45 protein-coding genes and 1 riboswitch (1 of these 46 running past the window's edge) are annotated in these 57,671 nt (G+C 68.9%); of the genes, 21 read left to right on the top strand and 24 right to left on the bottom strand.

The features are described 5' to 3' along the window. The 6 genes from VM221_04830 to VM221_04805 all read left to right on the top strand — a co-directional run. The coding region annotated (locus tag VM221_04830) for a hypothetical protein (GenBank protein ID HUT74147.1) crosses the window boundary (this coding region is incomplete at its 5' end): on the top strand, nucleotides 1–1,278 show 1,278 of its 1,443 nt. The annotated region extends 165 nt beyond the left edge of the window. Nucleotides 1,279–1,540: 262 nt separating this feature from the next. Then, nucleotides 1,541–2,557 carry a dihydrodipicolinate synthase family protein gene (locus tag VM221_04825; GenBank protein HUT74146.1) on the top strand — a complete coding sequence of 339 codons (1,017 nt, stop codon included), beginning with the start codon at nucleotides 1,541–1,543 and terminating at the stop codon, nucleotides 2,555–2,557. Between the two features lie 170 nt (nucleotides 2,558–2,727). Further along, entirely contained in the window at nucleotides 2,728–3,240 is a 513-nt protein-coding gene (ruvC, locus tag VM221_04820; GenBank protein ID HUT74145.1) for a crossover junction endodeoxyribonuclease RuvC, read from the top strand. Then, nucleotides 3,237–3,848 carry a Holliday junction branch migration protein RuvA gene (ruvA, locus tag VM221_04815; GenBank protein ID HUT74144.1) on the top strand — a complete coding sequence of 204 codons (612 nt, stop codon included), beginning with the start codon at nucleotides 3,237–3,239 and terminating at the stop codon, nucleotides 3,846–3,848. The genes ruvC and ruvA overlap by 4 nt, the downstream gene beginning before the upstream one ends. 40 nt (nucleotides 3,849–3,888) lie before the next feature. Continuing rightward, the gene (gene ruvB, locus VM221_04810; protein HUT74143.1) at nucleotides 3,889–4,899 is read left to right on the top strand and encodes a Holliday junction branch migration DNA helicase RuvB; all 1,011 of its coding nucleotides are present in this window, start codon (nucleotides 3,889–3,891) and stop codon (nucleotides 4,897–4,899) included. Nucleotides 4,900–5,037: 138 nt separating this feature from the next. After that, the gene (locus tag VM221_04805) at nucleotides 5,038–6,477 is read left to right on the top strand and encodes a HEAT repeat domain-containing protein (protein ID HUT74142.1); all 1,440 of its coding nucleotides are present in this window, start codon (nucleotides 5,038–5,040) and stop codon (nucleotides 6,475–6,477) included. Between the two features lie 25 nt (nucleotides 6,478–6,502). On the opposite strand, the gene VM221_04800 is transcribed toward VM221_04805, so the two are convergent. Beyond that, nucleotides 6,503–8,275 (bottom strand): tetratricopeptide repeat protein, encoded by a 1,773-nt coding sequence (locus VM221_04800; GenBank protein ID HUT74141.1) that lies wholly within the window; start codon nucleotides 8,273–8,275, stop codon nucleotides 6,503–6,505. A 340-nt stretch (nucleotides 8,276–8,615) separates the two neighbouring features. Here VM221_04800 and VM221_04795 point away from each other — a divergent pair, with 340 nt between their 5' ends. Both VM221_04795 and VM221_04790 read left to right on the top strand, forming a co-directional pair. Next, entirely contained in the window at nucleotides 8,616–8,879 is a 264-nt protein-coding gene (locus VM221_04795) for a hypothetical protein (GenBank protein HUT74140.1), read from the top strand. Then, the gene (locus VM221_04790) at nucleotides 8,869–9,141 is read left to right on the top strand and encodes a DUF3467 domain-containing protein (protein ID HUT74139.1); all 273 of its coding nucleotides are present in this window, start codon (nucleotides 8,869–8,871) and stop codon (nucleotides 9,139–9,141) included. Before VM221_04795 ends, VM221_04790 begins: the two co-directional genes overlap by 11 nt. 82 nt (nucleotides 9,142–9,223) lie before the next feature. Here the strand turns inward: VM221_04790 and VM221_04785 are convergent, their stop codons facing one another. Beyond that, nucleotides 9,224–10,225 (bottom strand): NDP-sugar synthase, encoded by a 1,002-nt coding sequence (locus VM221_04785; protein HUT74138.1) that lies wholly within the window; start codon nucleotides 10,223–10,225, stop codon nucleotides 9,224–9,226. A gap of 6 nt (nucleotides 10,226–10,231) precedes the next feature. Beyond that, on the bottom strand, nucleotides 10,232–10,657 hold the full coding sequence (locus VM221_04780) for a hypothetical protein (protein ID HUT74137.1): 426 nt from the start codon (nucleotides 10,655–10,657) through the stop codon (nucleotides 10,232–10,234). Between the two features lie 281 nt (nucleotides 10,658–10,938). Between VM221_04780 and VM221_04775 the strand changes: the two genes are divergently transcribed. Together VM221_04775 and VM221_04770 are read left to right on the top strand one after the other, a co-directional pair. Next, nucleotides 10,939–11,784: a ParA family protein gene (locus VM221_04775; protein HUT74136.1), complete on the top strand. Its 846-nt coding sequence runs from the start codon at nucleotides 10,939–10,941 to the stop codon at nucleotides 11,782–11,784. 26 nt (nucleotides 11,785–11,810) lie between these two features. Further along, nucleotides 11,811–13,130 carry a tetratricopeptide repeat protein gene (locus tag VM221_04770; GenBank protein HUT74135.1) on the top strand — a complete coding sequence of 440 codons (1,320 nt, stop codon included), beginning with the start codon at nucleotides 11,811–11,813 and terminating at the stop codon, nucleotides 13,128–13,130. Between the two features lie 103 nt (nucleotides 13,131–13,233). Here the strand turns inward: VM221_04770 and VM221_04765 are convergent, their stop codons facing one another. The 8 genes from VM221_04765 to VM221_04730 all read right to left on the bottom strand — a co-directional run bounded on the left by VM221_04765 (nucleotide 13,234) and on the right by VM221_04730 (nucleotide 24,394). Then, entirely contained in the window at nucleotides 13,234–14,088 is an 855-nt protein-coding gene (locus tag VM221_04765; GenBank protein ID HUT74134.1) for a LysM peptidoglycan-binding domain-containing protein, read from the bottom strand. Nucleotides 14,089–14,142: 54 nt separating this feature from the next. Next, nucleotides 14,143–16,389 carry a hypothetical protein gene (locus tag VM221_04760; protein HUT74133.1) on the bottom strand — a complete coding sequence of 749 codons (2,247 nt, stop codon included), beginning with the start codon at nucleotides 16,387–16,389 and terminating at the stop codon, nucleotides 14,143–14,145. A 144-nt stretch (nucleotides 16,390–16,533) separates the two neighbouring features. Then, a complete protein-coding gene (locus VM221_04755) occupies nucleotides 16,534–18,549 on the bottom strand; it encodes a M48 family metalloprotease (GenBank protein ID HUT74132.1) in 2,016 nt (671 codons plus the stop codon). A 62-nt stretch (nucleotides 18,550–18,611) separates the two neighbouring features. Next, entirely contained in the window at nucleotides 18,612–19,343 is a 732-nt protein-coding gene (locus tag VM221_04750) for a UPF0280 family protein (GenBank protein ID HUT74131.1), read from the bottom strand. Between the two features lie 93 nt (nucleotides 19,344–19,436). Further along, nucleotides 19,437–19,862 carry an NIL domain-containing protein gene (locus VM221_04745; protein HUT74130.1) on the bottom strand — a complete coding sequence of 142 codons (426 nt, stop codon included), beginning with the start codon at nucleotides 19,860–19,862 and terminating at the stop codon, nucleotides 19,437–19,439. Nucleotides 19,863–19,931: 69 nt separating this feature from the next. Further along, on the bottom strand, nucleotides 19,932–21,140 hold the full coding sequence (locus VM221_04740; GenBank protein ID HUT74129.1) for a homocysteine biosynthesis protein: 1,209 nt from the start codon (nucleotides 21,138–21,140) through the stop codon (nucleotides 19,932–19,934). 500 nt (nucleotides 21,141–21,640) lie between these two features. Next, nucleotides 21,641–22,387 carry a hypothetical protein gene (locus VM221_04735; protein HUT74128.1) on the bottom strand — a complete coding sequence of 249 codons (747 nt, stop codon included), beginning with the start codon at nucleotides 22,385–22,387 and terminating at the stop codon, nucleotides 21,641–21,643. 51 nt (nucleotides 22,388–22,438) lie between these two features. Further along, entirely contained in the window at nucleotides 22,439–24,394 is a 1,956-nt protein-coding gene (locus VM221_04730; protein HUT74127.1) for a DUF6785 family protein, read from the bottom strand. A 384-nt stretch (nucleotides 24,395–24,778) separates the two neighbouring features. Here VM221_04730 and VM221_04725 point away from each other — a divergent pair, with 384 nt between their 5' ends. Next, nucleotides 24,779–26,683, top strand: a complete 1,905-nt coding sequence (locus VM221_04725; GenBank protein HUT74126.1) for a hypothetical protein — start codon at nucleotides 24,779–24,781, stop codon at nucleotides 26,681–26,683. A gap of 63 nt (nucleotides 26,684–26,746) precedes the next feature. On the opposite strand, the gene VM221_04720 is transcribed toward VM221_04725, so the two are convergent. The 3 genes from VM221_04720 to VM221_04710 all read right to left on the bottom strand — a co-directional run bounded on the left by VM221_04720 (nucleotide 26,747) and on the right by VM221_04710 (nucleotide 30,427). Beyond that, nucleotides 26,747–27,406 (bottom strand): class I SAM-dependent methyltransferase, encoded by a 660-nt coding sequence (locus tag VM221_04720; GenBank protein ID HUT74125.1) that lies wholly within the window; start codon nucleotides 27,404–27,406, stop codon nucleotides 26,747–26,749. A 137-nt stretch (nucleotides 27,407–27,543) separates the two neighbouring features. Continuing rightward, nucleotides 27,544–29,034 carry a glutamate--tRNA ligase gene (gene gltX, locus VM221_04715; protein ID HUT74124.1) on the bottom strand — a complete coding sequence of 497 codons (1,491 nt, stop codon included), beginning with the start codon at nucleotides 29,032–29,034 and terminating at the stop codon, nucleotides 27,544–27,546. Between the two features lie 238 nt (nucleotides 29,035–29,272). Beyond that, on the bottom strand, nucleotides 29,273–30,427 hold the full coding sequence (locus VM221_04710) for a hypothetical protein (GenBank protein ID HUT74123.1): 1,155 nt from the start codon (nucleotides 30,425–30,427) through the stop codon (nucleotides 29,273–29,275). A gap of 467 nt (nucleotides 30,428–30,894) precedes the next feature. On the opposite strand from VM221_04710, the gene VM221_04705 reads away from it, so the two are divergent. Both VM221_04705 and VM221_04700 read left to right on the top strand, forming a co-directional pair. Further along, nucleotides 30,895–34,443 (top strand): GAF domain-containing protein, encoded by a 3,549-nt coding sequence (locus VM221_04705; protein HUT74122.1) that lies wholly within the window; start codon nucleotides 30,895–30,897, stop codon nucleotides 34,441–34,443. Nucleotides 34,444–34,549: 106 nt separating this feature from the next. Continuing rightward, nucleotides 34,550–35,035, top strand: coding sequence for a bifunctional nuclease family protein (locus VM221_04700; GenBank protein HUT74121.1), 486 nt, complete (start codon nucleotides 34,550–34,552; stop codon nucleotides 35,033–35,035). 24 nt (nucleotides 35,036–35,059) lie between these two features. Here the strand turns inward: VM221_04700 and VM221_04695 are convergent, their stop codons facing one another. Then, on the bottom strand, nucleotides 35,060–35,767 hold the full coding sequence (locus VM221_04695) for an ATP-binding protein (GenBank protein ID HUT74120.1): 708 nt from the start codon (nucleotides 35,765–35,767) through the stop codon (nucleotides 35,060–35,062). Between the two features lie 158 nt (nucleotides 35,768–35,925). On the opposite strand from VM221_04695, the gene VM221_04690 reads away from it, so the two are divergent. Then, nucleotides 35,926–36,966 carry a class II fructose-bisphosphate aldolase gene (locus VM221_04690; GenBank protein ID HUT74119.1) on the top strand — a complete coding sequence of 347 codons (1,041 nt, stop codon included), beginning with the start codon at nucleotides 35,926–35,928 and terminating at the stop codon, nucleotides 36,964–36,966. A gap of 182 nt (nucleotides 36,967–37,148) precedes the next feature. Here the strand turns inward: VM221_04690 and VM221_04685 are convergent, their stop codons facing one another. The 9 genes from VM221_04685 to VM221_04645 form a co-directional block, all read right to left on the bottom strand. Continuing rightward, the gene (locus VM221_04685) at nucleotides 37,149–38,234 is read right to left on the bottom strand and encodes a PilX N-terminal domain-containing pilus assembly protein (protein HUT74118.1); all 1,086 of its coding nucleotides are present in this window, start codon (nucleotides 38,232–38,234) and stop codon (nucleotides 37,149–37,151) included. Nucleotides 38,235–38,308: 74 nt separating this feature from the next. Continuing rightward, entirely contained in the window at nucleotides 38,309–38,953 is a 645-nt protein-coding gene (locus tag VM221_04680; protein HUT74117.1) for a type II secretion system protein, read from the bottom strand. 11 nt (nucleotides 38,954–38,964) lie between these two features. Beyond that, a complete protein-coding gene (locus tag VM221_04675) occupies nucleotides 38,965–39,447 on the bottom strand; it encodes a prepilin-type N-terminal cleavage/methylation domain-containing protein (GenBank protein HUT74116.1) in 483 nt (160 codons plus the stop codon). 198 nt (nucleotides 39,448–39,645) lie between these two features. Next, nucleotides 39,646–39,734, bottom strand: a riboswitch (cyclic di-GMP riboswitch). 156 nt (nucleotides 39,735–39,890) lie between these two features. Further along, the gene (hxlB, locus tag VM221_04670) at nucleotides 39,891–40,421 is read right to left on the bottom strand and encodes a 6-phospho-3-hexuloisomerase (GenBank protein HUT74115.1); all 531 of its coding nucleotides are present in this window, start codon (nucleotides 40,419–40,421) and stop codon (nucleotides 39,891–39,893) included. 15 nt (nucleotides 40,422–40,436) lie between these two features. After that, a complete protein-coding gene (steA, locus tag VM221_04665) occupies nucleotides 40,437–41,561 on the bottom strand; it encodes a putative cytokinetic ring protein SteA (GenBank protein HUT74114.1) in 1,125 nt (374 codons plus the stop codon). Nucleotides 41,562–41,569: 8 nt separating this feature from the next. Further along, nucleotides 41,570–42,436 carry an NAD(+)/NADH kinase gene (locus VM221_04660; protein ID HUT74113.1) on the bottom strand — a complete coding sequence of 289 codons (867 nt, stop codon included), beginning with the start codon at nucleotides 42,434–42,436 and terminating at the stop codon, nucleotides 41,570–41,572. Nucleotides 42,437–42,461: 25 nt separating this feature from the next. Beyond that, complete coding sequence (locus VM221_04655; GenBank protein HUT74112.1) at nucleotides 42,462–43,919, bottom strand: tetratricopeptide repeat protein; 1,458 nt, start codon at nucleotides 43,917–43,919, stop codon at nucleotides 42,462–42,464. Nucleotides 43,920–44,143: 224 nt separating this feature from the next. Continuing rightward, nucleotides 44,144–45,364 (bottom strand): MFS transporter, encoded by a 1,221-nt coding sequence (locus tag VM221_04650; protein ID HUT74111.1) that lies wholly within the window; start codon nucleotides 45,362–45,364, stop codon nucleotides 44,144–44,146. Nucleotides 45,365–45,404: 40 nt separating this feature from the next. Beyond that, entirely contained in the window at nucleotides 45,405–46,034 is a 630-nt protein-coding gene (locus VM221_04645) for a class I SAM-dependent methyltransferase (protein ID HUT74110.1), read from the bottom strand. A 753-nt stretch (nucleotides 46,035–46,787) separates the two neighbouring features. On the opposite strand from VM221_04645, the gene VM221_04640 reads away from it, so the two are divergent. The 7 genes from VM221_04640 to hslV all read left to right on the top strand — a co-directional run bounded on the left by VM221_04640 (nucleotide 46,788) and on the right by hslV (nucleotide 57,418). After that, the gene (locus tag VM221_04640) at nucleotides 46,788–48,599 is read left to right on the top strand and encodes a glutamine--tRNA ligase/YqeY domain fusion protein (GenBank protein HUT74109.1); all 1,812 of its coding nucleotides are present in this window, start codon (nucleotides 46,788–46,790) and stop codon (nucleotides 48,597–48,599) included. Nucleotides 48,600–48,782: 183 nt separating this feature from the next. Continuing rightward, nucleotides 48,783–52,406, top strand: coding sequence for a DNA polymerase III subunit alpha (locus VM221_04635; protein HUT74108.1), 3,624 nt, complete (start codon nucleotides 48,783–48,785; stop codon nucleotides 52,404–52,406). 57 nt (nucleotides 52,407–52,463) lie between these two features. Next, the gene (locus VM221_04630) at nucleotides 52,464–53,816 is read left to right on the top strand and encodes a TrpB-like pyridoxal phosphate-dependent enzyme (protein ID HUT74107.1); all 1,353 of its coding nucleotides are present in this window, start codon (nucleotides 52,464–52,466) and stop codon (nucleotides 53,814–53,816) included. A 107-nt stretch (nucleotides 53,817–53,923) separates the two neighbouring features. Then, on the top strand, nucleotides 53,924–55,228 hold the full coding sequence (hisD, locus tag VM221_04625; protein ID HUT74106.1) for a histidinol dehydrogenase: 1,305 nt from the start codon (nucleotides 53,924–53,926) through the stop codon (nucleotides 55,226–55,228). Then, nucleotides 55,221–56,294, top strand: coding sequence for a hypothetical protein (locus VM221_04620; GenBank protein ID HUT74105.1), 1,074 nt, complete (start codon nucleotides 55,221–55,223; stop codon nucleotides 56,292–56,294). The genes hisD and VM221_04620 overlap by 8 nt, the downstream gene beginning before the upstream one ends. Before the next feature lie 9 nt (nucleotides 56,295–56,303). Next, nucleotides 56,304–56,888: an imidazoleglycerol-phosphate dehydratase HisB gene (gene hisB / locus VM221_04615; protein ID HUT74104.1), complete on the top strand. Its 585-nt coding sequence runs from the start codon at nucleotides 56,304–56,306 to the stop codon at nucleotides 56,886–56,888. Then, on the top strand, nucleotides 56,885–57,418 hold the full coding sequence (hslV, locus tag VM221_04610; GenBank protein ID HUT74103.1) for an ATP-dependent protease subunit HslV: 534 nt from the start codon (nucleotides 56,885–56,887) through the stop codon (nucleotides 57,416–57,418). The genes hisB and hslV overlap by 4 nt, the downstream gene beginning before the upstream one ends. The last annotated feature ends 253 nt before the right edge of the window (nucleotides 57,419–57,671 follow it).

The following is a 57,671-nucleotide window of genomic DNA, read 5'->3' as shown; positions in this document are numbered from 1 at the left end:
GTGTATGACGTGCTGCCGGAGCTCGACCGCTCGGGAGTGATCGAGCTGGCCCCGCGTGAGGTCGCCCAACTGTGGCTGACGGTGAAGACCTACGGGCTGGAGCCGGGCGCCCACCGGCTCACGCTGTACCTGGGGACAATGGCGGAGAAGGATGATCTGACCTTCCGCGAGGTGCCCATCGAGATCCAGGTGTGGCCGGTGAGTCTGCCCACGGACAAGTACCAGTTGATGAACTGGGCGAGCCTGGACGCGGCCTCGGACCAGGCCTTGCAGAACATGATTGACCACGGGATGTCGGTGATTTACGGCTCGTCACTGCCGCGGGTGCCGCTTGATGAGCGAGGGAACCTCGCCGGCGAGGTTGACTGGACGAGGTTCGACCGGCAGATGGCGCGCGTTCCCAAGCACTGGCAGTTCCTGTGGGGATCGTATCCGACCCCCATCTTCCCCAAGGGCATCAATGCGCCCGCCGAGAGCGAGCTCTACTTCAACGGCGTCAAGACCGCGATCGGGGAGATGGTGAAGCATCTGCAGTCAATGGGCATCGGCTACGACCGGTGGGGGTTCTATCCTATCGACGAGCCGTGGCTCACGGGCTTCACCAACATTCCGCCATTGCGGCGGTTCTGCACGCTGACCAAGCGGGCCGACCCGCGCGTGCGCAACTATGCTGATCCGGCGAACCTGGTGCGCATTGAGTATATAGAGGAGTTCAAAGACCTCATTGACATCTGGCAGCCGCAGGTTGACGTCCTGCAACATGACCGGGAGCTGGTGAAATGGTTCCGGGAGAACGCAAAGACGTTTTGGTTCTATGAAGCCGCCGGACCGGCGAAAGACCTGCTGCCCCTGGGTCATTACCGAATACGCCCGTGGCTTGCGTGGCGCTTCGGGGCGACGGGGTCCGGGTTCTGGGTCTATAAGGACCTCGATATGTGGTGGGCGCTGGACAGCGAGGGCTACGGAGCGGTGTACCAGACTGACAAGGAGGTCGTCACGTCGCGGCGCTGGGAGGCCGTGCGCGACGGGGTCGAGGACTGGCGAGCGCTGTACGTCCTGCGCGAGGAAATCGAGAAGGCACGCGCCTCCGGCCGTACTGCTGAGGCTGACGCGGCCCAGGCCCTGAGTGACGAAGCCGTGGAGGCCATCGTCGGATATAGCCTGAAATACATCGATGAAATCACCCGGTGGACTCGCGATTACGAGGTAGATTTCAATCTGTTCATGGACTATCGCGCCAAGATCGCTGAGCAGATTACCAGGCTGCGGGGGCGGTAGCGGACCCGCGGCCTGTCAGGCGGTGGCCGCGGTGGGGCCTACAGCTCCACCGCACGCAGCGGTATCTGCGGTCGAAGCGGCTGATCTTCTTCAGCGAGGCCGGTCGCGCGTCATTCCGTGCTTCCCGGTCTCGGGCGTCAAGCCGGCCTGCAAGCCGCTGCAGGGGCGTCGGGCGTGACCGCCGAAATGCAGAAGCAGTGACGGCGGGTGGCACCACCCCGCGGCGTCTGTTGCAGCGGACTCCCCCCGAGAGGAGGCGGTATTGCACTCCCATTCCCAGCCGGCGGCCCCTACGTTTCTGACCGGGGTTATCGCCCCCATGTTCACGCCGCGGCACGCCGACGGCCGCCTCGACCTCGACGGCGCACGCAGCTTCGTGCGCTGGCTGCAGAGCCGCAAGTGCGTCCGCTCCGTGTTCGTCCGCTCGGGGGTGGGAGATATGTACGCCTTCACCATGGACGAGGCCCGCTCGCTGTTCGCTGTCGTGTTGGCGGAGGCGGGCGGGAAGATCGGCGTGCTGGCGGGGTGCGTCGGCGAGTTCGACGGCGACCCGGAGCATCGGCCCGACCCCGCGCGCTACACCGCGCAAGCCGTGGCCCTGTCGCAGCACGCGCAGGAGCGCGGCGCGGACGCGGTGGTGCTGGTCTTGCCCTCCGCGCTGGCGCCCACACCGGGGACACCGCTGGAGGACACCATCTTCGCCTACTACCGCGCGGTCAACGACGCGGTGAGCATCCCCATCATCGCCTATCAACCGCAGACGACGCCGCCGGAGTACTGCATGACCCCGTCCCTCATGCGGCGCCTGCTGACGCTCCCCCGCATCGGCGGCATGAAGCTCTCGACCACCGATCACGGCGTCTTCGATCCCATCGCGCGGGTCGTCGCGGGCACCGGTTTCGCGATGATCGCGGGGGCGGAGCACTTCTACCTTAACGCGCTGACCCGCGGCGCGGTCGGCGTCATCGGCGGCGGCTGTAATACCCATCCGGAGATGATCTACGCGGTTGAGCATCACTATCGGGCGGGGCGGCTCGACCGCGCCCACGTCGCGCAGGGACAGGTGAACGCCACCCTGCAGGAGCTGGAAGCGCTTGGCATCCACGGGGCGATCGCGGGCAAGCTCTATATCGCCGCCCAGGGGTATCCGATGGAGCCCTACGACAAGCGCCGGCGCGAGCTGCCGCCGGTGGAGGCGGTGCGGCGATTCGCCGAGATCGTTGACCGCCGAGTGGCCGAATATCGCGGTGCCGTGCAGGGCGGCACAGATGTGCCATAGGGCGCGACTCACGGGCGCGACCTCGCTGAAGTCGCGGCTATCTCGCCGCCACCGGTCGGGGCGCCCCTGGCAGCGCGCTTTACGCTCCCCGAGGGTGCTGCTATAATGCGGTTGCCGTCAGGCCTGATGCGGGCCTGCGAAGGCGGCCGTGGGCAAGCGAGTATCGAATCGTGCGCGTGCTGGGGATAGATCCGGGTCTCACCGCCAGCGGCTACGGCATCGTTGACGTCAACGGCCGGCGCGAGGCGCTGACCGAGGCGGGGGTGATCCGTCCGGGCGGACGCGAGTTGAGCGCGCGACTGCGCCGCCTCCACCAAGCGATCACCGAGGTGCTCGAGGAATGGCAGCCCGAGGTGGTGGTGATCGAGGAAGTCTACTCCAAGTATCGTCACCCCCGCACCGCCATTCTCATGGCGCACGCGCGCGGGGTGATCTGCATGGCGGCGGGGACCGCGGAGCGGGAAGTGGTGCACTACGGGGCGTCGGAGGTGCGACGGGCGCTGACCGGAAACGGGCGCGCGAGCGAGCGCCAGGTGCGGGAGATGGTATGTCGGCGACTGGGGATCGGCTCGCACCGCGGTGACGACCACGCGTACGACGCCCTCGCCCTCGCGCTGTGCCACGCGGGCCGGGCGCGAGCAGCGGCGGCGCGCCCGTTGATGACGTCGGAGGCCGCCCGGTGATCTCGCGCATGAGCGGGCGCGTGCTGGAGCGCAAGCCCTACGGAGTGATCCTGGGGGTCAACGGCATCGGCTACGAGGTGCTGATCCCAGCCGGGGTGCTGCAGTCGCTGGCGGCGCGGGAAGGCGAGCCCCTGGAACTGGTGACCTATGAGTACCTGCACCTGGAGCACTCGCGCGCGACGCAGGTGCTGATCGGCTTCCGCAACGAGCTGGAGCGGGACTTCTTCGAGCAGTTCATCACCGTGGCGAGCATCGGGCCGCGGCTGGCGGTGCGCGCCCTGGCGGCGCCGGTGAGCCGCATCGCCCAGGCGATCGAGGACGGCGATCTGCACGCCCTGCAAGGGCTGCCCGGCGTGGGCGCGCGCAAGGCCAAGGAGATCGTGGCCCGGCTGCAAGGCAAGGCAGGACGGTTCTGCCTCATCCGCGACGAGGCGGATCGCGGCCCGGCGCCCGAGGATCTCAAGGCAGAGGCGATCGAGCTGCTCACCAGGGTCGGCCACGCGCGCGCCGAAGCCACCAGCATGGTCGAGCGCGCGCTGGCGGCGGGGCAGTGCCCGCAGACGGTCGAGGACGTGCTCAACCTGAGCTACAAGCTGCGCGGCAAGTGAGGCGCCCGTGAAGAAGGACGAGCCGGTTCGGGAGCGACTCATCGGCCCCGAGGAACAGGGCGAAGATGAGCCCTGCTCGGAGCAACTGCGCCCCGCCACCCTCGCCGACTTCATTGACCAGGAGCAGGTCAAGGAGAACCTCGCCATCGCCATCGAGGCCGCGCGGCAGCGGGGTGAAGCGCTCGACCACGCCCTGTTCTACGGGCCGCCGGGCCTGGGCAAGACCACCCTCGCCCACATCATCGCCGCGGAGATGGGCGCGGACATCGTGAGCACCTCGGGGCCGGCCCTCGAGCGCCCCGGCGACCTCATCGGCATCCTCACTAACCTCGAGCCGCGCGGCGTGATGTTCATTGATGAGATCCATCGCCTGCCGCGGGTGGTGGAGGAATTCCTCTATAGCGCGATGGAGGAATTCACGGTTGACTTCGTGCAGGACAAGGGGCCCTACGCGCGCAGCATCAAGATCCCCATCCAGCCATGCTGCATCATCGGCGCCACCACTCGCACCGGCCTCATCTCGGCGCCGCTGCGAGAACGCTTCGGCATCTTCCATCACCTCGGCTTCTACCCCGAGCAGGCGCTTGCCGCCATCGTGCGGCGAACGGCGCGAATACTGGGCGTCGCCCTGAATGCCGAAGGCACCAGCGAGATCGCCGTGCGCGCTCGCGGCACGCCGCGCATCGCCAATCGCCTGCTGCGGCGCGTGCGCGACTATGCGCAGGTGCGCGGCGATGGACTCATTGACCGTCAGGTCGCCGACCAGGCGCTGCGCAAGCTCGGCGTGGATGAGTGCGGCCTCGACAATCTCGACCGCAAGTTCCTGCTCACAATTATCCGCAACTACGGCGGCGGTCCCGTGGGCATGGAGGCCATCGCCGCCACGCTCAATGAGCAGACCGACACCCTGGAGGACATGGTCGAGCCCTTCCTGCTGAAGATCGGGTTCCTCAATCGCACGCCGCGCGGGCGCCAGGCCACCGAGACCGCGTACCGACATCTGGGCGAGGACGACCAGCGCCACGGCGACGGGCAGCAGGCCTTGTTCTGAACCCGGCCGCCGGTGCGCACGCGGCTGCGCCCCGCCCGCGACGGCGGGGCGGCGGAAAGTCCCGCGGCGCGCCCATCGGAGCAGGACGCGGGCGGGTAACGTCGAATACGACAGGCGAAATCCCAGTCGAGGAGTCCCATGGAAGAGAACCGCAAGGCTGTGTGGTACGTGGTGGCCCTGCTGGTGGTGGTTGGGCTGGTAGCGTTTCTGTGGATACGCTACGCCGGCATGCAACAAATCATGCGCGACCTCGACAGCCGGAATCCCGAGGCGCAGACTCACGCCGTCGGTGTCCTACTCGAGCGTGGCGTGCTCGCGGACATCCTGCCGGCGCAGACCGAGAAGCGCCGCGCCAATACCGCCGTCGCCCTGGGCCGCGTCGCCACCAAGCAGGCGATGACCCAACTGGTGGTCCTCATCAAGGATCCCGAGGACCGCCCGCAGCAGGCGGCCGCGAACGTCCTCGCCGGCCTGGGCCCAAAGAGCATACCCTACCTGATGCCGGTGCTCAAGGACGGCGATGCGCGCGCCAAGGCGGCTGCGGTGAGCGCGCTGGTGCGCATTGGGTGGTCGGCGGTGCCGGAGTTGACCAAGGCTCTGAAGGACGCCGGCCAGCAGGAGCAAGCGGCGATCGCCCTGGGCAAGATCGGCGGCGCCGCGCTGGCGCCGCTGCGCCAGGAGGCGTGGAGCAAGGACCACAACCTGCGCAAGGCTGCCATCAGCGTCCTCGGCGAAGCCCGGGACCGTCGGGCTGTGCCGGCGGCTGTTGACGCGCTGCAAATCACCGACCTGCAGGCGACCGCGATCGTTGCGCTCGGCCTGATTGCCGACCGGCGGGGGACGGTGCCGCTGATTCCGTACCTCAAAGACCCCCAACTGCGCATGGATGTCGCCATGTCCCTGGGTCAGATCGGCGACCCGCGGGGGGCCGCGCCCCTGTTGGCCGAGCTGCGCGATCCTGAGACCCAGTTCCACAACCGCGTGGTGCGGGCGCTGCAGCGGATCGGCCGTAACGCCGGCCCCGTCGTCACCCAGGGACTGCGCAGCGACTCCCTCTATGTCCGCCGCGGCGCAGCCGAAGCGCTGCGCTGGGTCGCCGCCCCCGAAGCAGTGCCCGCGCTTGTCGGCGCGCTCGGCGATCGAGACTGGAAGGTGCGCGTTGCCGCCGCGCGCGCGCTTGGGTGGAACGGCAACGCCGCGGGCGTCCCGCCGCTAACGGCCGCGCTCGATGATGGCGACTGGCACGTGGCTAACGCGGCGGCGACGGCCCTGGGCGATGTCGGGGCGGTCGCGGTGGAGCCGCTCATCGCCTTGTTCGATGGCCACAACAACGCCAAGGCCATGCTGGCCAGCGACGGGCTCGCGCGAATGGGAAACGCGCCGGTGCAGCGGCTGCTGCAGGCGACCCACAGCCCGTCGGCGCCCACGGCGCAGTGGGCGGTCGTGACCCTCGGCAAGATCGGAGATCCCGCGGCGGCGGACCGTCTGCGCGAGGTCGCGGCCTCCGGTTCCCCCAACCTCAAGTGGGCCGCGGCCGAGGCGTTGCGCGCGCGCGGCGCCGGGAAGAGCTCCGGCTGACCCTGCAGGGCGCGCGCGGCGCGATTCAGTGCCGTCTCGGCGTCAGCCAGCCTGGGAACACGGCATCGTCGGGTGACGACGGTTCCACCGCGCCCTGGAGCGGAGCTTCTGACTCTCGCTGTGCGCGCAGGGCCTCAGCCAGAGCCCGGTTCGTCGCCGGGGCGTCGGGATTCAGCCGCAGCGCATTGCGATAGGCCTCGGCGGCCTCCCCCCAGCGCCCTTGTGCCAGGTATGCGTTGCCCAGGTTGTGGTATGCCGCCGCCGAGGGTCGCGATTGGATCGCGAGCTCGTACTCGCGGACGGCGCCGGGGAGGTCGCCCTGTACGAAATAGGCATTGCCGAGGTTGAAGTGCGCCAGCCCCAGGCGCGGCGCGCCGCGCACCATGCGGGTGAAGAGCGTAGTGTCGTCCCGATACCACCCGCTGCGCACGGAAGTCGCAACCATGCCCAAGGCGATCACGCACGCGAAGCCGACCGCGATCAGCGCGCGCAACCGGGCGCGTCCGCGAGCGAGGGCGAAGTCGTGCGCGGTTACGGCCGCCCAGCCGATGAAGATCGCTACCCCCACCGACGGTAGATAGAGGTTGCGCTCGGCAAACTGGGGGCCGCCCACGGGCAGCAGGTTGAGCGTCGGGGCGAGCGTCAACAGCGCCCACCAGACGGCGAATGCTGCCGGCGGCGAGACGGCTCTGAGGCGCACCGCCGCCGCGACCACCACCGCCAGCGCGCAGGTCGCGGTCAGCACGTCCGGTCGCAGCGGGCTGGGTGCCAACCATATCGGGTGGTAGGGCTGCGAATTCACCGGCAGCAGCAGAAGCTCAATCGCCCGCGCGGCCCACAGCGGTGTCGTGTACAGATGCGCCGTCCAGGCCCCCAAGTCGAATCCCACTGCCAGGTGATAGCCAAGCGCGGACCAGCGCGCGGCGAGGTACAAGGCCACCCCGGCGGCAAATCCCGCATAAGGGCGCCAGAAGCGCCATCCAGGCTGTGCGGAGAGGCGCGCTCGCGCAAGGGCGACCTCGTAAAGGGGGAGGAGAATAATCAGGGCCGCCGCCGCCGCGTGTGCGAACAGCGCAAGGGTGAAGGCGCCCAGGCTTGCGGCGTAGTACGCCCGCACGCGGCCGGGCGACCGCGGCCCGCCATCGAAGGCGACGACGTAAGAGCCAAAGGCCAGCAGCGCAAACAGGGCGAGACAGGTGGCCAGGGGCTGAGCTCGCCCGGCGATCCAGGCCACCGACTGTACGTGCACGGGGTGGACCGCAAACACCGCGCCGGCGGCGAAGGCGATGGGGCGTCGTCGCAGCAACTGCATCGCCACCATATACACCAGCAGCGTCGCCACCAGGTGCAGCGTCAGGTTGGTGCTGTGGTAGCCCTCGGGGTTAAGCCGCCACACCTGGAAGTCGGTCAGGTACGTCAGGGTGACGAGCGGGTGATAGCTGTCGGGGCGCGCCGACAGAAAGGGGTGGGCGAACACCGCCGCGATGCTGCCCAGGCTGCGCAACAGCGGGTTACCCACCACCAGCTCCTGGTCCTCCCACACGAAGCTGCTGCTGAGCGCAGGCAGAAAGGGAACCGCGGCCAGGGCCAGCAGCACCACCACCAGCCACAGATCGGCGGCAGGGCGAGATGCGGGGGCGCCCGGCGGCAGCCAAGGCGGCTCAGGTGGGCGGGGGGTGGGATCGCACCGCTCCGGCGCCGCCGCGTCGAGGGCAATCGGCGGCAGGGGCCGGGTCACGCCCTTGGGCGGGCGGCGGCGAGGGGGGCGGTCTTTACGCCCGCGACCGAGATGACTCATGCTTGTCCTGAGCGCAGCCGAATGGAATGGTGACTCGATGGCTGCCTGGATATGGCCTGCGTGGCCGCGTCGCACCGCGCCAGAGCGGTCGCCGGGGGCGAGGCGTGGGATCCCCCCGGCTGATCGCAGGCAGCACGTGGGCGCCCCCACCGGTCGGGGCGAAATACGCGCGACTTCAGCGAAATCGCGCCCCAGCGCGCACCTGGCCTTGCTTCGCTGACGCCGGTAGTATATCCCACAGCCAGCCGAGGTGTCAAACCGCTTGCCAGCGGAGCGGCCGGATGATACAATGCGAACAGCGAACAGCAGCGGGCACTTCATGACGCGGAGGACAACGCACATGCGGCCGGAGGAGAACCCGCTCGATTTCCCGTTGTCGCTGGGGGCGCTGGGAGATCTGGGGGTCTATCTTGCGCCCGACGACAAAGGCGAGCCGCGCCCGATTATCCTCGACTCGCCGCGGCGAGCCTTCCTGGAGTCGCTGGTGCCCCTGGCCGAGGCCGCCATTCGCGCCGATCTGCGGCGCTTTACGCAGCAGGCCGAGGCAGAGCTGGAGGCGGCCGAGCAAGCATCATCCCCGGGGGGCAACGACGATGCCATTTGACTACGACGCTGCCGAAGACTTCCCCGTCATCTACGCCAACTTCGCGCGCCTGACGCACGGTCCGCTGGAGTTCCTGGTGGACTTCAAGCGCAGCAGCCCCGAGCACCCCGACCCCAACCCCGCGCCGCCCCTGGTGCGCATCGTCCTGCACCCGGTGGTCGCGAAGTCGCTCGTGCGCGCCCTCGAAGAGAATATCCGCAACTACGAGAAGACCTTCGGCGAAGTCCCCGAGCTCCCGCACGAGCCGTCGGTAATGCACTGAGCGCCGCTGACCGCCGCCGAGGGAGACCTTCACCGCCCCCGCCTGCCCGCTGGCAGTCAGGCAAGGCGGCATTGCGCCGGATTCACACCCACACCACGCACCCCGGGCCGAAGACGGCATCACGCGCTTCAATGTCGCCGACCTCGACGCCGCCCCAGACCACGCAGCGCTCCAGGCGCGCGCCCGCGGGTATGCGCGCCCGCGGGCCGATGACCGAGCCCCGCACCGCGCACCCCGCCGCCAGCCGACAGCCGCTGCCGAGCACCGCGGGGGCCGCGATCGCAGCCCCTTCGACCCGCACTTTGCCTTCGCACCGGATTCCAGGCGAGACCTCTGCGCCCGGCAGGTGCAGGCCGGCCTTGCCCGCCAGCGCCTCCAGGTTCGCCTCCAGGTATTCCCGCGGGCTGCCGACGTCCTTCCAGTAGCCGTCAGCTTGCCACGCGTAGAAGGGGGCGCCGCGCTGCAGCAGCAGTGGGAAGACCTGCCGGCCGAAGTCGAAGAACTCGCGCGGCGGGATGTGATCGAGCACCTCGCGCTCGAAGAGATAGACGCCGGTGTTGGCCATACGGCTCTGGGCCTCACGCGGCGGGGGCTTCTCCTGGAATGACCGGATGCGCCCGCGCGAGCCGGCGACGACGATGCCGTAGTGGCTCACTGCGGCTGGCGCCACTTCCACCACCGCGATTGTCGCCAGCGCGCCGCGCCGGCGATGGAAGGCGAGCATCGCCCCCAGATCGAAATCCGCGAGGTCGTCGCCGCCGATGACGAAGAAGGTCTCGCCGCGGAAGAAGCCGGCGACGTGCTTGACCCCGCCCGCGGTGCCCAGCAGCTCCTGCTCGCGCGAATACCGCAGGGACACGCCGAAACGCTCGCCATCGCCGAAGTAGGAGGCGACTTGCTCGCCGTAGTGGTGGAGATTGGCGATGACGTCGGTGACGCCGTGGCGGCGCAAGCGCGCCAGGATGTGCTCCATCACCGGGCGATTGAGCACCGGCGCCATGGGTTTGGCGGCAGCGAAGGTGAGAGGATGCAGGCGCGTCCCGCCGCCGGCGGCAAGGATCATGGCGCGCGGGGAGGAGGGCACCGGCGATCAGTCCTTCGAGCGACGCGTCCAGCGCTCGCGCAGCACGTCGGCTGCCTTGCGCACCCCGGCCAGCACGGAATTGACGCTCACCACCGGCTCGGTGATAGTGTCGCGCAGGAGATCGGTGGTGGACTCGACCCGGCTGGCGACGTGGTCGGCGGTGCTGCGGGCGGTGTGGGCGATATGCTCCGCCTGCTCGCGCACGGTGTGGGTGATCTGCTCCGCCTGCTCCGCCACGTGCTGCGCGGTCGAGGTGACTTTGGAGACGGTGTCCTCGACCTGCTTGACCAGCGGGTTGACGCGCTCGCTCACCTGGCGCAGAAAGCCCTTGACCTTGAGGACTACGTAGAGAATGGCGATCAGCGCGGCGAGGCCGACGATGATGTACATGGCGAGGTAGATGGCCAACAGCACTTCCGTCGTTTCGCTCATCATATCCTCCCGAAGGCTGACGCCGAGGCCCCTCGGCGAGCCGATCCCGCCTACACGCTCACGATTATAGCCGCCACATGCAGAGGGGTCAAGGCGGGTGATGTGAAGTGCGCGCCCGCATGTGGAATAAATAGGCCGAACGACCTATCGGACGCCGGGTTGCCGGCTTGCGGGAGCGCCGGCGGTGCCCCTGGGGGATTCGATGCCGCTCCTCGCTCCACCCACTCCGATACGGTAGGCACGGACGGGGCCGCTTGCCCGCCGCGCAACGGAGGTGTTGCATGGAGGGATACTCGCTCGCTGAGGCCGGATACAGCTACGGGGGCATGCGGGTCACCGCCTTCGCCAACGAGAAGGGCGGTGTCGCCAAGACCACGTCGTGCGTCAACCTGTCCGCCGCGCTTGCCGAGCGCGGCCACTCGGTGCTGTGCATGGACATGGATCCCCAAGCCAATGCCACCCTCGCCTTTGGGCTCGACCCCGACGCGGTCGAAGCGCAGAGCCACATGCTGCTGCTGGACCCGCGCTACCCGCTGGAGCGCTCAATCATCGAGAGCGGCATCGCCAACCTCGACGTCGTGCCCTCCAGCTCCAACCTCAACATGTGCAACAAGACGCTGGTGGCCGAAGTCGGCCGCGAGGTGCGCCTGCGCAACAAGCTCATCGAGTACGCCCGCAGCGTGTTCACCAAGCGCTACGACTACGTCATGGTTGATTGCTCGCCCTCACTCGACCTGGTCACGGTCAACGTGCTCATGGCCGCGACCGACATGGTGGTGCCGGTGCAGGCCAAGTTCTACTCGCTGCAGGGGATGTCTCTGCTGGCGGAGACCGTGGCTTCGCTCTACGAGCAGCTCGACCCCCGCGTCAAGACGCTGGGCATCCTGGTGACCATGTTCGACCGCAGCACCGCCCTTGACGGCGTGATCTACAAGCTGCTCGCAGAGAAGATCGAGCAGGAGTACGGCGACTTCCTCTTCCACACCGTCATCGGCAAGAACGTCGCGGTTAGCGAGACCGAAGCCAGCGCCAGGCCGATCGTGCTCCTGGATCGGAGCGCATCGGCCGCCAAGGCCTACGAGGCCGTCACCGACGAGTTCATCGAGCGACTGGCGCGATCGAGTTGAGCGCTCCGCGGAGGTTGGAGGTTACAGTGACATACGTCAACGACCAGCAAACCGACAGCGCCGGCGTCGCGGACGACGCCAACGTTCTCATCACTATTTCGTCTTCCGAGGCTGCGGGCATCATCCGCCGCTGGGGCTCCGTCTCGCATGCGATCGGCGAACTGTCGGTCGAGGCTCTGGTGCGGGGGGCGGTGGATGAGGGCATCGTCGCCCTGCTGCGCGAGCAGCGCCCCCAGCAGTGCGAGAGCGAGCGGGAGGCCACAGCGAAAATCAGGTCGGTGCTGGACGCGGGCTATCGCGTGTTCGTGCGCGGCACCGACGACCCGATTGACTCGGCGCGGGCGGGACAGGTCGCCGCCCGCTCACTGCTGGCGCACGGCAGCCCCGAGTACCAGTCGAGCTCTTTCTGCGTCTTGCATCTCACCGTGGAGCCATTCGGCGCCGCCGCTTCCAGCGCGCGTCGCGACGAGGTCGGCGCCCTCAGCGCGTGCGATGCCCTACGCCACGAGATGGCGGTCGCCGCGGAGGCCGAACCCGCGGCAGCGCAGCCGATGGTCGCCGCTCGCGCGGACGAGACCGGGGAGACGGCCGGCGAGGAAGCTATCGTCCGCGCCGCCGCTGCGGGGGTGTGCGCCGAATACCACTGCGCCGACGACCTGCCGCCGCGGCAAGCGAATGATATCTGCGAGTCCACCGACCAGCCGCAGGTGGGATCGCGCGACGGCGACCACGCACAGGCGCAAGAGAAATGGGTGGCGGCCGCGCACGACGCTCGGGACGAGCCGGCCCCGGTGTCCGCAGCCGTTGCGGCCGACGCCGTAGCGGCTTGCGAGCACGAAGAGCCGGTCGCGGCGGCGGAGATGGTGCCCGCCGAACCGGCCGCGGCCCTACCGCGGAAATATGCGACCAAGGCGGAGGCGCTGACCGAGCAGTTCGGCCCGAAGATCGCCGCGCTGGACTTCCGCGGCCTGTTCGTGGGCAATTTCGGCTTCCAGCGCGACACCGTCGTGGACGTGGCCAAGCTGGCGACGCTGAGCCCGCAGACCATCAGCGCATACCTGATGAAGGCGAACGCGCTGCGCCAGTCCGGCGAGCACGAGAAAGCGACGAGCTACTACCGGGTGCTGCTGAAATCGGACCCGGACAATCCTGACTACCGTTTCCTCTACGGCAAGACGCTGATGGAGATGGGGCGCGTCCAGCCGGCGCGCGAATGCCTCGAGCGCGCCCGCGAGTTGGGCCACGAGAACGCCGCCCACGAACTCGAGCAGCTGGAGAAGCGCAAGGCCTGGAAGCCCGCGCGGGCGTTCCTGCATTTCCTGCACCGCACCGCCCCCTCGCGCTGACCCGAGGGCGCGATGCGCTGCCCACAGCGAACGGCCTCCGGAGCAATCCGGAGGCCGTAGCCCTTGCCCGGGTGGCGCGAGAAGAACCTGGTCGGGGTCGCGGCTATCGCCCTCGTGGTAGTTTCAGCTTATCGCCGACGTGGATATTGTACGGCGGCTTGAGGCCGTTGAGACGCCCGACCTCATCACCCCTGCGCCCGTCCCCGAGCTCGCGTGCCGCGATGCTCCACAGCGAATCACCGTCCTTGACCGTGTAAACGCGGGTCGCGGGCGGGGGCGGCGGTGCCGGCCGCGAGGTACGCGGAGCCGGCTGCGGCGTGACACGAGTCGGGGGCGGGGCCGGCGCAGGTACGGGCGTCACGGGGGTGACGACGGCGGTGGGCGGCGGGCTCTCGTCCCGATTCATCGGGATTCGAACCGCCTGCACGGCGGATTCGAGCGCGGTCACACGCTGGCCGAGCTTGTCGAGCGCGGCCGAAGAGCCACCCTGCATCCCTCGCGCCGCGACCCACGCCACGACCGCGGCGAGCGCCAGGTACGCCAGCGCGCCCATCCACGCGCGGCGCCGCTGGCTCTGGCGCATCCGCTCCACCTGTCGGGTCAGACGGCGCACGGCCCCATGCAAGTCGGCCCCCGCCACGCCCTCGCTGCGGTGCCGCTCACGCAGGGCCGCGATCGCTCCCTGCGCGCGTTTGGCCACGACGTGGTCGGGAAACTGGGCGATGACGTCCTCCAGCGCCTGCAGTTCGTCTTCTTCCTGTCCCATCGCATGGTAGCAGTGAGCGACCGCCAGATAGGCGTTCGCCGCCCACCGGCTGCCCGGGTAGGCGCGCAGGAGCTCCTTGTACGCCTCGACTGCCTCGGCGTAGAGACCGGCATCCGCCAGCTCCTTGCCGATGGCCTCGAAGCGCTGCTGCACCGCCTGCTCCGAGAAATCCTTGTGCCCTTCTTCCGTCACCTTTACCTACCCCCACCTCTTCTTCGGTGATCCGCCTGCCGCGTCCTTCCCCCCTCAGTCAAAGCGCACCGCTCCCTGGCGCAGGCGCCAGTCCAGGGCAACGTAGGCCATCGTCGCGGCCACCATTGCCAGCCCCCACGCCGCGGCCAGCACCCCCGAGTCGTTGGTGAAGAACGACACCGCCGCCGCCGCCCCGGCGCCCGTCAGCCCGGCGCTGAGCGGCGACCCGGGCCGCGCCTGCTCAGCGACCGCCCGGTTGCGTCCGAGCGTGGTTGCGGCCATCACCGCCAGCGCCGAAATCACGACCCACGTCGCTGCCGTATGGCGCGCCAGGAGCCAGTTGAACGCGACCTTGCGCGACACTATCATCAGCGCCTCCGTCGCGCCCCCCTTCCCGACCGCGCTGATGGCCTGGCCAATGTGCGATCGCCACTGCGGCTCGGTCAGCCAGTTGGCCCCCGCGACCACCAGCGCGGCGACCACCGCGAAGCCCGCCGCCATCACCAGGTGGCGCAGCCGGAGCCGCGGGCGGTAGAGGCCGAGCGCGACCAGCGCGAGCCCCAACGCCGCCGGCACCGCGATGCCGAAGTTGGCTCCCAGCGCGGGGTGTCCGATGATGACGACGATGAGCCCCAGAAGCGCCACCGCCGCGAGGCGCCGGGAGCCGCCGGGCCGATCGCGGTTCAACCATCCCGCGGCCGCCAGGGGGGCCGCCGCCAGCAGGACGCCGCCCAATTCGTTACCCAGCCCGTAGTAGCGGGCGCCGACCACCGCCGAGTAGCCGAGCAGCGAGCGCTGCACCAGGCGCTGGCCGGCGACTACGTCCGCGCACAGCACGACCGTGAATGCCCCCATCAGCCACGCCCATGGCGGCACTCGCCGACCAAGCGCTCGTCCTGCGAGATACACCATCGCCGTGATCGCGACCACGCCGACGAGGGCCACCCCTGGATACGCGGTCGCGCCGCCCGGCATTACCAGCGCGGCGAGGGGGAGAGCGACGATCACCAGCGCGGCCTCGCGCAGCGCGATGCTGAGCCTTCGCGGCGCCGGCCCGCCGAGCATCAGCACCGCCGCCACCGACCCCAACGCCACCGCGATCAAGGTCGTGATGCGCTTGAGCACGTACGGCCGGCTCTCCTCCATTCGCTCCTCTTCCAGCTCCCGGCGGGCCACCTGCTCCACCGCGCCGCCCGCCGGGGCCGGGCGCACGACCATCGGTCGCCCCACCGCCTCCGGCGGTGTCGGGAGCCCCAGGAACTCAAGCACGGACGGCGCCAGGTCGGTGTTGGCCACGATGCCGCCCCGGCGCGTCGAAGGGCTGGTGAGCCACCCCCGTGACACGCCGTGACCCCACGCGACTATGGGCGTCAGGACGTCGAAGCGGCGCTCCGGATCCGGCAGCGCAGAGGGAGCAAGCAAGTACAGCCGCCAAGGGCGGCCGCGCGCCATCTCGACCACCGTCCGCATGAATCCGTCCAGCCGCCGCAGCGCCGCCGCCCGCTCCTCCAGCGCGCGCTCCGGGGTCATGACGGCGGAGCGCGCGGCGATCCGCGAAAGGTCGCCCGTCTCCACCGCCACTACCGTCGCGGTCGCCAGCGCCCGCCTCAGCGCTCCCAGCAGCGCGGCGTAGTCGGTGACCAGCGGCGGCTCGTAACGGGGTGCGGGAACATACATCCGCGCTCCGACGTCCCCCAGCGCCGCCGTGCCGGTGTCGTTCATGACCAGGGTGACGATCTGGCGCCGGAGCTGGTGAGGCAGATCCGCGTTGCCGATTGCCGCGGCCTGGAGGCCGGCATCGCTGAGGGCCGTGCCCAGCAACCCAAGTCGCAGCGGATATGGTGCGTCCGCGTTCTCCATGCGAACCGACGGCAGGCCCAGATACGCCACCGCGCCCGGCGCCAGCCTGCCCCCGGTGCGGGCGCGGAAGACCTCGTACGCTGGCACCCCGTCACACAGCTCATCGTAGTTGAGCGCCAGCTCCGCCAGCTCCGGCTCCAGCCGCGCGCTGGCGCGGCTGCCGGCGCCGAGGCTCAGATACGCGGCGGCCGCCGTCTGGGCGCCTGCGACGCGTGCGTTCATGAGCCCGAGCGCGCACTCCCCCAGCCAGCCGCGGATGAAGGGCGCCGCCGTAGAGGTGTAGTCGCTCCAGGCGCCCGTGTCCGCGACGATGATTACTACCCGGGGACGGTGCTGCGGGTCGGGCCGGGGACTGGATGGCGGCGGCGCCGGCGCCGCCATGCCGGGGAGCCCGCACGCCAGAACCCAGGCCAGCGGGAGCATCGTCGGAATCAAGCGCATCAGGCGTTACTCCCTCACGTGTGGCTGTCGCTGGTGCCGACGCGCGGCTCAATTCCCCCGCCGCCGGGGGCATCTCGTGGAGCCTGGCCGCCTCGGCCGGGGGCATCACGGGCGAGGGCGCCCATGCTCCATTTGCGACACCATCTACTTCGGCGCGGGGGCATCGCGCCATTCCTTGCGCGCCTGCGCCTCCCGCGTGACATCGGCCAGCACCAGCTTCAGCATCAGGTCTGCGTAGGTGGCCGCCTGCGTCTTCTCCGGCCCCGCGGGCGCGATCTTCTCGTCCGGGGAGGGCGGGCTCGGTGATGCCCCGGGGCCGCTGGCCACGCGCAGAAGCGCCGCGCCGAAGTCTTCCTCTGTGGCCGCGGTCTGGGGTGACTCGCCGATCATGGCAACGGCCATGCTGCGCAGCGCCGGCCGGTGGCCGGGCGGGGCCTCGAGGTACGCCGCGCTCAGGCGCCAACTCAGCTCGTCTGCGCGCCAGCCGTGCAGCGTCGCCATCGCCTCACCCGACCGCCCCAGGGCGTTGCGCGCATTCCCCAGCGCATCATCAACTTCGCCCTCCGCCAGGCCCACAAACGCAAATCCCCGGTCCAGGGTGCCGAACACATCCGTGCTCGACGACAGACTGCTGAGAGCCGAGCCCAACTGCGCTGCCGCCCTATCGGCGAGGTCGGCTGCCCCCAGCGCCTGCTGGCGAGCCTGGTCGCTCTGCCCGCTGGTGCGGGCGATGCCGTCGGTGATGTCAGCCGCCAGCGTTCGCCACTGCGCGCGGTCCGCAACCGCGGACGGCGCGGCGAAACCGCGCTCGACTGCCTCCGCCACCTCGGCGGCGCCGGCGGCGCTGGATTCCATCCCGTCGGCCAGCGCCTCTATGCGATCCGAGGTCTCGGCGATCATGTAGAGGGCGTACTGCGCCTTCTCCATCACGCGCTCGGCGGAAAGGGTTGAGGTCGCGAAGGCGCCCGCCATGTTCATGCGCCGCGCGAGGCCGCGCACCGTGTTGTCCAGCGACTTGGCGCGTTCCGCCAGCGCACGCGCGGGCTCCTGAAGCTGCTGCCCCCACGCGCCCGCGGCGGCGCGGGCGCGCTTGAGCTCCAGCTCATCCGCTGGCGACAGGGGCGCGGCTTCACCACTCGTAGTCGCCGACGGGGTGGAGGGAGGGGCGGCGGCGACCGCATCGCCTGGCCCCGGCGCCTGCGTGGCTAGGTCGGCTCCGCCGACCGCCATGGCGGCTGAAAGCCTAGCCACACGTCGCTGCGCTTGCCGCGCCAGCTCCACCTCCCCTAGCTCCGCGTACGCGCGGGCCAGCCCCGCTTGCGCCGCGGCGTCGTCGGGCGCCAGCCTCACCGCGCGGCGGTAGGCGACCACCGCCTGATTGACCAGGTGGCGCGACAGGAATCCCTCCGCCACGGCCACCGCCACCTGTGGATTGTCGAGTTTCATCTGCGGCACCTCCGCCAGCCGCTCCTGGCGTCGCTCGCCGGTGGGGTGGGTTGAGAGATAGACCTCGATGGTGCTCGGCTTGCGCCCGTGCTCCGCGTCGAGCTTGCGCAAGAACGCGGCAAGCTGTGAGGGGTCGTAGCCCGCCGCATAGGCGTAACCCGCGCCCAGTGTGTCCGCCGCCTGCTCGTCCTTGCGGCTGTGGCGGAGCAAGTACAGCGTCGCGCCGACCTGTCCCAGGGTCGCCAGCGTCGCCGGCGCGTCAATCACGCCGAAGAACATCGAGGTCCAGAACTGCTTCTTGAAGGCGTCGAGGGAGTGCTTCTCCGCCACGTGCCCGATCTCGTGGCCCATCACCCCGGCGAGCTGGTCGGAGGAGTCAACGAAGTTCAGCATCCCGGTCGTCACATAGACGTATCCCCAGGGCAGCGCGAAGGCGTTGATCTGCTCGGTGTCGAGGAGGCTGAAGGTGTAGGCGATATCGTGACGGGGGGAGGTTGCGACCACGGTGGCGCCGACGCGCTGAACGTATTCCGCCGCCGCGCCGTCTTGGACGACCTTGTACTGGGACTCGATCGCGCTGCGGGCCTGGCGGCCCAACGTCTTCTCGATGCTGCGGTCGAGACCCGCCTGGGCGGAGGTCATGGTCAGGGCGAACAGGACGATGATGCTGGCCGCGCGCACGGCGCCCACGACGCTATAACGAGATCGGAGCATTGTGTCACCCGAGTTTATTGTACCACTTCCGGAGCCGGCGCACGCGCGCCGCCACCCACACCTCACGTGGCAGTTCGCACCAGCTCCACCCGCCCCCACGCGGCGAGGCGGTCGCCGACAATGATCACCGCGCCGAGCAGGCCGGGGATCGCCTGCGCGAGTTCGATGGCCGCGGCGAGGTCGTCGGCGCCTTGCACAATGTTGGCGATCGCGGTGGCGGCGGCGTCGGCAAGGGCGCCGGTGCCCGCTAACGCGATCGCCGCGTCGGCCTGGCCGAAGCTCAACGATGGGCCGACCGTGCCCGAGGAGGTACATACCGCCGCCGGGAGCAGGTTCGCCGCCACGCGCACGGCCAGCTTGCCGGTGAACGGTGACCGCCCGGCGAAGACGCCGACGGTTCGCTCGCGCCGCCCCTGGAGCCAGATGTCGCCGCCGTTCTCGATTATGACCTCATGGGAGTCGGCGGCCAGCCCGCGCCCCACGCGCTCGGCGATAGCGCCCGCTACCGCCGCCATCGGGCCCACCCCCGCCAGCTCCGCGGCGGCGGCCATGGCGCGCACGAGGCCCGCGGCATCCGCCCGCGGGCGGTAGGGCCGTAACGCTTCCTTGAAGCCGGGATCGCGTGCGATATAGGTCTCAAGCTCGGCGCGGCAGGCGCGCACGATCTCGTCAGCGGGCGCCGACAGGTCGCGCTCCGCGGCGATCAGGAGGTCGGTCTGCATCACCCGAACCTCGAAGGTGACGAGATCGGGGGCGACGGCGCGGCGGTATGTGCGCTGGACGTACTCGGGCATGTGATGACCTGGGCGCGCCCCGACTCGTCGGGGCGCGAACGTAGGGGCAAGGCATGCCTTGCCCCTACGCATCAATTGCCAGGGCTGTCGTCGTCAATACTGCAACTGCATCGCGTGCAGGGGGCACGCGGTGATGCACTGCTCGCAGGCGACGCACTGGGCGGGGTTGAAGCGGACCTCCATGCCCGGGCGCTCGATACTCAGCGCCCCGACCTGGCACACCGCCAGGCAAGCCCCGCAGTGGGTGCAGCGCGCGTCGTCGCGAGTGATGTCCTGGGCGATCGGCTGAGTCCGCACCCCCAGGCTGCGCAGGTACTCCAGACCCTGCCGGCACGCGTCGGCTGCGCCCAGCAACTCCAGCACCATCAACCCTTCCTGCTCGGGCGTGATCGTCGCCTTGAGGATGTTGAACATGATCCCGTAGTCGCGCGTCAGAAAGCAGATGATAGGCTGGTCCACCTTCTCCTTGGGGAAGTGGATCACCACCTTGCCCTGGGATTCGAGTGTCGGTTGCGCCATTGACGTTCTCCTGTCGTTGCGATGGTGGCAGGGGCGCCACGCTTTGCGCCCCCACATCTGCGCGGTGGTTCATTCCTCCACCGCTCGCTCCTTGAGCAGCTTGAAGGCATAGCCCGAGTCGGGCCCGGGCAGAGTCTCCGCCGGCTGGTTGAGCAAGAACTTGCCGGCGGCGATCCACTGCTTGAGGGCGTCGGCGACGCGGCGAGCCGCGGAGTAGCTCGACAGCGGCACCGTGTCAACCTGCTTGCCGTTGACCTCGATGGAGCCGCGCTTGAGATCCGCGTAGCTGACCTCGGCGATGCTGCCGGGCTCGATCTGCGGGTAGGCCTTGCTATAGTCAATGACCTGGGCTTTGATGTCGGCGTCGCTGACGGCAGTCTGCAGCGCCAGCTCCTCGTCGAGGATGGGGATGGGGAGGCCAAGGCCGACGATGAGGGTGGCGCCGTAGCCCTTGAAGGAGGCGCCGCGCAGCCACTGCGCGCTCATCGTCTTGAGGTCGCCGGTGACCGCCATGGTGCCGGCGCCGGCGCGCGGCACCTGGTTGTCGGTGCGCGGGGCGACCGGGTGGTGCTGGGTTCCGGGGCCGACGACGTAGCCCACGCCGCCGCCCAGGAAGATGCGGGTGCCGATGCCGATGGTGCGGTAAGTCGGGTCGTTGAGCAGCGGCGACAACTGCCCGGCGCTGCAGTAGTTGGCGTTGCCGACGCGCGCCTTGAGCACGCCCATGTAGGTGTAGATGGTCTTGTCGCTGAGGTTGACGGCGACGTTGTAGTTCTGGTACCCGTTGCGCGGGTTGAACAGGAAGGCCTCGTTGACGTCGGCGATATTCAGCCACGTCTGCAGGCGCTTGCGCGGATAGCAGTCGGTGCCGTAGGCGGTCGCCTCCAGGCGCACGTCCTTGCCTGCCACCAGGTCCTCGATGACGTGCCCGCCGCCGTAGGTGAACTCGCCCGGGAAGATCTGGTTGCGCGGGTCCTCGTCCTGCAGGGCGGTGGCGCCGATGTACAGGTCCACCGCCGCCAGCCCGCCATAGGCGCTGACGCCGTTGAGGGTGACGCGTCCACCGCCGAGCTTGATGCGGGGCCGGGCGTGACCGATATTGACGAAGGCGCCGCTCGAACACATGGCGCCGAAGGTGCCCGTGGTCACCACGTCCACGTGTTTGGCGGCTCCCGCGGCGCCCTTCTCCTTGACGACTTCTATCATCTCTTCCGCGGTCACCACGACCGCCTCCCCGCGGCGTATGCGTTCGTTTATCTCATCATAGGTCTTAGCCATTGTAACCTCCAATGTTGCGCAGCCGCCCTCGGCTGCGAAGCTTGCCGGGCCCGCCCCCCTGCCGGAAAACAGGGCTGCGGTGGGCAGTTGGGAAACGCCGACGCTGGTGTTGATTGGTGGGGGATTAGGCGACTGCGTGGGGCGCCCGGGCCGGCGGCGCGCTACCCTCCCCGCCGCAGTGGAGGGCACGCAGCCGCTAGCGCATGCGCATGGCCGGGGGCATGGACGTCAGGCGCAACGTACGCGGCCGCGCGTCCGGCGCGGCGCAGTCACCACCGCCGGACGCGACCACCGTGCAAGGCGGCTGGAATCTATGTCGGGCGACGTCCATGTTGCCTCGCGGGCGATTTGGGGTCCGGGCAGCCGGTCACGGGTACTGGTGCAGCTTCCCCGGGCCGCGTCTGACGGCAGCCGAGCTTCCGTCAGCGCACTCCCGGGACCCGATGGCCCGCCCCCCGGACGACATAAGTCTTCCACATGAACGAGGGATTTGTCAAGCGTCAGATCGGAAACGGCGGTTCCCCGGCGATGGAGTCAAGCACCCGGCGAGCTTTCCCCATCGCCCTTTCGTCGCCCGAGACCAGCAGCCGCACCGAGCCTTCCGCCCCGCCGATGCCCCCCGACGCCAGGTGATGGCACACCGCGCCGGTGAGAAGCTCGAGCGCCTCGATCTCGGTGATGATGGTGGCGGTGTCAATGACCCACAGGTCGGGCACGGCATCGCGGCCGCCGCCGTCGCCGACGATGAGTTGGCTGACCGCCGGGAGGTCGGAGGCGACCAGCTTCTCCAACCCGACGGGGGCGATGAAGTGCGCTTTGCGCTCGGTGATGGTGGGCAGGAAGGCGCCGATGGTGCCGCCGGTGGGGGAGCCGACGAGGATGCCGGCCCGACGGCGGTCGGGGCTGAGCGCATTGGCCCCTTTGATGAAGACATCCCCGGCCTGAAGATCGGCGACCGTCTGGGCAAGCGGGAGCCCCGCGACCACCTCCCCGCGGCGGATCACGATTTCGCCCCGCGACGAGGGCCGTTGGGCCGGCCCGGCGTATCCGCGCGGCAGGGTATGGCCGGTGAGGAACGCCAACTTGTCCATCGGCTCGCCGAGCAATTCCTCCGCCACATAGCCGTTGGTGCTGCCGCGGGCGACGATCACCGTGCCCTTCTCCAGCGCCTGCTTGACCAGCGAGTGCGCTGCCACCCCCTTGGCGATCAGGCGCTTGGATTCCGCTACCGTGAGTACCGTGTCCATGAGCATCGCGCAGATCTCCTCCTCGTCGTCAATTACCGCCGCGGCCGGGTGCTAGATCCAGCCGATGACGTTATTAGTCGCGCCCGTCATGGCGTCAATGATGAGCCATACCGCATTGCAGGTGTACTGCCCGAGAATGAACCCCAAAAAGGCCGGGCGCAAGAACATGTACCCGCGCAGGCCGCCATAGCGGATGATGAGGGACTTGAGCACCCATGCCGCCAGGCACGTCGCGAAGAGTACGTTCATGATCCACGTGCTGCCGACCGCAAACCCGATGGGGTGGAAGGGCCACCACACGAACCTGGTGCGCATGAACATGAGAAACGACATGACCGCAAAGCCGCCGGCCCGCACCAGCCACCCTGGCCAGTTGGGGTCAGTGGGAGTGGCGAGCTTGTCCACGATCCAGTTGTAGGGCGCCCGCGGTCCGTCAATGAAGAACCACTGGTTGAGGTTGACGCCGCCCTTCGCGTACGCCAGCACCATGGTGACCCAGATGGAGGCGGCGATGGAAATGAAGATGGCGAGCCAGATGATCCAAAACAGCGGCCGCTTGCGGCGCGCAGTCATATCGGCCATGCGCAGCGCGTGGGCGCTGGAGGCCATGACATAGGTGCGGATGTCGGAAGACCACACGTAGTTGATGGCCAGGGATACGAGTCCCGGCCCGCCGACCGCCTTGGAGCCGAAGCTGGAGACCACAAACCCGGACGAGATGGTTGAAGCGACCGCCACCGCCAGGCCCGATTCCATCACCACCCGCGCCAAGCCGTAGAACAGGACGAAGGCCCCGGCCAGGAAGATGACCGCCAGCGTCACCGGCAGCCCGGTCAACCACAACCACACCCACATGAACCCCAGGCCGCCCACCACGCTCCAGAACGCGGCGCGGTAGGACATCACCTCCCCCGAGTCATCCACCGCGGGATCGCCGCGCAGGGCCTTGCGCACGACGTCGCGCAAGTGGGCGCGCGCGCTCCACAATCCGAGCGCCACCAGGGCGATCATGGCCCCCATGCCCAGGTGCGCGAACCACGGCGACGGGCTCCCGTAGATCCCCAGATTCTCTTGCCACGTGGCGCCGAACATGACGATGAGCCCGGCAATCACCTGGAATACGATGTTGAAGAACCACAGGCCGAACAGGGTCTCGGTGTTGACCAGGTAGAAGAAGCCCAGCAGGGGGAAGCTCAGGTAGACAACAAAGATCAGCGGTTCCCTGAACCACGGATAAGACGCCGACTGCGCGATTACGGGCACCACCGGGTAGTAGTAATGCAGGCCTTTCAGGCTGCCGAGAATGAACGGGATCGCGAATCCGCTCCACATCACCGCGTTGCGGAAAAACGGCGCCCCCCCCGGCGCATCGGCCCCGCGTGCCATCTCCAGCGGCAGTTGCGTCACCGGGAACGCGAGGCGCTCGCGCTCCACCCACTGCTTGCGGATGATCACCATCATCGCGATCATGACCAGGTAGAGCACGCACATGAACGGCAGCCACGCCGCCAGCGGCGCCGCCCAGGCCCCCCACGGGATGTGCCGCCCGCGGGGCAGGCCCTCGTAGAAGTACCTGATCGCTTCGGCAGTGGTGGGCGTCAGCCACGGACGCCGGTCCAGCAACGGCAACAAGTGCTTCGTCCACCCCGCGTTCTCGGGGCCGTAATAGCGCGGCGCGGTGATGATAGGCAAGAGCTGGCTGGTGAGGCCCATGGTGCAGATCGCGGAGGCGACGATCATCATGATGTAGGCGATGATCAGCTCCCCGGGGTTGAGCGCCCACTCTCGGCGCAGACGGCGCAGCACGCGGTTGACGATGAACGTGAGGACGAAGAAGAGAAAGACCGCCCCGGGGGTGCTGAAGTCCAGCGCCATGTAGGAGCCACGGATGAGATGGATTGCGTAGGGGGCGCCGAGGGAGAGGATGAGCGCGCCGATGGAACCCGCCAGGATGGCGCGAAGGGTGAACGGTTGCGGGGCAGCGGGGGGAGTGCTGCCGGTGGTCACGGGCGTGATCCTCGGGGGCGGACTGCCCCGCCCGGCGCCGGCCGGCCGCGGGTGACACCTGCTTCCCGGGGGGCCGCTGTCGGCAGCACACCGCGCCGCGTCCGCAGCCCCCACCACGTCAGCGCGTTTGACATGCGTGGCTGATTCGACGTGCTCGATGGCGCCACCTTCCGTCGCCAGCCGCAGACGACTTCGGGTGTGTTTGACTCCTGGGGCCATGGAGCCATCGTGCACTTGAGTGTGGCCCAGCCGCCCCCGGCAGGGCCGCACATCTTGACTGCGGGGGCGCCAGCCGTTAAACTTATGTTCACGCGACAGTGACCCCACCCGATCTTGGCGGACTCGCGCGCAGCACCAGGCGCGTCCGCACCCATGGAGCAGGCTGTGGCAACTCGTTCGACGGTGACCAAGACCAAGCAGGCAAGCACGCAACCCAAGCGCCCCCGGCGTCGCGTGTCGGAGGCAATGGAGGCGCTGGCGCATCACTATCTGGCCGACGCGATCGTCGAGGTGCTGCTCAATCGCGGGCACGCCATCAAGGCGGGAGAGCTGGCGAGCGACGTGTTGGGGGGTGAACTGAACGCCAAGCTGCTGCGCAAAGTGATGGCGGGCAGCCCGCGTTTCTGGGCGCAGGACCGGCGCTGGAACCTGGCGATGCGACAGATGACGCAGCGCCCGCTGCTGGGGGCGCTGGAGTACCACCTGCGCTCCTACGGGCGGCCGATGCCGCTGGCGCTGCTGTGCAACGAGATGGCGGTCATCGCCCGGCAGCCAATCTCCCCGGAAGAGTATCGAACCCTGGTCCCGCGGATGATGAGCGCCCGCCGCCAGTTCCTGCCCCTGTCGAATGACCGGTGGGGGTCGTCGGAATGGCTGCTCGACGTCGCGGAGCAGGGGGCGCAGGAGATGCTCACGCGCAACTTCTTCCTCGCCAGCGAGGACACGCTGCGCTTGATTGACAAGCTCGACGCCGCCTGCCCCAGCGCTCGCGCCGCCGACGTTTCGATGGCGCTCGCCGTCGTTGGCGCCGCGGGTGGGCCGGTGCCCAATCGCATTCTGCAGTACCTCACGTGGAAGCGCCGCGGCGAGGGATTCGACCCCGTGGCCCACTTCGAGCACCTCGCCGGCGACGACAAGCTGTACTTGCTGTCCGGCGCCTACTGGATCCCGGCCCCGTTCGTGGAGCGGATCATGGCAGCCCTGCGCGAGCTGTCGAAGGAAGCGGAAAAGGAGGAGATCGAGCTCCTGCCGGGGGAGGAAATGGCTGCCGCCGAGGAGCTGACCGTCAGCCCCCCCGACCTGGAGGAAATCCACGCGCTGATCGAGGGGCGCAAGCGGCCGGTGCCGACCGCCGAGCTGGTGACCAAGATCTTCGAGATCGCCGATACCTCGCCCAGCTTCTCCATAGCCGTGGACACGGTCAACGATGCCTTGGCCCAGGACCAAGGCCTGGAGCGCATGGGCAAGGCCACCTGGGGCTTGACCCAGTTTGCCCCCGAGTACATCCAGGACCTCCCGGGAATCCTCCTCGTCGCCGAGATCGAGGCGGAGAGCCTGGCGGACCCCGAGGCCGACCTCCTGCTGGAGGACGAGGGCCTGGATGAAAGCCTGGCCACCTGGGTGCACGACCCGCGCTATGAGGATTTCGGCGAGGAGGACGAAATCGAGCTATCGGCGGATCACGCGGCGGCCGAGGAAATGCGCTATCCGCTGCCCTACGACCACTGGAAGGCCGGCACGATCAAGATCCGCGAGGCCGACCGCGATTTCTTCCCCCCCGAGACGCAGCTCGTCTATACCACCATGCACCCCGAGCGCGGCAAGGAGTTCGTCGCCTGGGTCAACCAGTTCAGCACCCTCGTCTACGACCTGGACCAGTGGTACAAGGCGGCCAAAGTCATGCCCGGCGCCATCGTCTCCATCACCCGCGCGGACACGCCCGACCACTACCGGTTGGCGGTCGAGCCGGAGCCGGATCCGCTGCTGGCCCTCGACGCCGAGCGCATCAAGCAGCTCGAGGCCATGCGCAAGCAAGCCCATGAGGGCCCGTGGTCGGTGTTCGACATCATGTGCCACCTCATGGCCGACCACACCAAGGGCCTGCATTTCATGAAGCTGTGGGCCGAGGTCAACGTCGTGCGGCGCACGCCGCGCCGAGTGGTCGCCTCCAACCTCAGCTCCTACCACTGCTTCTATCCGCGCCCGGCCGGGTCCGACAACTGGGTCTTCGACGAGCGCAAGGTGGACCAGGGCCACAAGAAGGCCAAGCGCAAGTACGTGCGCAAGTAGGGGCACAGAGAATAGGGACTGGCTCCGATTCTTCCGATAATCGGTGCCTGTCCCTATTTTCCCCTATTTTCCCCCGATCGGGCCGCCTGCCCGCTTGACTGCGAGCAGTACCGCCTCGAATGGGCTGTTGAAGCCCGGTGTGATCACACGGGCGGACTGCACTTCGAAGCCGGCTGCCGACACCAGCGCCACTTGCCGTTCCAGGCTCCGGAATGCCGCGCGAACCGGCGGTAGAGTGACGGCGACATCTCGCCCGTTGACCTCGCAAGTATCCACTCGGTGCGTCACTTTGCCTCGCTGGTTTTCTCGCCACCAGTTCACCCGTTCCACTTCATTTGGGCACCAAGCCGCGGCATCGTCGGCCGGCACGAGGTTCGCGAAATAGGCCGCACCCATACCCTCAAGCAACCGAGAGGCATGGCCCAGATACTTTGACGCTTCCTCGTCTTCCACGATCATGTGCAGACAGCCGAGATCCACGGCAACGTCAAATGAGCCGGACTGCAGATGATCGAGGTCGCACACATCGGCCAGCTCGAAGGTCACGCGAGGGTGTTGGCGCGCCTCTTGAGCTCTCGCGATGGCCGAGCGAGACGAGTCAATCCCCAAGACGTTATAGCCCAGTTCGGCCGCCATGGCAGCGACGAACCCTTCCCCGCATCCGAATTCCACCAGCCGGCCGCGGCGCGGGCGCGCATCTAGAAAGCCGCGAAGTTCCACCATCCGCTCATGATTAACACTTCGATGACAAGCGAACGGCACCCCCGCATCATAGACAGCGCGGTATCGAGCTTCCCAGGCTTGGAAGACGGGGACAGGCACCGATTTCCGGAGAAATGCGGAGCCAGTCCCCGTTTTCCTCATTGTCCCTCGCTCATCACGTCCATCGCCCGATTGAACCGGCGCAGCACTTCGTCCTTGCCCAGCACTTCCATCAGGTGGAACAGCGAGGGGCCCTTGGTGCGGCCGCTCATGGCGACGCGCGTGGGATGGATGACCTTGCCCGCGCCCACGCCAACCTCCGTGGCGACGGCGCGGGCGATCTTCTCGTATTGCTCCGAGGTCAACGCGCCGTTCGGGAGCGGGGCAATCCTCTCGACTTGCCGCTGGAAAGCCGGACGCACGTGTTCCGGCGCGGGGCGCAGCCATGCCTTCAGGGCCTCCTCCTCGAAATCGAAGTTCGAGTCGAACATGAATGACACGAGAGCAGGGAAATCCGTTAGCGTGTGCGCTTTCCCCTGCTCCAGCGCCAGGCAGCGCCTGGCATAGGCTGCTTGCTCCGGCGCTGGGTTGTCGGGCAGGATTCCCGCGCGCTGCAGGAACGGCGCGGCGCGCGCATAGAGCTCATCCGTCGGCAGCTCGCGGATATAGACCCCGTTCATCCACCGCAGTCTCTCCAGGTCGAACACCGGCCCGGTCCTATTGAACCGCTCGAAGCTGAACTTCTCGATCAGCTCCGGCAGCGAGAAGAGGTCCTTCTCCTCGGGATGCGACCAGCCCAGTAGCGCCAGGTAGTTGAGCAACGCCTCGGCCAGGAATCCCTCGCTGCGGTACCAGGAAAGCGACGTGTGTCCATGCCGCTTGGACACCTTGCTGCGGTCCGGGTTGCGCAAGAGCGGGAAATGCGCGTACTGCGGGATGTCCCACCCGAACATCTGATAGAGCACAATGTGCTTGGGCGTGCTGGAAATCCACTCCTCGGCGCGGGTGACGTGGGTGATGCCCATCAGGTGGTCGTCCACCACCACCGCCAGGTGATAAGTGGGATACCCGTCCGCTTTCATCAGCACCTGGTCGTCGAGCAGCGCGTTGTCGAAGGAGATCTCGCCGCGAATCAAGTCGATGAAGGCGGTCACGCCCGCGTCCGGCATCTTCATGCGGATGACATGTGACTCACCGGCCTGCGCCCGTCGGCGGCGCTCCTCAGCGGATAGGGCGCGCAGGCAGTGACGGTCGTACTTCACCTCCTGTTTCGCCGCTTCCTGCGCGGCGCGCATCTCGGCCAGCCGCTCCCGCGTACAGAAGCAGTAATATGCGTGGCCCCCGTTGACCAACTGCTGAACGTGCTGCCGGTAAATCGCCAGCCGTTCGCTCTGCACGTATGGCCCCACCGGGCCGCCAATGGTGGGGCCTTCGTCCGGGGTCAGGCCCAGCCACTCCAGCGCCTCCAGAATCGCACGTGCGGAGGTCTCGTTATACCGTTTGCGGTCGGTGTCCTCGATGCGCAAGATGAACTGGCCGTCGCGGTGCCTGGCGAAGGCATAATCGAACAGCGCCATGTAGGCGGTGCCGATGTGGGGGTCGCCGGTGGGGGAGGGCGCGATGCGCACGCGGACGGGTCTATCATTCATGCTTGCCCGCCCTCCGTGAGGCGGGACGGACAGATTATAGCAGAGAACGGACGCAATCGGCAGCGGAGGCGCGCGGGGGGTGTGACCGAAAGGTTGTGATCACCCTGCACGCGGCCGTGGTGCGGGCTGTGGGCTCGGGAGAGCCATCGGCGGCGACACTGCGGCGGACCGGCGGCGCGCAGTCCGCAGCCAGGTTCGCATGAGGGGTCAGCGGGGCCGGCCGTCGCCGGACGGCGTATCAGGCGGGCGCGACCGCAGAATACATGCACGGATGCCACCACGGCGACGGCGTGAACAGCTTGAGCGCCTGGTCGAGGGTGAGGTCGCGGCCGGCGGCGGCGGCATCCTTGAGCGCGGCGGCGGCGATCTCGCCCACGAAAACGGGCTCTTCCTTCTGTACGCCGTCGGCTCCCACGAGCGGAACGCTGCAGCGCAGCGTCAGCCGCGTGAGCCGGCTATCGCTGGCGAGCGCGAGCTCGGCGACGCGCAGGCACTTCTGAAGCACCGTTGTACGCTGGTTGGGGCTGGCGAGCACATCGCGCACCATGACGAACAGCGTGGCCGCCCCGTCGCGGGGGTCAATCACCACCGAGTCCACCGCCAGCATCAGCTCCTCCGCCTGCGCTGCGGCGCGCAGAGACCGCAGCAGGCGCTGTTCGCGGTCAGCGTGGCCCGTTTCCTCTACCGGCGACAGGGGCGAAGGCGCGCCGCCGATGGCGATCGTTGGCTGCTCGGTTGCCGGCGGTGCCGGCGGGGGGCTGGGGCGCGCAGCGCGCTCGCGCACTGGGGGCTCCGGGATCCGGGGGCGCTCGATGTCGGCGGATGGCGGAACCAATACTCGCGGCGCTCCACCCCCCTCCACGATTGCGGCGCGAGAGGCTTCCTTTCCGACGTTCAGCGTCCACAGCGCCCCCAGCACCAGGCAGCCTGCGGCAATGCCCAGCAGGAGTCCCAACGGCAGCCGGGAGCGCGCCCAACGCGAAACGCGGCGCCAGGCAGCCCCGGCCTCGGCCGCCGGCGAGGGGGCGGCGAGCCTGCGCTCCATCTCGGCGATCTGGTGGCGATCGGCTGCGCTGTCGGGGTCGAGCTGAGATGCGAGCCGGTACCATCCCAGCGACTCCCCAACTGCACCTTGGTCGCGGTAGATGTCGCCCAGCAGGGAATGGGCCGACGCGTTGTTGGGGTAGCGGCGCAGCACCTCCACGCACTGAATGGTGGCGCGGTCATACTCCCGGCGCAGGCGCAGGAGATTAGCCTGCGCCAGCATCACGGCGATCTCGGGCTCGGGACCCTGCAGCGCGTGATGCGAGCGCGCTGGCTGTGAGGGAGCGCCGCATTCCGGGCAGGTATCGACACCATCGGCGAGCCCGCCGCCGCAGTGCGGGCACTTCATCGCTACGCGACCTCCGGCTGCTATGACGGACAAATGATACCGCGGCGCCGCCGACGCTGCCATGTCATGAACCGAAAATGATGAGTCGCGCCGGCGGCGCGCCGCACCGATTCCGCTAAGCTCATACCCCTCGGCAATGCCGGCTAATCCTGCGCCAGCCTCCCCGTATTGGGGCAAGCGCGGCACAAGTAATCGGGCGCGCGCCGGGAACTGTAGTGCGATAGGGGCGGCAATCCCCGGGCGGCGGGCGAGCCCGGCCGATGACCGCCGCCGCCTTGTTCGAGCGCGGCGACAGGAAACCGCAGGCCGCGTGCGGTAAGAGAAGCTCGTCGCGCCGCCCGTGGGGCTGAGCGCAAGCGCGCGCTGCCGACGCGCGGGCGTCGGGCGCGAGGTCGCGCATCGAGCCCCTCCCGCCGGGGCTGCGATGGGCGCGCGGCATTGGCGGTGGTACTCGCAGGCCCATTCAAGTGTTCAGGCAAATCGCGAACCTGATTGAGCAAGAGGGAGACGCGCTGGCGTCGGCGTGGCAGGCCGAGCTCGAGCGGCGAGACAACGGCCTGGTGTCCACGGACAATCGGCGCCAGCTATGGCGCGACGCCAGGACCTGGGTTGCTCTGCTCCTTCGCGCCATGCGCACGGGCGATGTCGGCCCGCTCCACCGCACTTCCCGCCTCACCGCCCGCCGCCTCGCGCTCGGCGGGATCGCCCTCGCCGACGTGGTGGAGGCCATTATCAGCTTCAAGCACGTCTTGTGGCAGGCGCTGCGCGAGTTGCCGGAACTCGACAGCGAGGTCATGCACGAGGCCACGCGCACGGTCGCCGAGTGGTTCGACGGCATGATCATCAACACGGTCGCCAACTACGATGCGATGGGGCGCGACGGTGGTTCGCGCACCCTGACCGTGGAGCGAGCGCTTCATCTGAGCCGGCTGGCGGAGGACCAGGTGGCGGTCTCCGATCTCGCCCAGGAGATGGTAGCGGAACGCAACGTCAGGCGCTTGCCCTCGCTTATCGCGCGCTCGGCGGCGCACCTCGCCGGCGCGCAGCGGGCGGCGGTGGCGGTGCCGGATGACGGCGCCCCGCGCTACCGGGGCGCGTACCGGCTGTCTCTCGGCGATCTCAACGCCTACATCCGACGCAGCGGCCGGCCGCTGTCGGGCGCGCTGGAGCCGACCGGTACGCGCATTATCGCCGATGTGGCGGAGGGCGCAAGCGTCGGGCTCCGGCGCGCGGCGGCCAGACTCCAGGTGCACGCCGCCATGAGCGTGCCCCTGCGCGTGGGCGACCGCGTCCTCGGGCTGCTGGAGCTTTTCGATCCGCTGGCGGGGCAGGACTGGAGCGAGCGCGAGGTCACGCTGGTGCGGGAGCTGGCATCGCAGGGCGCGCTCGCCATGGAGAACGCTCAGTTGCTGGCTGAGGCCGAGCAGCGCGCGCAAACCCTGGCCGTGCTCAACGAGATCGAGCGCGTGCTCTCGTCTCACATCAGCTCCCCGCGACTGTTCGCCGTGGCTGCGGCAGGCGCCGCCCGCCTGCTGCGCGCACCGTCGGCGCTGCTCTGGCTGCGCGCGCCCGGCAGCACTCGCTTCATGCTCCGTGCCGCATACGGCCGCGGACGGCCCTCGGGATCCCTCGATTTCAGCGCGGGCGACGGGCCGCTCGGCCTCGTCTTGGGCGGCGAAACGGCGATCATGTCGCCGCAAGCCAGCCGTGGCATGCCGTGGGGCAAGGGCTGGGCGGTAGCCGCGCCCCTGCGTGTCGGCTCGAGCGCACTGGGCCTGCTGGTGGTGCGCCGCAACCAGGGCGCATTTCGCGACGAGGATGTGCGAATGCTGGAGGCGCTCGGCGGCCAGATCGTGGCCGCCGTGCAGAACGCACACCTCTACGAGGAGAGCAGACGCCTGGGTCAGCGGCTCAACGCCTCCATCGTCGCCCTGGGTGACGCGCTGGCGGCCGCGCTGGACATGCATGAGCTCCTGCAAGTGATCGCCGATCGCGGCGCCGAGCTGGTGGAGGCGGACGCGGCAATCGTTTTCATGAAGGAGAACGGTACGGGCCTGGCTGCGCGCGCGGTGGCCACGCGCGGAGAAGACGCCGGCGCGGCCGCCGATCCTCAAGCCTACGAACCGGTCGCCGCCCTGGCCGTCGAGCGCGGCGAAGCGGTGACGGTGGCGGCCCGCAGCCAGGCTGCGACCGAGGGCGTGCGCCGGGTCATGCTGCGCGAGCACGTCCGCGCGGTGCACGTTTTCCCACTGTCGGTGCGGGGACGGATGGCGGGCACGCTGTGTATTCTGACCCGCAGGCGCGGTCTGCGCCGCCAGGAGCGGCAACTGCTGGCCTCGTTCAGCCGCCAGGCGGCGGTCGGCGTCGAGAACGTGATCCTGTTCAGCGAGACCCAGCAGCGCCTGGCGGAGCTGGCCGACCTCTCGCGGGCGAGCGCCGGGGTGACCTCGACGTTAGACCAGACTGCCATCATCGAGATCATGGTCGAGAGTGTGGCGCGCGCCCTGCGGACACCGGTGGCGGCGATAGCGCTCCTGGGCGACAACCGCGAGCTGCGGCTGCCCGAGGGCGGTCACCGCGGCCTGCCCGCGAGCTTCGTGCGCGGGTTCACGCTGGGCCCCGACTGCATCGCGGCGTCGGTGATGACCGATCAGCGCATCAAGGTCATCAGCGATGTCGCGGCCGAGGGGCGCGCCCACGATTCATTGGTGGCCGGCCTCGATGTGGCGTCGGTCATCTGCGCGCCGATCAAGGGCCGCCAGGAGCTGCTGGGCGTCATCTTCGCCGCCGACCGCGTGCCGCGGATCTTCCGTCAGCACGAGGAGGCGCTGCTGTCGGCCTACGCCAACGAGGCGGCGCTGGCGCTGCAGAACGCGCGCCACTACCAGGCGGTGGTGGGGCACGCACGGGAGCTGGAGGGGATTCTCGAAGCCACCAAGACCGTAACCTCGACCATCGAGCTGCAACCGGTGCTCGATCACGTGGCGCGCGCCGCCGTGTCGCTGCTGGGCGTACCGGCGTCCGGGATCATGCTCCTTGACGCCAGCGGCCAACACCTCACGACCGTCGCCACCTGCGGCCTGCCCGCCGAGCACGAACTCCACGCCGGCTTGCACGCCGGCGAGAGCATACCTGGCATGGTGGCGCTCAAGGGCGTCGCCATGACCAGCACCAATCTGCCGCGCGACGGCCGCTTCCGGCATCGCAACGCCGCTCGTGCCGAGGGCCTCCATTCCATGATCAGCGTGCCCCTGAGCGTTAAGGGCAAGCGGCTCGGCGTCCTCACCGCCTACAGCGGCGCCGCACGGCCGTTCACGGTTGCCGAGGAGCGCCTGCTGACCACGCTTGCGGCCCAGGCCAGCGTCGCTATCGAGAACGCCCGCCTCTACGCCGCGGCGCGCGAGCAGACACGCTCCATGCGCCTGCTGATGGAGGAAGTCAACCACCGCATCAAGAACAACCTCCAGAGCATCATCGGCATTGTCCAACTCCATATAGCGCAAGTTGACGAGCCTCGCGTGCAGGAGGCCCTGCGCGAGATCATCGCCCGCGTCCAGGCCATCACCGTCGTCCACGAACTGCTGCTCGACGAAGATGTGCGCTCGATTGACGTCAGGGAGGCCGGTCGCCGCGTGCTCGACAACGCCCTGCGCCAGAATCCCAATCCCCACCTCAAGATCTCGGGCCAGGTGAGCGGCGCGCGCGTCCGCCTGCCCTCGCGCCAGGCGACCTCCCTGGCTTCGGTCCTGAACGAACTGGTCTACAACGCGGTGGTGCACGCCTTCACCGGCCGCGAGCACGGGAACATCGCTATCGGCATGCAGGAGGCGACCGGAGGCGAGATCCTGGTGCAAGTGAGCGACGACGGCGTGGGCCTGCCCCGCGACTTCAACCTTCAGCATCACGCTCACCTGGGCCTGCGCATCGTCGAGGGATTGGTAAGCCAGGACCTCGGCGGCGAGTTTACCATCGCCGGCAACGGGGGAACCATAGCCAGAGTCGCGTTCCGAAAATAGCCCCCCGCGCGCGACGCAAGCGGCGGCCCGCAGGCGCCGACCATGGGCGCGGCCGCAGGGGCGTTACCCACCCCCTGGGTTGCCGGCCCGCACCGGGGAGGAGGGAATGGTGGACGAAGTTCGGGTCGAGGTCTGGCGGCTGGTCAAGGATCACCGCGGCCGAGACGTGGTGCTGTTGCGGGACGGACGCCAACGCAGCCTCCCCATCTGGATCGGCCCCTACGAAGCGGCGGCGATCTGGATCAGACTCGATCCGCAGCACTCGGCCACCCTGCTTCGTCGCCCCATGACCCATGACCTCTGCGCCGCCGTCATCCAGCGCTTGGGCGGCCGCGTCGAGCGCATCGTCGTTGATGATGTCTCCAACGATACCTATTATGCTAAGGTTCACCTGGCCATTAACGGGCGCACGGTCACCGTTGACTCGCGCCCCAGCGACGCCATCGCTCTGGCCCTGCGCTGCGACGCACCGGTGTGGGTCAGCGACGCGGTCATGGAAGCCGGCAACGTCGTGGTGGAGGACGATGAGCCGGCTGCCGGCGGCCCCGCCGACGATGCCCCCGACTTCCCCTCCGAGGACGAACAGGCATAGCCCCCGCCGCCCGCAGACGCCCTCTCACCGCGGCACGATGTCGGTGAAGACGAACCCCTCTCGCTCCACCGTCTCTCCCAGGTGCACGCCGATGGGCCGCTCGAACCCGGGGCCATCGAACGCGAAGGTGTGGAATTCCCCGTTTTCCCCGCACGCATCGATGTCGGCTGGCAGTGCCGCCAGGAATGCGCGGTCCCACGCGCGGCCGGCGAACTCCCGCGGCAGCTTGCGCGGATCGAGGCAGGTGATGTAAGCCCGCACTCCGCCGGCGACCATCGCCCGCGCCAGCTCGTCAGGGTCGCGCCCCCACAGGGGGAAGTGACACCTCATCCCCACCTGGGCCATGCGCTCCTCGCGGTAAGCGCGCACGTCGGCCAGATGGAGGTCGCCGAAGACGACGCCGGTTAGGCCGTCGCCCTTTGCCCGCTCGAGCGCGCCACGCATCGCTGCGCTGTAAGCCTCGTCCGTGCACGGGGCGGGAATGCGCACCTCGATCAGCGGCAGGCCGAGCGCCCGCGCTTGGGCGCGCACCAGCTCCTCGCGCACTCCGTGCATGGAGACACGCCGGTGGGGGTCGCTGATAGTCGTCAGCAGGCCCGCGACATCGAAGTCCCCCTGCCGAGCGATGTGCAGCGCCCACAGCGCGTCCTTGCCGCTGCTCCACGCAGCCAAGACCGGGTGGCTGGTACAGGCGCAGCATGCTGCGCCTGTACGACCCGAGGGATCGTCCATTAGGGGGGTTCCTCTCGCTGTGCTGCTGGCAGTGATTCCGCGGCGTCGGGCATCCTCCCTTGGCCGCGCGCAGCATTGCCCTCGGGTTCCCGCGCCTTGTGCCAACCGGCGCACGTGTGCTATCGTGGGCAAGGACACGATCCCACGCGAGGTCGCCCATGCCCCTGATCACCGATGCCCGTCAGGCGCGCGCCATCTACCGCGAGGCGCAGCAGCGCCGAATCTGCCTGCCTGCCTTCAACACCGAAAACCGCGACACCACCGAGGCGGCCTTCCGCGCCGTCGCCGAGGTCGCGCGCGAGCACAACCTTTCCCAGCCGCCCCTGGTGCTGGCCGCCACCGCCAACTACGGGCAGCGCCAGCAGCTCGCCAACTACACCTCTTTGGGCGCCGCCGACGAGGGGCTGCTCGCCCTGCGCGACGACCTCGAGCGGTTGTGCCGCCCCGGCGGGCCCTATCCCCAGGTGCGGGCGATGGTTCACCTCGACCACGCGCAACCCGGGGCCGACCGTGATGTGCTGGCCGCGGGGAGAGGCTTCTTCGCCTCCGTGATGTGTGACTGCTCGGCCCTGCCGCTGGTCGAGAATATGGCTCGCACCAAACGCTTCGTCGCGGAGGTCGGGGCGCAGGTGATGGTCGAGGGTGCGGTAGACGAGATCGCGGAGCCGGGCACGGGCGCGGTCAAGAGCAAGCTGACGACCGCGGAGCAGGCGCGCCGCTTCCTCGATGAGACCGGGGTTGACCTGATTGTCGTCAACCTCGGCACCGAGCACCGAGTGACCGCCGGCGCCGCCCGCTACCACGGCGACCGCGCGCGCGAGATCAGCGCCGCGGTGGGGCCGGTGCTGGTGCTGCACGGCACCTCCTCCCTGCGCGACACGAGCCTGGGCATGCTGCGCGACGACGGCATCGCCAAGGTCAACATCTGGACGCGCCTGGAGCACGTCGCCGCCGTGGCGATGGCCCAAGATCTGCTGGCGAACCTGGGCGGCGTCCTTTCCGCCGATGACATGCAGGCGCTCGTCGAGCAGGGCGTGCTTACCGCGGATTTCGCCAGCCGTCAGGGGCAACGGGCGCCAGGTCTCGACTACATCGCCAACAGCCACCGGCGCGACGAGGTGTGCGTCCCGGCGATGGTGGCCGTGATGAAGCGCTGCCTGCTGGACTGCGGGTACGCGGACTTCGGCCGCGCAGCCTAGCCGATTCCGCATGGGCGCCCGCAGCGCCGGCAGGGGACGACTCCGCCCGCGACCAACTGCTGAGGCGCGCCGCCGACGATTCAACCGACCGCCAGCGCTTCCACCAGACAAAGCCCTGCGGGAGGGCCGGCGCCCTCCCGCAGATTATCCGGGCCCCACCTCCTGCTGGGATCGCCCTTATGTCACCGCACCCGGCGCCAGGAAATGGAGGCAAACTGGGGGGGTGCGGAGGAATCGCCGGGCAAGGGCAAGGTCGGCTCGCGGTACTCGAGGAGCAAGGTGCCGTTGACATTGATGACGTCGGCGGCGACGCCACCCAGGATGTCAGCGGTGCCGTTGCCGGTGAAGCCGGCGGGGATGTCCAGGTTGTGGGTATAGACGTAGCCCTCGATGCGGCAGTTGCCGTTGATGCGCACGCTGCCGGCGGCGACGATCGCCAACTCGTCCGTCTCTAAGCTCTCGAGCCTGGCGGAACCGTTGACCGTGACCTCGCCGCTGCACACGATCACGCCCGTGCCGCTGAAGGTGGCGTTGATGGAGCAGTTGCCGTCAATGTATGTTACGCCATCGAGGGTCGCGCTGCCGTTGAAGTTGTAATTGCCGTTGATGACGGTGGTGGCGATGCTGCGGTAGTACGCGAGATCAATGGTGGGCATCGGCATCTGCGGCGCGTTCGGCGTGCGAGTTCCGGTGACCGTGCCCCCCTCGCTGATGGATCCCACCGCCGACACGTCGCCGTCCACCTTTGGCGAACCGTTGAACTTGATGTTCGCATTCGCGTGGACGCTGCCCTTGACGTCCGCCGTGCCGCCGACGCGCAGCTCGGCGTCGGAGAACAGCGCGTTATCGAAGATCGGGTTATTGGTGCCCGGGTTCTGCAGGAAGCGCCCCACCACCTTGAGCTGGGAGTTCCACCCCTGTGATACGCCGGTGGATTGCAGCACCACCGTGTTGGGCACCGGCCCCGTCGCGCCCACGTACTGGGTGGCGGCGACGGTGAATGTGCCCGTCGGCAGGTCGCTGCGCGTCCACGTCGTCGGCAGCGCGGTGGTGGGCGCGTTGTACAGCTTCCACGCAGCGTAATCAATGCCCGCCTCCGCCAGGTTGAGGGCGCGCGACTCCTTGCGCACCCGGCTGGCGGTCTGCAGCTCCTGCGAGCTGGTCTGCACCAGGCTCGCCCCCACAATCAGCAGCACCACCAGGAAGATCATCGCCGACACCAGGGCAAACCCCTCGTCGCTGCGCGCACGGCGCCGTAATGTCATCATCGTCGTCTCCTTCGTCGCTCCACCCCTCTCCCTCAGAGGGAGAGGAGTAGTTGCGCGGTCACCACCGCATCCCCTCACAGGTTCCGCAGGTAGCACTCGGTGTGGGCGGTCTGCGGCTTGAGTTCGCCCCTTACCTCCGACACGGAGGTGATCCACATCTCCACCCCGTACAGGCGCACCTCGTCCGGCCAATACTTGAACATGGGCCGCGGCAGCCCGGTGGCGGGATCGGTCGGGTTGAGCTCGGGATGAATGCTGTCGGCGATCATCACCCGCGGCACCCAGGTGGTCGTGCCCTGCGCTTTGACCGCCTTCCACAGGTAGTGGCCGCTGGCGTCGAGGGCGCCCGTCTGGTCCGACAGGTAGAACGCCACCCAGTCCCCCTGCGACAGCGCCAGGCCGCTGCCGGAGTCCACCAACACGTTGTCGCGGCTGGCGTCCTTCTGCGGCATGATGACGATCAGCGCCTGCGAGCCGTAGGTGTCAATCACCATCGCCTCTCTGATTTCCTTGGCGACGCGCTCGACCGCCTTGGTCGCCTCGTCGTAGGGGCGCAGGCGCCACAGGTTCTTGTTATAGACCCCCAGCACCGAGAAGTAGATGAGGGACACCGTCCACGCCAGGATCCCCATGACCAACATCGCCACCAGCAATTCCGGCAAAGTGAAGCCGCTCCGGCGGCTGAGTCTGCGCTGGTCGTGCTTGATCATCCACTTCATCAGCTTGCTCCTCACGGCCGGTTCGAGATCAGGGTCGCCAGGTTGTAGGACCCGCGCAACCGCTGCGACCCGCCCCAGGCTACGGTCACGCTGACCCGCTTCATGTTCAGGTAGGGCGCACCGGTGCTGGGGTTGACGGCCTGCGCTTCGTTGTCCTCGTTGATGGTGATGGTGCCCTGGCTGCCGGTGAGCTCGGGCACGGTGAAGCGCGCCGTGTTCGCGTCAACGATCTGGTAGTTGGGATAGGGGAAGTGGGCGTAATCCACCACCGCCCCCAGGTAGCCGGCGTCGCGGATGCGCTCCATCTCCTGCATCGCCCTCTGGCCGGCGATGGTGTAGTTGGCCGATTTCTGGTGGGAAAGCACCCCGTAGTACACCATGGACGAGACCCCCACCAGGCCGATGCCCAGGACCATCGCCGCCACCAGCACTTCGATGAGGGTGAACCCGGCTGCGCGCCGGCGCCTGACTGCTGCGCTTCTGTGGTCAGTCATCGTGCCCTCCGATGCGGGGCGCCGCCCCATGTGGCACCCCGACCGCTCGGGGTGTCCCTGCGTCTGAGCCCCTGCGTCCCGCAAAACGCAAAACCCGCTGTCGGCGTCGCTCGTCGCAGACAGCGGGTGGCTTCGGCCTCCGCGGCAGGGCTGCCGGGAGACGCTTGCGGTCTGCTCCGTGCACGCCGACGCACGGTCTTCGGCAGCCTGGCAGCCGTGGCGATCATCATCGCCGTAGGCCCATGGCTTTGCGCCCCTGGGTTTCCCCAAGTTTGCCGTTTCGGGAATCACCGTGGGTTGCGAAGGTTCCGCGCCCCGACACTTCGGGGCTCTAGCCTAGATTTTCCACATTCGGCATGAGATTTCACATGTGAGGAGCGCCCGGGAGAGTGGGATATGGGGTCATCGCAGTGCGGCACAAGCGCCGCGGCGAGGCGCCGCGGTCATTCCAGGTTGGCGTGGCGGGCGTCCATGCGCTCCGCGGTCTGCCCCAGCTTGACCATCAGCCGCAGCACCACCGTATCGAACAACATCAACAGCGCCTGCTCGAAGACCGATCTGCCCGGCTGAATCGAGGGCGCCGCGGGGATGGCGATGACGCGGTCCGCGGCGGCGGCGAGCGGAGAAGAGGAATCCCCGGTGACGGCCCACACTTGGGCGCCGAGGGCGCGTGCATGCTGGGCGTGGGCGACGGTGCTGCGGGTGCGCCCGGAGCCTGAGCAAGCGATGAGCACGGCGCCCCGGCCGGCGGCCGTGGTGGTCGGCGAGCCGACCACGTGGACGCGCTTGCCCAGTTGGGCCAGGCGCGTGGCGAACGCGGCGCCCATGAGCCCCGAACGCCCCTGGCCGGTCACGAAGACCTCGGCGGCGGTGGCGACCGCGTCGGCCAGAGCTTCCAGTTCCGTCTCCCCGACCGGCAGCAGCGCCTGCCGCAACTCCTCCAGAATGCCGTCTATCACACCGTCGTCCGCCATGCACTCTCCCACCGCTTACGACCGCAGCGCCAACACCGCCTTCGCCCACAGCGCCTCCAGGTATGCGCGCACCTCGGGCGCGATCCACAGGATCGTGCCGATGGTGGCAACCGCTACCCCCATGATCGCCAGCAGGTAGCCCGGCGAAGGGGCGCCGCGGTAGAGGCGGCTCACGCCCTTGGCATCTACCAGCACCGACCCCACCTTGAGGCGGGTGAGGAAGGTGCTGGCCATGCCCCCGCGCGCCTTGTCGAGGAAATCCACCAGGCTGAAGTGGGCGCCGACGGCGATGATCAGCTCGGCGCCCTTCTCGTAAGCGAGCAGCATGGCGACGTCCTCGCTGGTGCCGAGGCAGGGGAAGAGCTTGGGCGCGACTCCGCGCGCCCGCAGGCGTTCGAGCGCCGGGGCGCGGCCGTCGGGGTAGGCGTGCAGCACCAGCTCGGCCCCGCAGCGCAGCCCGCGATCGGACACGCTGTCCATGTCGCCGATGATGAGGTCCGGCACATACCCCGATTCAAGCAAGACGTCGGCGCCGCCGTCAACCCCCATCAGCACCGGCTTCATGTCGCGGATGTAGGAGCGGATGATGCGCAGGTCCTCGCGCGCCCCCTGGCCGCGCACCACCACCAGCACGTGGCGCCCCGACAGGGGGGTGTCGAGCGCCGGCATCTGCGTCGCTTCGGCCAGCAGCCCGTGCTCCGCGCCGAGGTAGCTGAGCGTGTTCTCGACGAAGCTGCGGAGCTCACGATCAACGTTGGACTTGGCCGCCTCCATGCGCTCCGCCACCGCCTCGAGGGTGAGCGTGCGGCCCGAGCACACGCGCACGCCCTTGCGATACACGTCGCCCCCCACGATCTCCAGCGCGTCGCCCTCGTGGATGAGCTGCAGCGCCTCGGGGCCGGCGCTGTCAAGCACCGGCACCCCGGCGTTAAGCAGAGCGCGGGGGCCGAGGTTGGGGTAGCGGCCGGTGATGCTGGGCTCGGCGTTGACGACCGCCGCCACGCCGCGGGCGATGAGATCGGCGGCGCACGAACCATCCAGATCGCGGTGAGCGATGATCGCGATTTCGCCTGGCCGCAGGCGCAACGCGAGGTGCTTGGTGCGGGCGTCAACCCGCGCTCGGCCGCGAATGCACTGCACGGTTCCCCTCAACTCCTGCCCGCCCAGCCCAGCTTGGTGCGCACCTTGACGAAGAAGCTCGGCCCCGCCACGTGCACCATGTGGGCCGCCACTGGCGCCTTGCGCACGCGCACGATATCCCCCGCCGCCAGGGCGAAGCCCTGCTGGCCGTCAGTTGTAACCGTCACGTCCTGCCCTGGCTGCAGCGGGTTGGCGCTGACCGAGACCTCGGCGTGCAAGGGCACCACCATCGGCCGCGCCGACAGCGTGTGGGCGCAGATTGGCGTCACCAGCAGCGCCTCCACCTCCGGGCTTACCACCGGCCCCCCCGCCGACAGCGAGTACGCGGTCGAACCGGCGGGGGTCGCCACCCCCACGCCGTCCGCCGAGAACACGCCGAGCTGCTCCCCGGCGACCTCGATCTCCAGCCGCAGCACGCGCGATAGTGCGCCCTTGGTGACCACCACGTCATTGAGGCCCAGGAAGCGGCACGCGGGCCGTCCTGCGCGCATCACTTCGCCCTCGACCATCATCCGGTCGCGCACCTCGCACTGCCCCTCCAGCACCCGCGGCAGCGCCGCCATCAGCTCCGACTCCGCCACCTCCGTCAGGAACCCGAAGCCGCCGAGGTTGCAGCCGAGGATAGGGACGCCGCCGGGCGCGGCCAGCCGTGCCGTCGCCAGCATGGTGCCGTCGCCGCCCAACGCCAGCGCCAGCGACGCGCCCTCCATCAGCTCCTCTTCGCTGCGCCCGAGCTCCGGCCGGCGCAGGCGCTCGGCCACCGGCGGCTGTAGGCGCACCTCGAGGCCCCGTTCCTCCAGCCAGCCCGCCACCTCGCGCACCACGTTCGCCGCTCCCCGCCTCCTGAGCGACGCTACGATCGCGATCTTGTCCATCGCCACCGGTCCCAACGCAGCGCCCCTAGCCTCTTGCCGGGCCGGACTCGCCCGGCTCCAGCCGCTGCAGGTTGTCACGCGCATCGTTGTAGCCCGGGTCCGCCGCCAGCGCCAGCCGGTAGTGCCGCACCGCCTCCTGGCGCTTGCCCTGCGCCTCCAGCACGATGCCCAGGTTGTTGTGCGCCAGGGGGTAGCTCGGGTTCAACTCCAGCGCGCGCCCGAAAACCAGCGCCGCCAGCTCCAGCTCCCCGCGGCGATAGTGAATGAGGCCGATGTTGTTGAGCGCCCCCAGGTGGTCCGGGCGCAGCTTGAGCAGCTCCAGGTAGTGGCGCTCGGCCGCCTCGTAGTCTTGGGCACGGAGTAAGTAGTAGTCGGCCAGCGCCTCGTGCGGCGCCGGGGAGCCGGGCGCCACCCGCGCCATTCGCTGCCACTGCTCGACCGCCTTCTCCGTCTCCCCCTGGCGCGTGTAGGCGACCGCCAGGTTCTGTCGCGCGAGCGCGAATGACGGGGCCGCGCGCACCGCCAACTGCAGCACCGCTACCGCGTCGTCAACCTGGTCCTGCGCCAGGTAGGCCGCGCCCAGATTGGACAGGGCGCGGGGATCCAGCGACTTGATCTTGAGCGCCTGCTCATAGGCGGAGACGGCCTCGTCGTACTTCTGCAAGCGCAGAAGCGCGAGCCCGAGGTTGTAGAGAACCGCGAAATCCCGGGGCTGGATTTCCGCCGCGCGGCGCAAGGAGGCGGCGGCGGATTCCGCTTCGCCCGCCGCCAGTCGCGCCTGGCCCAAGTTGAGATGCGCCGCAAGCGACGACGGGTCCGCCTGCGTCGCGGTCTCGAAGGCTGACTCGGCCTCCTGCAAGCGCCCGGCTGCGCGCGCCGCCAGGCCCAGGTCAAGTTGGAACTTGCCGCTGCGCGGCGCCAGCCGTACCGCCTCGCGATACTCCGCCAGTGCGCCCGCCAAGTCCTCGCTCCGCTGCAGCGCCACCCCCAGGTTGTGATGGGTGGCGGCGTGCTTGGGATCGGCCGCGATCGCAGCGCGGTACTCGGCGATCGCCCCCGCCAGGTCGCCCGCCGCCAGGCGCGCGTTGCCCAAGTTGTAGCGCGCGTCGGTCATGTCGGGCGCGATCGCCAACGCCTTGCGGTAGTGCACGGCCGCAGCCGCATGATCGCCCTGCGCCAACAATGCGTTGCCCAGGTTGTTGTGCGCGTCGGCGGAGCCGGGGTCCAGCTCCACCGCGCGCGACAGGGAGGTGACCGCCTCCCTCACCAGCCCCGCCTGAAGCTGTGACAGTCCCAGCCACGACCACCCGGTCGAGGAATCCGGGGCCGACGCGGTGACCTTCTCGAACGCGGCTACCGCGGCGGGGTAGGCGTTGGCCTTGAACGCGGCCACGCCCTCCTGGTAGTCGTCAGCGCGCGCACAGGCCGCCACCGTCAGCACCAGGCACAGGCCGGCGATCGTTCGCGCTGATGGAAGATGCATGTCACACCCCCGCGCTTGCCGTGGTTGGGAGGCGGATCCGCCGGTGGTGGGCAAGCGCCGCACGGGAGCAAACCGCTGGCGGCAATCCCGCGTGAGTATAGCACACCCGCTACCCCATTTCAACCGGCGCCGACGCCGGGGCAGGCGCTCTGTGGATTCCGTGGCCAGGCCTCTTCCGGGGTGCTCATTGCCCGCAGGCGGGCGGGGCGCTGGTGGGGGAAGGATCAGCAGCCGACTGTGGGTGCCGGCTCCCGGCGCAGCGCAAGGGCGGCCACCAACGCGGCCAGTGTCAGTATGGCCGCGGCGCCATAGAAGACGTCGGCGTGTTGTCGGTCCCAAAGCAGGCCGCCCAGCACCGGCCCCAGCGCGGCGCCGGCGCCCTCAGCGGTGGCGACCATGCCCATGACGCCGCCGCGGCGGTTGGTCGGCGCCAATTCCGATACCACCGCCAGCCATGCCGGGATGCCCAGGATCTGGCTTAGCACCAGCAGCACGGCGACCGCGGAGAACGCGACCAGTGAGTGACATGACGGAACGAGCCACATCAAGGCGGCGGAGGCGCCAAGCGATAGGCGCACAGCCAGCGTTCTGCCCCAGCGGTCGGCGGCGTGCCCCAGCGGCAACCCTAGCAGTAGTACCGGCACGCCGAGCGCCGCCAGCAGCCCGCCGACTCCCAGGCCGCTCAGACCGAACTCAAACTTCAGGTAGGGAAGCGCAAAGCTCGCCAGCGTCAGCGCGCCCATGGTCATCAAGAGGCTGATCAACAGCACCAGGAACATGGGGTAGGGCGCAGGAGCGGGCGCCGCCTCGGCCGGGGTCGCCGCAGTCGGCACGGCGGCGGGTCGCGAGCGCGGCAGGCCCCAGTAGCCCACAACTGCGGCCACCAACAGCAGCCCGCTGGCGACGTAGAACGGGAAACGGTTGCTGTGGGCCGCGTGGGCCACAAGCGCGCCGAGCGCGGCGGCGACGCCGATAGCCGCCACGTACACGGTGTTGACAGCGCTCATCGCCGCCGCCCGTGAGCGCGGGCGCACGAGGTCACCGATCATGGCGAACAGCGGCGGCCACAGCGCCGCCGCGCCCACGCCGTCGGCCACGCGCAGCGGGAACACCAGCGCCCACAGCCGCAAGGGCAGGCGCGCGACTAGCGTCGGACTCAGGCAAATCAGCAGCGGGCCGAGCACGATGAAGGGCTTGCGCCCGAGACGATCGGACAGTCGGCCCATGGGGAACTTGAGCGCCATCTCGCACACCAGGAAGGTCGCGCTGGTCGCGCCCAGAGCGACACCCGAGACGTGCAGGTCCTCGATCAGGTACATGGGCAGGGCGTAAACATTGACGAGCGCAAAGGCGATCTGGCCGGCCCCGGCCACCACCCCCAGGCGCAGCAGCTCCGGGTACTCGCGGAACAGGGCGATGTATGTGCGTTCCAGGTGCTGAAGCATGGACCATGCCCTTGCAGCCAAGGCCGAGGCGCCTTCGCTGCTAGCTGGTGGAGCGCGGCTCCAGGGCGGCGACAAGGGTGAGACCCCGCGTCAGCCGGGTGTGGAGCCCGACCTCGGCGACGTGGCAGCGCCAGCCCGGCGCCCACGCGGCGGGGGCCGAGCGGTGATGGCGGTAAACGCGGATGCCGCGCAATCGCGCCGCGGCGGCGAAGCACGCGCCCAACAGCCCCCGCTGCGGCGCCGTGATGATCAGCGCCTCCCGCGTCGCCGCGCACATCCGCGCCACGAACGCCGCCGGCTCCGCCACGTAGTCGAGCACCCCGATCGCCACCGCCACGTCGAAAGCGCCGTCCACCGGCAGCCGCATGAAGTCATCATTGACGACGGTGACGTTGGTCGCGCCGGCCGCGGCCAGCCGGCGCCCCAGGATCCCGGCCATGGTCGCGGAGTCCTCGACCGCCACCACCTCGCCGAACGCTTGCGCCAGCGCCAGGGTGTACATCCCCGTGCCCGGCCCCACCTCCAGGGCGCGGTGGCGGCGGTCGCCGTAGCGGGCGATGAGCTTGCCGACCGCTGCCGCCTCCTGGCGGCGAATGGTGGAGATGACGGGCAGCGCCAGGTTCAGCTCGTATAACCCCGCTCCGCGGTGGTATGGGTTGTTGGACCTCATTGCCCGTCATCCGTCGCGCCGTAGATCCAGTCGCGCCTGCAACATGATAGCGCCGGGCCGCGCCGTGTCAAGCCCTCTGCCGCCTGACAGTTACACAGTTTCCGATCAGGCCGCAGCGAGATTCTTCACTTCGCGCGGCCGCGCGACTCGCGCGAGCACGCTCCGATCAGAATGACACCACCAGAGCGGTGTCACTGTGAGTGCCTAGGCCCGGAGGGCCGCTGGCTAGGCCTAAAGGCCGCCATCCCGGTCTCTGACCTAGGGACACGGCGGTCGCTCCGCGACCTAGCCGCGTTAGCGAAGAGTCTCGCCTGCGCGATAGCGCAAAGTGGGTAGCCGTCAGCTCTGCCGCGCGGAAGCTCCCGCTGCTGCGCCCCCGGTGGGACCCTTCACGGCGGGGGATCATCGCGCATCGCCGGCATGGGGATCGGCCTGTACGGGCAAGGCATGCCTTGCCCCTACGACCCGGAATCCGGGCCGGGGCGGAGCCCGGACCCTACATCGCGGCGCGCATCCCGCCTTTCCCGGTCACCCCCCGCGGTCGCCACATGATTGACCACGTCGCGGTGATGTGACACAATTACCGAGCACTTCCCCTGAAATGAGAGACCGATGAGCGATCCGACATCGAACGGCGAGAACGAGAAGCGGGCGCGCGGTTTCAACCGTGCGAACGTGTCTCGCGACGCACCGGGCGCGCGTTCTTCAGAACGCGCGAGAGAATCCGCGACCGCTGAAGAGGTCGCGCCCCGCATGTCGCGCCCGACGAATCCGGCGGGCGATGCCGCGAAGGACGGGCAGGGGACAGTCCACGGGGGGACAGCCCCTTTCGATTTCATACGCGAAATCGTCGCCGGGGACACCCAGACCGGCAGGTTTGACGGCCGCGTGCACACCCGCTTCCCCCCCGAGCCCAACGCCTACCTCCACATCGGCCACGCGAAGGCGATCTGGATCAGCTATGGCATCGCCCAGGAGTACGGTGGGCTCTTCAATCTGCGCTTCGATGACACCAATCCGGTGACCGAAGAACAGGAGTTCGTTGACGCCATCATCGAGGACGTGCGCTGGGTCGGCGCCGACTGGGGCGACCGTCTTTTCTTCGGCTCCGATTATTTCGAGCAGCAGTACGCATGGGCCCTCGATCTCATCCAGCAAGGTCAGGCCTATGTCTGCGACCTCTCGCCGGAGGAGGTCATCGAGATGCGCGGCACGCCGACGACGCCGGGGGTCGCCAGCCCCTACCGCGACCGCGGCATCGAGGAGAACCTCGACCTGTTTCGGCGCATGCGCGCGGGCGAGTTCCCGGACGGCGCGCGGACGCTGCGCGCCAAGATAGACATGGCCTCGGGGAACCTGAATCTGCGCGACCCGGTGATGTACCGCATCCGCCATGCAGCGCACCACCGCCAGGGCGACGACTGGTGCATCTACCCGATGTACGATTGGGCGCACGGACTGCAGGATTCGATCGAGGGCATCACGCACTCCCTGTGCTCGCTGGAATACGAGAATCACCGTCCACTGTACGACTGGTTCCTGGATCAGCTCGGCATCCATCACCCCCGCCAGATCGAGTTCGCGCGGCTGAACATGTCGTACACGGTCATGAGCAAGCGGCGATTCATCGAGCTCGTCAACGGCGGGCATGTCGAGGGGTACGACGACCCGCGGCTGCCGACCCTGGCCGGCCTGCGGCGGCGGGGCTATACCCCCGAAGCCGTCCGCGAGTTCTGCCGGCGGATCGGGGTGGGTAAGACCGACAGCATCGTTGACATCGCCGTGCTCGAGGACTGTGCGCGCGATGACCTCAACCGGCGCGCCCAGCGCGTGATGGGGGTGCTGCGGCCGCTGAAGGTCGTCCTCACCAACTACCCCGAGGAGCTGACGGAGGAGATGGGCGCGGTCAACAACCCGGAGGATACGAGCGCCGGCACGCGCAAAGTGCCCTTCTCGCGCGAGCTGTATATCGAGCGCGAGGATTTCCGCGAAGAGCCGCCGCCGAAGTTCTACCGCCTGGCGCCGGGGCGCGAGGTGCGGCTGCGCTACGCCTACTTCATCCGCTGCGAGCAGGTGATGAAGGACGACAACGGCGAGGTGATCGAGCTGCGCTGCACCTATGATCCCGCCACCCGCGGCGGGGATGCCCCCGACGGCCGCAAGCCGAAGGCGACGCTGCACTGGGTGTCGGCGAAACACGCCGCGCCCGCCGAGGTGCGGCTGTACGATCATCTGTTCGTGAAACCCGACCCGGATGACGTGCCTGAGGGCGGCCCTTCGACCGGCTCAGGGCCGCCCGTGCCCGACGTGCAAGGACCGTCGCGAGCATCGTCGAGGGGCGGCAGCTTCCTGGACAACCTGAATCCGGACTCGCTGGAGATCGTTACCGGCTATGTCGAGCCGTTCGCGCGAGACGCGCAGGCCGGCGACCGCTTCCAGTTTGAGCGTGTCGGGTACTTCTGCGTGGACACGAGACACTCGGCTCCGGGCCGGCTGGTCTTCAACCGAACCGTCACCCTGCGCGATACCTGGGCGCGGATCGAGCGGGCGATGAAGCGGGCGTGAGAGCGGCCGCCCTCCGCCGCCTCTCGGCGAGCGATTCCTGAAGGTGCGCCCACCCCGCAGGGCGTATAATATGTCCACCAGTCTGGCCGCCGCGGTAACGTCGGATGTGGCACCCCGACTCGTCGGGGTGAATGGGCGGCCACAGCGGGCCGCCCCTACAAGATGGCGGCCGAGTCCCGGTCCATGGCCCAGGAATCCTCCAACCCGAATCAGGGAACCGTCCACGCAGGGACCGTCCCCTCGTCATTCGTCCATCTGCACGTCCACAGCGAATACAGCCTGCTTGACGGCGCCTGTCGCATAGACCAGTTGGCGGGGCGCGCCGCCCAGCTCGGCATGGAGGCGGTCGCCCTTACCGACCACGGCGTGATGTACGGCGCCATCCAGTTCTACCGTGCCTGCCAGCGCCATCGCGTGCGCCCGATCCTGGGCTGCGAGGTCTATGTCGCCCCCCGCAGCCGTCGCGACCGCGAGGGCAAGGCCGACAGCAACCTTGCGCACCTGGTGCTGCTGGCGCGTGACGACGTGGGGTATCGCAACCTCATCCGCCTGGTAAGCGCGAGCCACCTCGAGGGCTTCTACTACAAGCCGCGGGTGGATCACGAGCTGCTGGCCGCCCACAGCGAGGGGCTGATTGCGCTCAGCGCGTGCCTGGTGGGGGAGGTGGCCGCGTTATCGCTGGAGCGCCGCGGCGCGCAGGCGCGACGGGTGGCCGCTCGCTATCGCGAGCTCTTCGGCGCGGACAACTTCTACCTCGAGCTGATGGACCACGGAATCCCCGAGCAGGCGCGCGTTAACCCGGAGTTGACGCGGCTGGGGCGGGAGCTGGGGATCCCCTTGGTCGCCACCAATGATGTGCACTACCTGCGCCGGGAGGATGCGGCGGCGCACGACGTTCTGCTGTGCATCCAGACCGCCACCACCGTGGACGACCCCAACCGGCTGCGCTTCCACGGCGACCAGTTCTACCTCAAGTCGGGCGCAGAGATGGCGGCCCTCTTCCCGGACTACCCGGAGGCGCTGGAGAACACCCGCGCGATCGCCGAGCGCTGCGACGTCAAGCTGTCCCTGGGCGAGGTGCGGCTGCCGCACTTCGAAGTGCCGCCGGGGCACGACCACGACAGCTACCTGCGCGCGCTGTGCCTGGAGCGTCTGGGCGCCCGCTATCCGGATGCCGACACCCGCGTGATGACGCGCCTGGAGGAAGAGCTCGACGTCATCCGGCAGCGGCAGTTGGCGCCGCTCATCCTCATCAGTTGGGACGCCATCCATTTCGCGCGCTCCAACGGCATTCTGGTGGGCCCCGGTCGGGGGTCGGCGGTGGGCAGCCTGGTGCTGTACGTGCTGGGGGTGACCAACATTGATCCCCTGGAGCACGGCCTGCCCTTCGAGCGCTGGATGAACCTCGAGCGCCTGAGCATGCCCGACATTGACTCCGACTTCGAGGATGCGCGCCGCGACGAGGTCATCCGCCACATCATCGAACGCTACGGCGCGGAACGGGTCGCCCAGATCATCACCTTCGGCACCATGGGGGCGCGGCTGGCCATCCGCGACGCCGGGCGCGCGATGAAGACGCCGCTGGCGGAGGTGGATCGCCTGGCCAAGCTGGTGGACCCCACCACCTCCATCTCGCAGAGCCTGGACACGGTGCTGGAGCTGAGCCACGAGTACCAGGGCGACGACCGGGTGCGCAAGCTGCTCGACACCGCGATGGCGATCGAAGGCCTGGCGCGACATGCCTCCACCCACGCCGGGGGCCTGGTCATCTCCGAGTCGCCGCTGACCGACCTCGTGCCCTTGCAGCGCTCGACCGAGGGGGAGGGCGTCACCACCCAGTTCAAGATGGATGACGTAGTGGACGTCGGGCTGCTCAAGCTCGACATCTTGGGGCTGCGCACGCTGTCGGTGATCAAGCACGCGCTGGCCCTCATCCAGGCCGGTCGCGGGGTCGCAGTGGACCTGGAGCGCATTCCCTTTGACGACGCCGCGACCTACGAGTTGCTGGCGCGGGGGGATACCGCGGGCGTGTTCCAGCTCGAGAGCTCGGGCATGCGCCAGGTGCTGATGGACCTACGCCCGGACCGTTTCTCCGACCTCATCGCCGTGGTCGCCCTGTACCGGCCGGGGCCGATGGCGCACATCGCCGACTTCATCGCCGGCCGTCACGGGCGGCGCGAGATCACCTATGCTCATCCCAAGCTCAAGCCCATCCTCGAGAGCACCTACGGCATCATTGTCTATCAGGAGCAGGTAATGCAGATCGCCCGCGACCTGGCGGGGTTCTCCATGGGCAGCGCGGACGTGCTGCTCAAGGCCATGGGCAAGAAGAAGAGCGAAGCCATGGGCAAGCTGCGCGAGGAGTTCATCGAGGGCGCCAAGGCCAACCGCGTCCCCCGCGCCGTCGCCAACGACATCTTCGACCGCATGGCGGTGTTCTCCGGCTACGGCTTCAACAAGGCGCACTCCGCCTGCTACGCCCTCAACGCTTACCAGACCGCTTACCTCAAGGCCAATTACCCCGCCGAGTTCATGGCCGCCCAGCTCACCAGCGTCGGCGACAACAAGGACAAGCTCGCCGCCTATATCGAGGAGTGCCGGCGCATGGGCATCCGCGTCCTGGCGCCCGACATCAATGACTCGGGCGAGAACTTCACCGTCTCCGAGGGCGCGATTCGCTTTGGTCTCGCCGCCATCAAGCACGTCGGCAGGGGAGCGGTCGAGAGCATCATCGGCGCGCGCGAGCAGGGCGGCCCCTTCGCCGGCCTGCACGACCTCTGCGCGCGCCTCGATCCCGCCGCCGTCAATCGCACCGCCCTGGAGTCGCTGATCAAGGCGGGGGCGCTCGACGGCCTGGATGGGCATCGCCGCCAGCTCGCCGAAGCGCTCGGCCCCGCGCTCGAGGCGGCTCAGCGCAGCCGCCGCGACCGCCTGGCGGGGCAGGGCTCGCTGTTCGGGGAGCAGGAGGCGGAGCTCCCGGCGAGCACCGGGCCGGCGCTGCCCGACGCGGCCGAGTTCAGCCAAGAGGAATTGCTGGCCCTGGAGAAGGAATATCTGGGGCTGTTCGTCTCCGACCACCCGCTGTCGGCGGTGGCAAAGGAGCTGACACAGCAGGTATCGGCGCGGGTGTGCGACCTGGGCGAGCTGGAGGAGGGCGCGGACGTCGTAATCGGCGGCCTGGTCAGCAGCTGCCGCCGCTACAATGCGCGCAACGGTCGCCCGATGATGTTCCTGGCGATGGAGGACATGACCGGCAGCGTCGAGATTACGGTCTTCTCCGACGCCTACGAGCGCTGCGGGGGTGAACTCGCCGCGGGGACGGTGGCGCTGGCGCGCGGCAAGGTGGAAGGATCCCGCCGCGGGGGTGAGGCCGCAGAGGGGCGGGTCGGGGTGGCGCGGGTGGTGGCGTTTGAGATCGCGCGCTTCGATGATACGCAGGCGGTCAAGGCGCTGCTCGCCGCCGGCCGGCGGCGAACGCGCAACAGCCGCAATAACCACGGCAATGCCAACCGCTCCCCGTCCGCCGCCGCGGATGACCACGCGCCCGCACCGCGACCGGCGGCGCCGCGCGAGCGCCTGCATATCCGCGTGCCTGCGGCGCACGCGGAGACCGCTTTTCTGCGCGACCTCAAGCAGTTGCTGCGACGGCACCGCGGCGAGGCGCTGGTGCTGCTGCATGTGGCCGACGATAAGTCCGAGACCAGCCTGTCCCTTCCCCGCGCCTTCGCCGTGGCCGCGAGCGAGACCCTGTGCGAGGAAATCGAGGCCCTGCTGGGCGAAGATGCGGTGTGGAGGGAAACGCTCTAGACCGCGAGTATCGGTGGCGTCAATTCAGCGGCGATCGCCGCGAGGAGGTATTATCACATGGCGGAAACGAAGATCCTGCTGTCGGAGAAGGACATCCCCACGCGGTGGTACAACATCGCCGCGGACCTGCCCCATCCCCTCGATCCCCCGCTGCACCCGGGCACCCACCAGCCCCTGGGGCCGGACGACCTCGCCCCCATCTTCCCCATGGGCCTCATCATGCAGGAGGTGAGCGCGGAGCGCTGGATCGAGATCCCCGACCAGGTGCTCGACGCCTATCGCCTCTACCGGCCGACGCCGCTCCATCGCGCCCGGCGCCTGGAGAGGGTGCTCGACACCCCGGCCAAGATCTACTATAAGTACGAGGGGACGAGTCCCCCAGGCAGCCACAAGCCCAACACCGCCATCGCCCAGGCCTACTACAACAAGCAGGAGGGCGTCAAGCGGCTGGCGACCGAAACCGGCGCCGGGCAGTGGGGCAGCGCGCTCGCCCTCGCCTGCCGCATCTTTGACCTCGAGTGCACCGTCTACATGGTCAAGGTCAGCTACAACCAGAAGCCCTATCGGCGGGTGATGATGGAGGTGTGGGGCGCCAACGTCTTCGCCAGCCCCAGCGAGCACACCCGGGCCGGGCGCCAGATTCTGAGCGAGGACGCCGACAGCCCGGGCAGCCTGGGCATCGCCATCAGCGAGGCGGTGGAGGACGCGGTCTCGCGCGACGACACGCGCTATTCCCTGGGCAGCGTGCTCAATCACGTGCTGCTGCACCAGACGGTGGTGGGCCTGGAAGCGAAGAAGCAGATGGAGATGGCGGGTGACTACCCCGACGTCGTCGTCGGCTGCGTCGGCGGGGGTAGCAACTTTGCGGGCCTGTGTTTCCCCTTCTTGGCCGACAAGTTCGCGGGTAAGCAGGTGCGTGCGTTGGCGGTCGAGCCGACCGCGTGCCCGACCCTGACCAAGGGGCAATTCCGCTACGATTTCGGCGACACCGTCGGCTTGACGCCACTGGTGCGCATGTACACGCTGGGGCACACCTTCGTCCCCGCGGGCATTCACGCGGGCGGGCTGCGCTATCACGGCGACGCTCCTCTTATCAGCCTCCTGGTCAAGGAGGGCCTGATGGAGGCGGTGGCCTATCATCAGAACCCCTGCTTCGAGGCGGCGGTCACCTTCGCCCGCGCCGAAGGCATCATCCCCGCACCGGAGGCCGCCCATGCGGTCAAGGCCGCCATGGACGAGGCCGTGGCCGCCAAGGAGACCGGCGAAAAGCGGGTTATCCTGTTCAACCTCAGTGGTCACGGCCACTTCGACCTCGGCGCCTACGACGACTATCTCGCCGGCAAGCTCGTGGACTACGAGCTGCCGCAGGAGAAGATTGACGCGGCGCTGGCCGATCTGCCGACGGTCTAGAGGCAACCGCCGCCATCCGCTGATGTGAACGACGATCCGTAGGGGCAAGGCATGCCTTGCCCCTACAAGTCCGTCGGTCAGCCGTGCAGCGTGGGATCACACCAATCATGCGGTTGATCAACACGAGAGAAGAGAACCTGGAACTTGCCGTCATCGCCGACAAGATCTCAATGCCGGCGGTCGCGTTGGAGCCGGCGGCGCAGGCCGAGGTGATCAAGATCGTTCGGCGCGTGTTCGAGGAGCGCGATGAGGCGGTCGTTGAGTACTCGCGCGACAAGGACTGGACTGAAGCCTCTGCTGCGACACTGCGCGTCTCCGAGGCCGAAATCCGCGCCGCGGCCGAGACTCTCGACGCGGCGGACGCCGCGGCCCTGCGCGCGGCCATCGAGCACGTCCGCGAGTTCCACCAACAGCACGTGCCGGGCGACCACCTGGATGCGGCCGAATACGGGGCGCTCCTGGGCTGGCGCTACACGCCCATCGAGTCGGTGGGTGTGTACGTCCCGGCTGGTACGGCGCCGCTGCCCAGCTCGCTCATCATGGCGGTGGTGCCCGCGCAGGCAGCCGGGGTATCGCGCATCGCGGTGGTCACGCCGCCGGCTCGCGATGGGAGCGCCAATCCCGGCATCCTTGCGGCGGCGGGTCTGCTGGGCATCACCGAGGTGTACCGCGTCGGCGGCCCGTGGGCTATCGCCGCCCTAGCCCGTGGCACACAGACTATTCCCGCGGTTGACAAGATCGTCGGTCCCGGCAACATATACGTCAACTTTGCCAAGAGCGCCGTCGCGGGGGTAGTCGGCATAGATGGCTTCTACGGCCCCAGCGAAGTCGTCATCCTCGCCGACGAGCAAGCCGACCCGCGCCTCATCGCCGCCGACCTCGCGGCTCAAGCCGAGCATGCTTCGGATTCAATTGCAGTATTGGTGACGCCGTCGCGCGCACTCATGGAGCGCGTGGAAGCGAGCCTGGCGGAGCTTCTACGCAACCTCGGCCGCGCGGACACGATTCGCCGCTGCCTCGATGAACGCGGTGCGATGGTACTGGTTCGCAGCCTCGAGGAAGGCATCGAACTGGTCAACCTGGTGGCGCCGGAGCACCTGGAGCTGGCGGTCGCCGATCCCCGCGGGCTGCTGCCCAAGATCAGGAATGCGGGCTGCATCCTCGTGGGTGCAGACACGCCGACCGCCGTCAGCGACTACCTCGCCGGCCCCAGTCACATCCTACCGACCGGGCGCAGCGCACGATTCTCCTCGGGTTTGGGCGTGTTGGATTTCATGAAGCGCTCCAGCGTCGTGTCCGTCTCACCCGAGTGGCTCGCCCACAACGGGCGTCATGTCGAGCGCCTGGCGGAAATGGAGGGTTTGCAGGCGCACGCGCGCTCCGTGCGCATGAGAATGGGCGACGATGGTTAACGACCCGCCTGCGCCGGAGCTGCGGCGGACAAGCCCCCAGCCGCGATACGCCGCCTCGGGGCGGGTGCTGGTGCGCCCCGAGGTGCTGCCGCACCTGGCGGAGGTTGACACCCTGATCTTCGACATTGACGGCGTCATCATGGACGTCACCGGCTCCATGCGCGCGGTCGGCTGCGACGCGGTGCGCGCCTACCTGACGGAGATCGTGGGCTGGCCCGACCGCGGCCCGCTGCTCGACACCTGCGAGCTAGAGCTCTACAAGCTCGCCGACGGCTTCAACGACGATTGGGAGCTCGCCGGCGTCAACGCCCTGACCTTCCTGGTGAAGGCGGAGCTGGCGGACACGCAGGACGCCGCCACGCTGCGAGCGGCATCGCCCACGGTCGCCGAGCTGGCGACCGCCGTGCGCGCCTCGCGGGGCGGGCCGTCCGGGGTGCGGACGCTGCTGCTCGACCGCCTGGACGAAGCGGCGCGCGCGCGCGTAATGCGCGCCTGGGATTTCGACAAGATTCGCCAGATCTTCCAGGAGCTCTACGCCGGCGAGGACTACTGCCCCAGGTTCTATGGCTATCATCCGCAGCACCTGCACGTGCCCGGCCGCATCGCCCTCGACCGCCCGCTCATCCGCCGCGCGAGCATCCCCCCCGCCGTCACCAAGCTCGGCATCTACAGCGGGCGCACGTGGGAGGAGACGAGGGCCGCGCTCGAGATGGCGGGTATCGCCGATGTCTTCGCCCGCGAGCGCGTGATCGTCGTGGACGACGGGATGGTCAAGCCCGATCCGCGCGGGCTGGCGACGCTGGTCGAGCGCATGGCGGCGACGGCCGCGGTCTTCGTCGGCGACATGCCCGACGACCGCGAAGCGGTGCGGCGCTACCGCGAGGAGCGCGGTGCGGGGGTCGAGGTCCTCGATTGCCTGGTCTTGTCGGGGCCGCTGGGCGGACGCCCGCAGGCGGAGATCCGCGCCGCCGGCGCCGACCTCATCGCGCCCGATGTCAACGTCTTCATGGAGTGGTGGGCGCAACTGGCCGCCGGCCGACAGGAACTGCCGACCCCCGCGGCGTAACCGGTACCCATGAGAACCGCCAGCGTTCACCGTAAGACCAAGGAAACCGACATCACGCTCGACCTGGGTCTCGACGGCCCCGGCGCGGTCAAGGTCGCCACCGGCATCGGCTTCCTTGATCACATGCTCGAGCTGGTCGCCAAGCACGGGGCGCTGGCGCTGGCGGTGCGGGCGAAAGGCGACCTCGGCGTGGACTTCCACCACACGGTAGAGGACGTCGGCATCTGCCTCGGCCGGGCGCTCAAGGAAGCGCTGGGCGATAAGACGGACCTCCGCCGCTATGGCTCCGCGGCGGTGCCCATGGATGAAGCCCTCATCCTGGCGGCGGTGGACCTCAGCGGCCGCCCCTACCTCAGCTACGAGCTGGAAGTGCGACGACGCAAGCTGCGCGACTTCGACACCGAGCTGGTAGAGGAATTCTTCCGGGCGCTGGTCAACGCCGCGGGCATGACCCTGCACTTGCGTCAACTGGCCGGGCGCAACACCCACCACGTCGTCGAGGCCGCCTTCAAGGCTTTCGCGCGCGCCCTGCGCGCGGCGGTCGAAACCGACCCCCGCGGCGGCGGCGTGCCCTCGACCAAGGGGGTGCTGTGATACAGGCGACCACCATCCTGGCGGTGAAGCGAGGAGACCAGGTCGCGCTCGCGGGCGACGGCCAGGTGACGCTCAACAACACCGTGCTCAAGCACAGCGCCAATAAGCTCCGTACGCTGCGCGACGGCGCCATCCTCGCGGGGTTCGCGGGCGGCGCCGCCGACGCCTTCGCGCTTTTCGAGCGGTTGGAATCCAAGCTCGAAGCCACGCGCGGCAGCCTGCCGCGGGCGGCGGTGGAGCTGGCCAAGGACTGGCGCACCGACCGGCTCCTGCGGCGGCTGGAGGCGATGCTCATCGCCGCCGACGCCGAGCGCCTGTTCGTCATCTCCGGTAACGGCGATGTGATCGAGCCCGACGACGGCATCGCCGCCATCGGCAGCGGCGCCCCCTACGCGGTGGCGGCCGCGCGCGCGCTCGCGCGCCACACCGACCTGCCGGCGGAGACCATCGCCCGCGAGGCCATGGCCATCACCGCCGACATCTGCATCTATACCAACGATCAGATAACCGTCGAGACCATCACGCAGTAGGTCGCACCAGAAATCGGCATACCGGTCAGGGATGGGGCCATGGGTAAGCACGCAGGACGGCCAAACGTGCCGTCGGTGCCTCAGGCCGTTGCATGCAACCGTAACCAGGAGCGTTAGACCCAGATTATGCGCAATGAGCGTAAATGCTTCACCTGGCGGGTGAAGCAGCGATGTTAAGCGGTTAACAGCTGATGAAACGATGATGGGAACGATTCCAACCCACACAAAAGCAAGGAAGCGCCTGCCTGTGTCG

The organism is Armatimonadota bacterium (assembly GCA_035527535.1).
In the GTDB taxonomy this organism is placed as follows: domain Bacteria; phylum Armatimonadota; class Hebobacteria.
The sequence above is the reverse complement of the archived record's forward strand: the minus strand, read 5'-3'. Positions and strand labels throughout refer to the sequence as shown.

Excerpts from the sequence above, each read along its gene's own strand:
- VM221_04805 (HUT74142.1), top strand. The coding sequence starts at position 5,038 with ATGGAAGAGAACCGCAAGGCTGTGTGGTACGTGGTGGCCCTGCTGGTG.
- VM221_04800 (HUT74141.1), bottom strand. The coding sequence starts at position 8,275 with ATGAGTCATCTCGGTCGCGGGCGTAAAGACCGCCCCCCTCGCCGCCGC.
- VM221_04795 (HUT74140.1), top strand. The coding sequence starts at position 8,616 with ATGCGGCCGGAGGAGAACCCGCTCGATTTCCCGTTGTCGCTGGGGGCG.
- VM221_04790 (HUT74139.1), top strand. The coding sequence starts at position 8,869 with ATGCCATTTGACTACGACGCTGCCGAAGACTTCCCCGTCATCTACGCC.
- VM221_04780 (HUT74137.1), bottom strand. The coding sequence starts at position 10,657 with ATGAGCGAAACGACGGAAGTGCTGTTGGCCATCTACCTCGCCATGTAC.
- VM221_04775 (HUT74136.1), top strand. The coding sequence starts at position 10,939 with ATGGAGGGATACTCGCTCGCTGAGGCCGGATACAGCTACGGGGGCATG.
- VM221_04760 (HUT74133.1), bottom strand. The coding sequence starts at position 16,389 with ATGCGCTTGATTCCGACGATGCTCCCGCTGGCCTGGGTTCTGGCGTGC.
- VM221_04755 (HUT74132.1), bottom strand. The coding sequence starts at position 18,549 with ATGCTCCGATCTCGTTATAGCGTCGTGGGCGCCGTGCGCGCGGCCAGC.
- VM221_04750 (HUT74131.1), bottom strand. The coding sequence starts at position 19,343 with ATGCCCGAGTACGTCCAGCGCACATACCGCCGCGCCGTCGCCCCCGAT.
- VM221_04745 (HUT74130.1), bottom strand. The coding sequence starts at position 19,862 with ATGGCGCAACCGACACTCGAATCCCAGGGCAAGGTGGTGATCCACTTC.
- VM221_04740 (HUT74129.1), bottom strand. The coding sequence starts at position 21,140 with ATGGCTAAGACCTATGATGAGATAAACGAACGCATACGCCGCGGGGAG.
- VM221_04735 (HUT74128.1), bottom strand. The coding sequence starts at position 22,387 with ATGGACACGGTACTCACGGTAGCGGAATCCAAGCGCCTGATCGCCAAG.
- VM221_04720 (HUT74125.1), bottom strand. The coding sequence starts at position 27,406 with ATGGTGGAACTTCGCGGCTTTCTAGATGCGCGCCCGCGCCGCGGCCGG.
- gltX (HUT74124.1), bottom strand. The coding sequence starts at position 29,034 with ATGAATGATAGACCCGTCCGCGTGCGCATCGCGCCCTCCCCCACCGGC.
- VM221_04710 (HUT74123.1), bottom strand. The coding sequence starts at position 30,427 with ATGAAGTGCCCGCACTGCGGCGGCGGGCTCGCCGATGGTGTCGATACC.
- VM221_04700 (HUT74121.1), top strand. The coding sequence starts at position 34,550 with ATGGTGGACGAAGTTCGGGTCGAGGTCTGGCGGCTGGTCAAGGATCAC.
- VM221_04695 (HUT74120.1), bottom strand. The coding sequence starts at position 35,767 with ATGGACGATCCCTCGGGTCGTACAGGCGCAGCATGCTGCGCCTGTACC.
- VM221_04690 (HUT74119.1), top strand. The coding sequence starts at position 35,926 with ATGCCCCTGATCACCGATGCCCGTCAGGCGCGCGCCATCTACCGCGAG.
- VM221_04685 (HUT74118.1), bottom strand. The coding sequence starts at position 38,234 with ATGATGACATTACGGCGCCGTGCGCGCAGCGACGAGGGGTTTGCCCTG.
- VM221_04680 (HUT74117.1), bottom strand. The coding sequence starts at position 38,953 with ATGAAGTGGATGATCAAGCACGACCAGCGCAGACTCAGCCGCCGGAGC.
- VM221_04675 (HUT74116.1), bottom strand. The coding sequence starts at position 39,447 with ATGACTGACCACAGAAGCGCAGCAGTCAGGCGCCGGCGCGCAGCCGGG.
- hxlB (HUT74115.1), bottom strand. The coding sequence starts at position 40,421 with ATGGCGGACGACGGTGTGATAGACGGCATTCTGGAGGAGTTGCGGCAG.
- VM221_04660 (HUT74113.1), bottom strand. The coding sequence starts at position 42,436 with ATGGACAAGATCGCGATCGTAGCGTCGCTCAGGAGGCGGGGAGCGGCG.
- VM221_04655 (HUT74112.1), bottom strand. The coding sequence starts at position 43,919 with ATGCATCTTCCATCAGCGCGAACGATCGCCGGCCTGTGCCTGGTGCTG.
- VM221_04650 (HUT74111.1), bottom strand. The coding sequence starts at position 45,364 with ATGCTTCAGCACCTGGAACGCACATACATCGCCCTGTTCCGCGAGTAC.
- VM221_04645 (HUT74110.1), bottom strand. The coding sequence starts at position 46,034 with ATGAGGTCCAACAACCCATACCACCGCGGAGCGGGGTTATACGAGCTG.
- VM221_04640 (HUT74109.1), top strand. The coding sequence starts at position 46,788 with ATGTCGCGCCCGACGAATCCGGCGGGCGATGCCGCGAAGGACGGGCAG.
- VM221_04635 (HUT74108.1), top strand. The coding sequence starts at position 48,783 with ATGGCCCAGGAATCCTCCAACCCGAATCAGGGAACCGTCCACGCAGGG.
- VM221_04630 (HUT74107.1), top strand. The coding sequence starts at position 52,464 with ATGGCGGAAACGAAGATCCTGCTGTCGGAGAAGGACATCCCCACGCGG.
- hisD (HUT74106.1), top strand. The coding sequence starts at position 53,924 with ATGCGGTTGATCAACACGAGAGAAGAGAACCTGGAACTTGCCGTCATC.
- VM221_04620 (HUT74105.1), top strand. The coding sequence starts at position 55,221 with ATGGTTAACGACCCGCCTGCGCCGGAGCTGCGGCGGACAAGCCCCCAG.
- hisB (HUT74104.1), top strand. The coding sequence starts at position 56,304 with ATGAGAACCGCCAGCGTTCACCGTAAGACCAAGGAAACCGACATCACG.